Source organism: Sedimentibacter hydroxybenzoicus DSM 7310 (assembly GCF_013403245.1).
In the GTDB taxonomy this organism is placed as follows: Bacteria; Bacillota; Clostridia; order Tissierellales; family Sedimentibacteraceae; genus Sedimentibacter; species Sedimentibacter hydroxybenzoicus.
This window is the reverse complement of the sequence record NZ_JACBNQ010000007.1, coordinates 1-57,671: the sequence shown is the minus strand read 5'-3', so window position 1 is coordinate 57,671 and position 57,671 is coordinate 1. Positions and strand designations below refer to the sequence as shown.

The window sequence follows — 57,671 nt, the reverse complement described above, 5'->3', positions numbered from 1 at the left end:
AAACCAAAGGAATTCCCGGAGGATATGGAATAATAAATTCAGCGGCTGTTCTGCCGATTGCTTCATCCATATCAATCAATTCATTTACGGCATAAAATGCCTTTCTCATTTTTCTTTCGTGCTGCAGTTGAGGAAATGCCTCTATTTGGATTATTTCTCTCTTTTCCTTGCTTTGACTTTCCTCTAAATATATTTCTTTTACTGCATCAAATAATCTGTCTATATCTTCTATTTCATCAGTTGCTGTAATATATCCTACAGTATACTGTAAATCTGCAAATTCCATTTGAATTTTATATTTATATCTCAGAATTTCCTGAAGCTCCGTTCCTGTAATGCCAAGCTCACTCATACTTATTACCGCTCTTGTGGCATCAAAGTCGTAGCATCCTTCACTGATTATAAAATCATCTTCCAAAACATTTATACCCATGTTTCTGAGCTCAAGAGTTCTTTTCTTGAATACCTCTATGTTTCTTTTCAACCTTTCTTCTCCGTACTGGTTCATCCAATGCACCGCATTTTCTATAGATGCCATAAGTATATATGACGGTGAAGTTGTCTGAAGCATTCTGAGCATTGATTCAATATTTGCCATGTCAACCCTGTCAGAACATACATGCAATATGGAACCTTGAGTCATACAAGGAAGAGTTTTGTGTGTGCTTTGTGTAACTATATCAGCTCCTGAGCTTTCTGCGGAAGGAGGTAATAAATCCTTACAAAAATGCAAATGTGAGCCGTGCGCTTCATCAATCATAAGTATTTTTCCATACTTATGAACTATTTCTGCTGCTTTTTTCACATCAAAGCATATACCGTAAAATGTCGGATAAGTTAAAACCACCATTTTGACGTCAGGATTGTCTATTAACATTTGCTCTAACTTTTCCAGGCTGATACTGAAATTTAATCCATACTTCTTGTTAAATTCAGGATATAAATAGTATAACTTTAAATCTCCTAATATACAAGCATTATAAACGGATTTGTGACAGTCTCTCTGCACAATAATCTTATCACCGGGGTTTGTACATGCCATTATAGCCGATATAATTCCGCAAGATGTTCCGTTAACGACCATATAAGATCTTTTAGCGCCATATGATTTTGATATATAGTTCATGGCATCCTTTAAAAATCCTGTTGGGAAATGTAAATTGTCTGTACCTAAAGTTTCAGTAATGTCATAAAAATTCAGATTATTACCTATTTCATCTAAAATTCCAAGTTTACCTTTATGACCAGGCATGTGAAAATTTGTATCTACTTCGCTTCGATACTGTTTAATCCCCGAAATAATATTCAGTTTATCCATTGTTTATCTCCCGTTAAAACTAAATAAATTGTTAAATTTATTGTTGTATATTGGGATTAGTGCTCATCTCCTTTTTTATAATTTACTGCTTTTTGCAGTCATTTTTCTGCTGTTTCTTTTTCTTGAAATACTCTTTGTTGTGTGCACAGTTTCTATGATTAAAACAATCATTATAGAAAATACCGTGGCTGCAATTGAAAAAAGAACGATATATTCTAACCACATATTATCACCTCTTTAATAACATTAAAGCAATTAACACTATTATATTACAGTAATAAAATGTTGTCCAATAAAAAATTTTACAGCAAAACTATTATATACTATAAAAAAATTTTTATTATTAATATAGCAATAAAACCGGGTATTCCTAAGATGCCCAGAATTAAAGCCGTTATTTCGTTCACTGCAATATGCAATCCAAAATATTGTCCAAAATAATTGAAAATAATTAAAAAAACTGCTCCCAAAATTGAATTCAATACCATTTTACCTAAAAACTTCAGCGGTTTCACAAAAATCCAGGAAACCATAAATACCAACATTATTCCTGCGGAATAAGCTAATACGATACCTATATCTGCCCCCACTTTAGACCCTCCATTATACCTTTTTTTAATATTATGAAGTTGTCCCTGTTTTTATGCAAGATGATAACATTTCATACATTACATTACTATTAAGATATTGTCAATAAAAAATTTAAAAATCCTGTCCCTTTCAGCTATAATTTGTTTCATCATCATTATTTTCATCAGGTACACCCTTTGTAACATCATCTTCATCAGATTTTCTTGATAATTTAAGCTTATACTTTATAGAGTCTGGAATATTCATATATTTGTTTATCAACAATGCTATAACTATCCCTACGGACGTATCCAATATTCTGTTAATCGTATACAAAATATACCCTTCTACATGATTAGCTGATGTTAATAAAACCAAATAAACAACACAGCATATTACTACAGAGTTTTTCAACCCTAATGATACGCATATTTCGATTAGAATTATAACTCCTATGGGTATAATAAAAATTAATATGTTTTCATAGCCGAAGGTACTTATAAGAAAAAGTACAAAAGCACCTGCTATACCCCCTATTATTGTACCAATTATTCTTTCAGTACCTTTTCTGAATGAATCCACTATAGTATTTTGCATGCAAATAACCGCAGCAATACATGCCATAAGGGCATTTTCTCTGTTCAAAAGTTCAAATAGTAATAAGCAAAGGAATACTGATGTTGATGTTTTTATATTTCGCATTCCTATCCTTGGAAAATTCATAAATATCCTCCGTATTAGTAATCAATCAATGTAATATAACATATATACTTTAATGTTATCAAATAGTATATAAAAATACAATCAATACGTTACATAAACGTTATATAAAAATATTTTACTTAAATTACTAAATGTATTATAATATATAAGGAAAAATTAATAAATAACTATTTAAGGAGAAAAAGATGGATAGAATGGTCGGAACTGTTGTCAGAGGTATAAGAGCCCCTATTGTCAAAACTGGTGATAATATAGCTCAAATAGCTGTTGATTCAGTATTAAAAGCTTCGAAGCTTGATGGCTTTTCTTTGAAGGACAGGGATATATTGGCAATAACTGAATCCGTAGTAGCCAGAAGCCAAGGCAACTATGCCGGAATCGATGATATTGCTTCTGATGTAAAAAATAAATTTAATTGCGATACAATTGGTTTGATATTTCCAATACTTAGCAGAAACAGGTTTGCCATATGCTTAAAAGGTATTGCTAAGTCATTTAAAAAAGTTTATTTGCAATTTAGTTATCCTTCAGATGAGGTTGGCAATTCTTTTGTAACTTATGATGCACTTGATGCTGCGGATATTAACCCATGGACTGATATACTTACAGAAAAAGAATTTAGAAATCATTTTGAAAACACAAATCACATATTTACAGGAATAGATTATATAAAATATTACTCCGATATAATAAAAGAAAGTGGTGCTGATGCAGAGGTTATTTTGGCAAACAACCCTGTAAGCATATTAAAATATACCGACTCTGTCTTGGTTTGCGATATCCATACGAGACAAAGAAGCAAGAGATTACTTAAAAATGCGGGAGCAAAAGTTGTTTATGGATTAGATGATATTTTATCTTCATCGGTCAACGGAAGCGGCTATAATGAAGAATACGGTTTGCTGGGATCAAATAAAGCAACGGAGGATTCGGTTAAGCTATTTCCGAGAGATTGTAAAAGTTTAGTGAATAAAATACAAAAAATACTTTTCGATGAAACAGGTAAAGATATAGAAGTTATGGTTTACGGTGACGGAGCATTTAAAGACCCTGTAGGTAAAATCTGGGAGCTTGCAGATCCTGTTGTTTCACCGGGTTACACAGAAGGTTTATCCGGCACGCCAAATGAGATTAAATTAAAGTATCTTGCGGACAATCAGTTTAAGGACCTGTCAGGAGACGAATTAAAGGCAGCAATCACTAAATCTATTGAAAACAAAGATGATAATTTAAAAAGCAGTATGGAAGCTCAGGGAACAACACCAAGAAGATTAACAGATTTAATCGGTTCTCTGTGTGATTTAACGTCAGGAAGCGGAGACAAGGGAACTCCGATTATTTATATACAAGGATACTTTGATAATTATTCAGTATAAATAACAGCATTTTGGGGACGGACCTTTTCGTGGCCGCCAGCGGCCACGAAAAGGTCCGTCCCCAAAATGCTTGTTTATTTGTGGTCTTTGAAGCTATATTGATTTATTAAATTCTGTTTGCAATTCCAAAGTTCTGCGGAAAGATCCACATAGTAGCTGTGAGGGTTAATAAATCTTTTTACCTCACCCCATAAATTATCGACTTGATTTTTGCAATATTTTTTAATCTCATGAATGTTTCTGCTTTCATATACACATTCTCCGTTTATAAAAATAGGGACTTGCAGATTTTTTACATAAAAGTTAGTTACCCTCTTCTTTTTCCATACGTGTATTTCATCAAAAATTGTATATGGCCTAGAATCGTCAATCGTTTCATGGGATAATGTTATAACATCCGCTATTGGATTATTTGTGTCTCTGTCGTATAGACGCCATGCTTTTTTATATCCGGGGTTGGTAATCTTTTCTTCGTTTTCTGATATTTTAATTTTTGGAATTATTTCTCCGTCCCTTTCAACGGCTACAAGCTTGTATACACACCCAAATACCGGCTCTGATTTAGCAGTTATCAACCTTTCTCCCACACCGAATGAATCTATTTTGGCACCTTGATCCAGTAAATCTGTAATAATAAATTCATCTAAGCTGTTTGAAGCCACAATATTACAATCCTTCAGATCTGCATCATCAAGCATTCGTCTGCATTTTTTACTTAGATATGCTATATCACCGCTATCTAATCTAACACCCTTTAACCTTTTCCCCATAGGTTCAAGAACTTCTTTTGATACCTTAATAGCATTCGGGATACCGCTTTTTATTACATTGTAGGTATCAATCAATAATGTACAGCTATCAGGGTAATTCTCAGCATAAACCTTGAATGACTCATATTCACTTTCAAACATTTGTACCCAAGAATGTGCCATAGTACCGAGAGCCGGCACTTCAAACACTTCATCGGCAAGAGTCGTTGCAGTACCCACAACTCCTCCTATATATGCCGCTCTTGCTCCATATATGGCCCCATCATATCCCTGACTTCTTCTTGCTCCAAATTCCATGATAGGTCTTCCTTTTGCGGCTCTGACAATTCTATTTGCTTTAGTAGCTATCAGACTTTGATGATTTATGGTTAATAAAAGCATTGTTTCAATAAGCTGCGCATCGATTGTTTTCGCTCTTACTGTTAATAACGGCTCACCTGGAAATACCGGAGTACCTTCAGGTATAGCATATATGTCACCTGAAAATTTAAAATCTTTTAAATATTTAAGAAATTCATCCTTAAATAAATTTTTGCTTCTTAAATATTCAATATCATCATCTGTGAATTTTAATTCTTTAATATATTGAATAACCTGAGCTAATCCTGCAACTATTGAAAATCCGGCTCCGTCAGGATTCTTTCTGAAAAACATATCAAAATAAACAATGTCATCCTTCATACCGTTGGCAAAGTACCCGTTAGCCATGGTAAGCTCATAGAAATCCATCAGCATTGATAGCTTTCTGTCACCTAAATTATTATACATTTATGTCTCCTGCTATTTAATATTTTCCACAACTTCGATACCATTTATATGCATGTTATACAATGCAAACTGATTCATCAGCCCTCCGTCATGACTTCCACCATCATAAGTTTCAACTGAATTTATAGGCACTATAACTCTTTTGTTTTTATTATTTTCATTAAAATACGCTTTTAAACTTAATGCAAACTGCATAACACAAATATCGGTCACACAGCCTGTAATTATGTAGTTATCAATTTCACTTTCATTTTTTTTGAGCCATTTCTGAAATTCATCGCTGAGAAACCCGTTAGTACTGTTTTTATTTATATAAACAGTTCCAAGTCCCTCTGAATATTCGGTTCTTAATTCAGGTATTAACTCCGCCTCTTCTGTTCCGATAACACAGTGCTTAGGATAACTTCTAAATTCCTGAGCATCCTCTTCATGCGCATCTAAAAAAAATACCTTTTTATACCCGCGAAGCTTCTCATTTAATTCAGTAATATTATTTACTATAGATGCAACTCTTGGAGAAGACATTATACCGGAATGTACAAACCCTACAATCATGTCAACTACGAACAAAGAGGTTCTGTCTTTATTCAAGGAATGCAATTCTATTGTTTTTCCCCTGATTTCCTTTTCCATAGCTTCTAAAGCTTTCATTTTTAACCCTCATACTTATATTTTGATTGTGTCACTCCCATTATAGTGTCATTTATATTATTTGTCAAAATTAATATAAAAATCACATACTTTTATTTTTGGCATTACAAAAAAGATGAGATCCTTCGCTAACGCCTCAGAATAACACGTGTCATTCCGGACGCAGTAAAAGATCTCATTGCACTTACAGTATAGTTGTCTGCTTTCACTTCCAGCATAAGCGACCGACACCAAATCAAAGATTTGGGTTGTCTGCTTTCACTTCCAGCATAAGCGACCAACGCCAAATCAGAGATTTGGGTTGTCTGCTTAATTTTTTAAGACAGTCTTTCTTTAATTGCTTTCTATTACTGTTAAGTCGCCTCTGATTGATTTAGTAGGACACTTCTGTACGCATACCATACAATGTGTACATTTGTCATAATCAACCTTAGCTAAATTATCCTTAACATGAATTGCATCAAATTCGCAATTCTTTTCGCATATTTTACATCCGATACATCCAACTGTACAAACATCCTTAACGGCTTTTCCAAAATCTTTGTTGTTGCATGCTACGATAACATTGTTTTTATATGGCACCCAAGTAATTACAGCCTTTGGACACTCTTCTAAGCATTTACCGCATGATGTACATTTTTCTTTATCTATGATAGCTAAGCCGTCAACTATTTCAATAGCATCAAAATCGCACACAACCTTACAGTTTCCATAACCTAAGCAACCTTTGTCACATGATTTATCTCCGCCTTGAATTGCTGCCGCCGCTTTACAATCCTTAACACCTTCATACTCAAATTTCTTTTTTGCCACACTGTCACAGCCCTGACATATTACGTGAGCAACTTTTTTATCTGTTTCACCGGCTGTTGTACCCATTATTGCTGCAATTTGTTCATGCTTTTCCTTATTTGCAACAGGACATGCATTGGCAGGAGCCTTTCCTTCTGCTATTGCATTTGCCAAACCATCACAGCCCGGAAAACCGCAGGCACCACAGTTAGCACCAGGAAGTATATTTCTTACTTCAATCACTTTTTGATCAACTTCTACATGAAATATCTTTGAAGCTACAGCCAGCAATGCTCCTGCTAAAATGCCTAACCCACCTAAAACTCCAACTGCTTTTATTATAACCATGTTCTATTTTCCTCCTATATTTTTAATCCTGAAAAACCAAGGAATGCAATAGACATTAAGCCTGCAGCTACTAAAGCAATAGATGAACCCTTCAAAGCTTCCGGAACATCTGCAGTGTCAATTTTTTCTCTAACTCCGGCAAATAGTACAATTGCTAACAAGAATCCTGCTGATGTACCAACAGAATTTACCATTGCTTCAACGAAGTTATATTCCTTTGTTATGTTTAATATTACAACTCCTAAAACAGCACAATTTGTTGTAATTAAAGGCAGAAACACACCTAAAGCTTGATAAAGTCCAGGGCTTGACTTTTTAAGAAACATTTCTACGAATTGTACCAATGCTGCAATAACTAAAATGAAAGCTATTGTTTGCAAATATTCTAATCCAAAGTTTTCTAATACTGTCTTTTGTATTATATAAGTTATAACAGCTGCCAATGTTATAACGAAAATAACTGCTATACCCATTCCTACAGATGTGTCAATTTTCTTTGAAACCCCAAGGAAAGGACACACTCCTAGGAACTGCATAAATATAATATTGTTTACTATAAATGATGTTACAAATAAACTAAATAATTCCATCTCACATACCTCCTATGCCTTCTTTTTTCTTGTTAAAAAATTAACAAGACCTATAAGCAATCCTAATGCTATAAACGCCCCCGGAGGCTGAACAAATATCAAAACAGGTTGATACCACTCTCCAAGAATTTGAAATCCAAAGATAGTACCGTTACCTATCAGCTCTCTTATAATACTTAATACAGTTATAGCAAATGTAAATCCTAATCCCATGCCAACTCCATCTAACACGGATGGCATTAGACCGTTTTTTGATGCAAAAGATTCTGCCCTGCCAAGAATCAAACAGTTAACAACTATAAGAGGTATAAAAACTCCAAGAGCTTTATATAAATCAAAAATATACGCATGCATTAATAAATCTATAATAGTAACAAATGTTGCAATTATTATTATAAAAGCAGGTATTCTTACTTCATCAGGTATTACTTTACGCAATAAAGAAATTACCACATTTGAACCAACCAATACGGCTGTAACTGCTAAACCCATACCTATTCCGTTAAAAGCTGATGTTGTAATAGCCAATGCCGAACACATACCCAGCAATTGAACAAAAATAGGATTTTCTTTTAAAAAACCGTTTTTAAATACATCAAAATTATTCATCGCTACCTCCTATTTATTCAAATATTGACTATAAATATTAACAGCATTACTTACTGCACTTGTAAATGATTTCGAAGAAATTGTAGCACCTGATATCATATTAACATCACTTTCAGTTATTTCAGCATTTAAATCTTTTCCTGTAAATTGATCTTTGAAAGCAGGCTCTGCAACTTTTGTACCAAGACCGGCTGTCTCTAATATCTGAGTTACAGCAATTCCGGTTATTTTACCTTCAGGTGAAACACCTATAAACAATTCAATATCTCCGCCGAATCCGGCAACCGTGCTCAATGTCTTTATGGCATAACCCATTTGATTGCCTGAGCCATCAACAGGAACCATTAAATCAACAAATTTTCCGTTTTCAGCTTTTATAGTATCAATTAAAGCTGTGTCTTCATACGGCAAAAATGTATCGGAGCCTGGCATAACCATTTCTAATACGGCAGGATCCAAACTTGCTTTTAATTCAACTTCAGCGATCTTATCTTTTGTAAAGTCATTGGTGAAAGCTAATACTCCTGCTGCAATAGCAGAGATTAAGCATAATATACCACCTAATCGAACTATATTATTATTTTTCATTTTTTTGCACCTCCTGCTACACCAAATACTTTAGGAACAGCATATTTGTTTAACATTGGTGTTATAATGTTCATAAGCAATATTGAATATGATACTCCTTCAGGATATCCTCCTATTTTTCTGATAAGCATCGTAAGAACACCTACACAAATTGCATATATTACTTTACCCTTATCAGTAATAGGACTTGTAGCATAATCAGTTGCCATAAAGAATGCTCCAAGCATTAATCCACCGCCGAACAGATGATATGCAACCATACCTGCACCGTCAGTAATTAAAGCTATTACAGCAACTGTACCAATATATACCACAGGAATTATCCATTTGATCGTTCCCCTGTATATTAAGTAAATTCCGCCTAAAATAATTAGTATTGCTGATGTTTCACCTAAAACTCCGGGAATTCCGCCAAGTAACATATCCAGTACCGAAGGAAGCTGACCTGATGAACTGCCTTTTATTATAGCCAACGGAGTCGCTGAAGCTACAGCATCTGTAGCAGGATCTATAAACCCGCTTGTTAAATATGGTGAATATGATGCAACTAAAAACGCTCTGCCCGCCAAAGCAGGGTTCATAAAGTTAAATCCAATACCTCCGAATATTTGTTTTACAATTGCGATTGCAAATGCTGAACCAATTGCAGCCACCCACCAAGGAGCAGTTGAAGGTAAGTTAAAAGCTAATAAAATTCCGGTAACCACTGCGCTTAAATCAGTTACAGTAATCGGTCGTTTCATGATTTTTTGACATACATATTCAGTAACAACTGCTGATATCACAGCCGAAATCACTAAAATCATCGAGTTGAATCCAAAATAAAATATACTTGCAACTAAAGCCGGTAATAAGGCAATAATAACATCAAGCATTAAACTTTGAGTTGATTCAGCGTCTCTAACATGTGGTGACGATGAAGCAATCAATCTATTTTCCATCTGTTTTTCCTCCTATTTAACCTTTTTTCGTCTTGCTAAAATTTCTTTTTTTGCAACACTGATAGTTTCTTTTAATGGTCTCTTAGCCGGACAAATATAAGAACAACCACCACATTCTATACAATCTGCTGCATGGAATTCATCAGCACTGTCAAAGTCTCTTAATATTGAATATCTGCTAATTCTGTATGGTTGTAAGTAAACAGGGCATATATCTGAACATCTTCCGCACATAATGCAGTTTTGTGATTCCGGAAGGTTGGCTTCTTTTTTGTTAAATACCAATATACCGGATGTTCCTTTTATAACGGGAACTTCATCTGAAAACTGTGCGATACCCATCATAGGACCACCGTTTATTATTTTGCCGGGTTCTTCTTTATATCCACCGCATTGTTCAATAACATCTTTAAACGATGTACCAATTCTTACATAAAGGTTTTTAGGATTATTAACTGCACTTCCCGCTACTGTTACAACTCTTTGAATTAAAGGCATACCTGTCTTGATTGCATTACCTATTGTAGCAACTGTACCTGCGTTATCTACAACACAACCAACTTCCATCGGAAGTCCACCCGAAGGTACTACCCTTCCTGTTATTGCCTGTATTAATCTTTTTTCATCACCTTGAGGATATTTAACTTCCAAAGGCGCTACTTCTATACCTTCTGCATTTGCAACTGTTTCTTTCATAACCTCAATTGCATCAGGTTTGTTTTTTTCAATACCAATGTAAGCTTTACTTACTCCAAGTGCTTTCATTATAGCTTTAACACCTATAAGTATAAGCTCCGGCTGTTCAAGCATAGTTCTGTGGTCAGCTGTTAAGTACGGTTCACATTCAGCTCCGTTCACCAACAAAACATCAATCGGCTTGTCCGGAGGAGGACTTAGCTTAACATGAGTTGGGAATGTTGCTCCTCCCATACCAGCCATACCGGCTTCTTTAATTATAGCTAAAATTTGTTCTTTAGTAAGATCTTCCACATTACCCTTAGGTTGTACAGATTCATGCACTTCAAAATTACCGTCGGATTCTATAACGATACAATTTACCTTTGCTCCTCCCGGTACATAATGTGGTTCGATTTTCTTTACAGTTCCGGAAACGCTTGAATGTACCGGCACTGACATAAAGGCTTTAGACTCTCCTATTTTTTGTCCAACTTTTACTGTATCTCCAACAGCTACTAATGGGTCGCAGGGTGCTCCAATATGTTGTGACATAGGTATAACAACAATTTTGGGATCAACTGCATTTTCAATAGGCACATTTTGAGTATGCTTGTTTGTAGGAGGATGTACACCGCCCTTAAATGTAAACAATTTTGTGCTCATATTTTCACCTCTTGTTTTAATTGTTTTATATAATTTACTATATAAAAAGTTATTTAATAATCAAACATATCGATTATAACAGAAAATATTCAATTTTTAAACACCTTTTTTAATATTTTATTGAATTTTATCATTAATTTTGTTAAATAGCAAGCAATGTGTAAAGAATTCCATTATTTAGTATTGTTAATAATCAGACATAGTTTTCGTATTTTCACTAACATATTCCTTTATCCAAAGCAGGATATCACTGCTCTTTATATCTGTTGCTTCAAGTATATTTCTTACTTCTAGGGTACTTAGCACAAATGACTTTTCGTCAGTTATATATTTGTATAATAATTCACAATTGTCTAAGGAATTGATAATGGTAATAATAGTATCCCCTATATTTCCTATCGGTGCTCTGTCAATATTATCCCTTTCAAAAGTACATTCAATCGTGGTCCCTTTACCAATCTCAGAATTAATATTAAAGTAACCGTTACACCTTTCGCATGCCTCTTTTAACAGCGGTATGCCAAGTCCTACCTTCCTGGTTGTCCTTGTAGTATAAAAGGGGTCAGCCGCTTTTTTTATGGTATCATCACTCATCCCATGACCATTATCTTTTAAAATTATTTTTATCAAATTGTTATTCTTGCTTTCTTCAATTATTATTTCAATTAATTTTGCTCCCGCACTGATGCTGTTCATAGCTATATCAAGTATGTGCATTGATATTTCTTTCATACATCCTCCAATACATTCCAGTTATAGTAGACTTTCTCATCATTCATGAAAAAAATGACAAGTTTTTAACCTGTCAAATCATTTGTAAATAATCAAACACTCCATCTGCTGATTTAAGCTCCATAAAATTAATCGGCTCAGATATATCCGTCAATATGTGGGCATCAGAATTTATCAATAACTTATATTTTTTCAGCAGCTTATCATCTATATATAACTTATTGTATATCTCAACAAAAACGAATTCTAAATTGTCAGGTATAAATTCTAATATTCCCAATATGCCGTTTGATTTTTTATTTATATGTGCCGGAACCATAATCCCACGGTATTCTTTTGTCATAAGCTCCAGTTCCTTAAGCGAAAACTTTGATGCACTCAATAACAATTTATCTAAATTACCTGTTATTTCATCATCCTCGTTGTATATATTTTGCTGCCCGAACAGTGCAGGGTTATTTTTAATATCAGGAAGCGATTCATATATTATATCTCCGAACTCTGATGCTTCATAAATATTTCTAAAATAACAAAGCACATGAACCTCTTCCTTAGTTGTAACCTCTATACCCGGTATTATCTTAATTTTATTATCACTAACTTTTATTACTGCGGGAATATTTTTCGTCGAATTATGGTCCGTAACAGATATTATATTCAAGCCTTTTATACAAGACATATTAACTATATTATTTGGTGTCATATTGATATGGGCACAAGGAGATAAGTCAGAATGAATGTGCAAATCATAATAAAATTTCATTTTATTCCTATCTCATATAGCTTAGCAGCAATTTCATAAGCGCTTGCTTTAGTTTTAAATACAGGTATGTTAAGCTCCCTTGCCTTATCTAAAGTTTCCTCCTCAACTTCCATATTTTCAACCACAATTATGCAAGCTAACTCTAAGAGCTCTGCAACCGCAACAGTATTAATATGTGTTTGTATTGTAATCCATGCATAATTCTTTTTCGCCTTAGACATAACTATGCTGAGTAAATCTCCGATATAAACACCTTCTACCTCAATATCTTTTGATGCTTCATACAGCGGGTCAAGATTTAATTTGTCTGCAAAATCTAAAATTTTCATATACCCTCCTATTTATTTTAATTGGGGACATTTCTCCTATCCCCAGAGACTATCTCCGACAAAGAGAGATGTGTCCCCTTTCCTCTTATTTACTTATTTTTCGCTCTTAAAACTATACAATCATATAATTCGGCCTGGTTGTTATATACATCCTCCGCATGTGCATAGCATGTAGGTGCTCCGCATGAACCGCAATCCAAACCGGGAAGCAAAGCATTTATTTCCATAATCTTTTCATTTTTAATTACTGCTTCCTTCATATTAAACTTAATGGGATTATCTTCTGCTTTCAGCTTAAATTTGAAAATTCCCGAGTCATACATTTCATCAAATTTATCTAAATCTTCTATATTAAAATTATCTCCGGCATTTTTTATAATGTATTCAATATTATTTTTTGCAATATAAGGATTTACCACATTAAAGGAACCGCCTACGCATCCTTCTACGCATGCTAATGCCTCAACATAATCTACATTATTCAAATTGCCGTTTTCTATTTCATCTAAAATGTGAATTATATTTTCCATACCGTGTACGGAAATATAGTTTGTAAGATTTGCTGATTCAGACTGACCTCCTGCAACACCCCACCTTAAGCCATTTAAGGCCGGATATGAGCATGAAATATCATCCTTTTTAATTTCTCTGTACAAATCACCGAATATTGTATTGAGGGGTATAACCCAATCAACGGATGAATGATAATCTCCGATGGGGTCAGTAACTGCAAGCAGCTTTGCGGGGCATGGTGAAATATAAAATACTCCTATTTCCTCATCTTTTAAGTTAAATATACTTTTAGCCCTTTCTCTTGCAAGCATTGCTCCGATAACCATAGGCTCCTTTATATAGATTAAATTGTCCATTAATGAGGGATATCTGCTTTTGATTAATCTTACCGTTGCCGGACAATTGGTGGAAATGAACGGTCGTATATCCTTAACCTCATTGATTTTCCTGTTAATAGCCTTTGATACCAATTCTGCAGACCAGCTTGCATCGTATACAAAATCAAATCCAAGCTTCTTTATTGAATTCTGGACATTGCAAATGCTCGTTCCCTTGGGGAACTGACCGTACGTAGGCGTAGATATTATTGCTATTTTGCATTTATAAGGAGAATAATTCATTTCCTCGTTCCATTCAATTGATTCAGGTGTATATGCATCGTAAGGGCATATCTTAATACATTCACCACAATGAATGCATTTAGAATTATTGATAAAAGCTTTCTCGTCAATTAACCTTATGGCTTGAGTAGGGCATCTTCTCATGCAGTTTGTACATCCCTTACATTTTTCCTTATCTAACATTATCGAGAAATTCATTTATACCTCCTGCAATAACACGGTAATCTTGATGAAAGTACCTTCGCGGCTTGAAGCAATGTCGAAATCATCAGAATATTTTTTCATGTTTGGTAATCCCATACCTGCACCAAATCCAAGCTCTCTTACACTTTCTGTTGCGGTAGAATATCCTTCTGTCAGTGCAAGATCAATATTTTCTATACCGGGACCTTTATCCTCTGTAATTATATCTATTTTATTTTCATATAAATCGCAGTGCAGCATTCCTCCATATGAATGTATAACTAAATTTATTTCAGCTTCGTATGAAATAATCGCAATTCTTCTTATGGTGCTTGCGTCTATTCCCATTGATTTCAATGTGTTTTTGATGGAGCTTGAGCCTTTGCCCGCAGCTATGAAGTCATTTGCTGCAATATTATAGCTGTATCTTATCAGTAACTTATCAGTCATCAGCCTCTATTCCCTCCATACCGTTAATTGCCAGTAAGCTACATGCTTTGAACATTGTATACTCTGTTGAAAGAATAGTTACTTGATTTTCTAAAGCCAAGCTTACTACGTCAGGACAAGGTCTTTTACCTCTTACAAATAATACTGTGGACATATCGAGCATTTCAGCCGTTCTTATTACTTGAGAATTGTTTAATCCGGTTATAAGAAGTGAATCACTTTTGACTAACGCTAAAGCATCACTCATCAAATCACTTGCAAATCCATATTTTATATCGGTATTTTCATTGCTGAAATCTGTTATTACCTCAGCGTTTAATATTTCTTTAATTTCTTTAATTTTCATATTATCCTCACTTTATTCGAATAAATTTACAATTGATGCCTTACCGCCTACGCGAACATCTAAAGTACCATTAATATTTTCAACCTTTACAAATATTTGACTTGCTTCATTCATTGATTCGCCCTGAATAACCGAAAATTCATCAGAAATTATATTCTTACTATACAAAAGACACCCTAAAGCTCCATTTGACGTTCCTGTTGCACACTCTTCATCTATTCCTACCCTCGGTGCAAAATTTCTCGCAAACACTTGATTATTATCAATCGTATAAACATGATATCCTACCACATCGTAGATATGAGATAAATCATTTATTAATTTCATATTTACATCAAGCTTATTTAATATATCTCTTGACTTCACCGGAATTATTACGTCCTTAAGTCCTGTTGATACAATTGTAGGTTTTATAATTAAATCCTTTAGTCCGATGTTTTCAACGGAAATGTTTAAAGATCCGGCAATTTCACCTAAATCTTCACCGTCAAACTCATCATATATTTGAGGAGTTTGCTGTTGCATGAGGACATAATCAATGGTGCTTCCTTTAAACACGGCATCAATTTCAAGCTTGCCAAGCTTAGTATGCTGATAAGCCCTTTTAACTTCATTGAATCCCTTGATATATCCTGTCAACCCAAGATAGAAAAAGGCTGCAATAGTGGCATGACCGCACAAATCCACTTCACATAGAGGAGTAAAAAAGCTGACATTATAGTTATTTTCATCGTCCATCAATACAAAAGCTGTTTCAGATAAACCTATGTCTGCTGCAATTTGTTGCTTTTTTTCATTTGTTAATTCCTTGTCAAGCAAAAATACACCTGCGCCATTCCCTCCGCTGTCCTTATACGTAAACGCTTTCAGTATAGCACCTTGCATGGATTCACCTCATTCATTTATTTCAGCCACCTATAAAGGCGGGTTTTGTCTTAATTTAATTATAATATAGCAGTAAAATTTTTACAAGAATAATTAACTCCATATATAATATTATTCCAATAATTGTATGTTAAAATTTTCTTTACAAATCTTATATATTACCTTATAATAATAAAGCATATTGCGGTTGTGGCGGAACGGCAGACGCACTAGCTTGAGGGGCTAGCGAATGTATATTCGTGGGGGTTCAAATCCCCCCAACCGCATAAAATATGCGGCTTATGCCGCAGTAACAATGAACAGTGAACAATGAACAGCGAACAATTAAATATGACAGCTCGTAATATAGCCGCATATTTTTATTGTTCAATGATCATTGTTCATTTTTCATTAGGAGGTTTTACATGTACAAAGAAAGTATATTAAAAAACGCTAAAAAAATATCCTATTATCTGTTGATAGTTTTGCTGGCTGTTGTGATGAGTGCGTGCTCTCCTGTGAGCAGTGTCCATGAAACTAAAGATGACAAATCAATGACACTTGATGATGTGCGTAAGCTTTCTGCAAAGGGCGAAGATTTATTATTTGAAGACCTAAGTGGTTATAGAGGATACAATTTAAGTTCTGACCTTAACAGTTATATCATGGTTTATTATGTTAAGGGAGGATATCGCCTGATTGTATACTCAAAACCAGATAGTAAGCCTTCCAGAGCAGATCTTGAAAGTGTTTGGGAAAGCGGCGGCAGCGGTATCGATATACGATACAAAGATGTGGATGCGTTTATACGAGATAATCCCTCACAGGATGCCATTACGGAAGAACAGGCTTTGGATATCGCAGAAAAAAGCCTGAAAATGGAGCTGGAAGCTGTAAGCTGGTATATACTCGGCGAATCATTTGAACCTATAGGTAAGGATGCTATTTTTGCAAGAGCATTGCTTGATTCAACCGATGCAATAGATGAGCCTTGTTGGGTTCTTCGCGTGAAAGAAACACCTGAATGGGAAGGCAGCTATTATGCAGTAGGTAAAAAAAGCGGCAAAGTCTATACTTGCGTTGAAGAGAATGGAAAATTTTTGTGGCATAATCAATAGTTATATGTTAAATCAGAGGTGTCAGATGTATAAGAACACAAAATGGACTAAAGAAATAATTGCATTGCAGGAAGATGACGGCAAATGGGGATGTTTTCATTCTCTTTCTCAATCATATCAATCTTCTATTACTACAGAACAAGCGCTTAGACGGCTGTTATATTTAGGTTATACCATAGAAGATGAATGTATAAAAAAAGCGGTTGCATATATGAATGATTGTTTAATTGGAAAAAAAGAAATCCCCGACAGGCGAGAAAAGCTGCATAATTGGGATATATTCACGGAACTTATTCTTGCTGCATGGATAAGAATCTTCAGAAACGATAATGTAAATGCCAATTCTGTAGCTGAAAAATGGTCTAATATTATTTCATCAGCTTTTTCAAGTGGTGAATATGACCATGAAGAATATATAAGTACCTACCATAAAATCTTGGGAATAAAGCCAAAAGGCGGAAGGTTTATTGATTTCGTTAATTTCTATCCCCTTTCACTTTTAGCAGGTTGTTTAGACGAGGAAACAGAATCAGCTTTTATTGAATATGTACTTAACAAGGATACAGGAATTTACTATATATATGATCATAAAATTTATACGCTTCCCAATGCTTTTAAAAGCAGAGATGCCAGCCGTTTTCTTGGCGCCATAGAATTGCTTTCAAAATACAAAGCAAGTAAGGCTAAACTTCGATTTGTTGTTAATTGGTTAGAAAGTAATAAAAATCAAGACGGTAAATGGGATATGGGCAGTGTTACAAATGATAAGATTTATTTTCCGCTTTCCGACAACTGGAGAAAAAAAGAAACAAGAGAATCTGATTGCACAGAACGCATTACAAAAATAATACTCAGCTTATCACAGTAGACTTGAAGATGAAAGGTGAGCATAGTATATATGCTATTTGCTCATAAATATTCCTCAAGTCTTGCCTGTGCAGAATAAATTACTGAGCTCATATGCCATAATCTCTTTTCATTTCTTCTGCAATACTCTCTATAGAATAAGTCTTGCCATTTTCAATATCTTTAATACCTTTTTCGATTTCAATATCAAATTGCTCTTTTGCCAAAGAATCATATGAAAGAGGAACACTCTCCGGTAGCTTTACTTCAAAAGGAATACCTCTTTGTAATAATACACAAATTAAGTAAAATAGTAAACAATAACAAATTCCCTCATATAATTATATAGGGGGAATTTTTATGTTGTATAGGGCTTATAGATTCGTTAAAAGGAATATTTTTATAATTATATTTATTGTATGTTTTTTTATTGTGATTTTTACTTTGTTTGGAAAAATGTAAGATTGCCATTCTAAGGTCCGTCCCCAGAATGCCTTATAAAAGGGCAAGCCGTGGGGTTTCCACGGCTTGAGGCAAAAAATTTAAGAGGCATTTATAAATTTTCATTTACAAATGTATTTCTATTATACCCTATTTTGAGAATTTTTCAATATTTTTTTGCAAATTTTTCTATAGCGGTGTTACTATTCACAGCTAACAATTTGCCTCCCTGAGTATAAGTGAAAAATGAGATTCCTCACTAACGTTCGGAATGACATAAGCGTACGATTTTATGTTTATTCATAGCAATGACACTTAGCGGTGCATTCTTCTGCCCTTATTTCCTGCTCTTATAACCGCATAGTTATTTCTGATGATTTTTTCGGTTAAGCATCTGTTTTCCTCAAGTATCCCTTTAAGTGCCATTACTATTAATAAAAAATAAAGGTAATTTTTATATATATAAATAATTACCATAAAGCAAACAATAAAAAATGTATTAGTCATTATCATATAACGACATACCGAGTTTATATCCAGGAATATTTCCAGAACAGACTTGCATATGTTTCCGCCGTCAAGAGGAACTATGGGAATCAAATTTACTATACATAGAAATATATTCATGTTTGCAAAATGCTCATATACAGTATCAACAAATATAAAATATAAGCAAAAATTTATTAACGGTCCGGATAAAAATAATACCAATTTTTTTACAAACATTAAGTTTTCTAAGTCAGCATTTAAGTTAAATCCAAACAAGGTTATTTTTACTTTATGAAACTTAATTTTTAACAATATGGCAGACAGTAAATGTGCCGTCTCATGTGCCGCCAAGGCAATCAACAGATGCATTTAATCCATCAGTTAATTTTAAATAATTTTGCCGGATTTACCGATTCACCGTCTTCCCATACTTCTATATGAAGATTCATGCTCTCTTCGTTGAGAGCTCCAATAATATCTCCTTTGGAAACCTTGTCACCTTCCTTAACAAAGCTCTGATGTATCTGACCGTAGATTATTAGTCTATCACCATCTTCTATGACGATATAATTTGATAATTTATCATTGTTTCCTATCTGAGTTACTTTTCCGCCTGAAACAGATCTTATAGACTGAGTATTGGAAACAATGTCTATGCCGTGATTATAAAATGAACTGTCCTCGCCTTTAACCATTCCATAGTTTTGATATACTTTTCCACTGACCGGTGCTACATACTCCGTTTTATTATTTGACATAAAAGGTATTTTACCTGCTACCCCGGAAAAAAACTCCTTTACAGAGTTTCCTATCTCCTTAGGCCTTATGCTTTCAGTCATAATTTCATTAGTGGCATTTAAAAACTGTTTGGATAGATCCGTATCTAATTGTTTCGTAAAAATAACAGCTCCTACAAGCACAATGCTGAATAATACCTGCAGTGCTAATTTTTTATTCAAATTTTCTTTTCTTTGCAGCTTGATTCTCTTTCTTGTTATTTTATTCATCTCACCCACCCCTTCCCTACATTTTATTAAAATGTTACAAGCTTTATTACAACTTTTATTATCAAAAAACGACTTCATTATCGTCCTTATCGGATGACAATGAAGTCAATTGTACTTGCTGTTTTATTTATATATTTTTAATAATACTATCAACGGCTCTGTTAAATGTGCTGTCCTCCGTACCGAAAAGAAAATCATAATCTGCTTCACAATATTTTATATTTTCTTCAATTTTCGATTGGATTTGTACATCTGATAATTTTTGTATGTCCTTCAATTTCATCATAGTACCCTTTGAGCCTTTTTTTATGTCATATTTATTTATCAGTACATATATATTATTGAATTTATACCTTTCAGCAATTGCTTTATCGGTATTTATTTCTTTAATACATGAAAAATCATTATTATTAATTATGATAGCATTATCCAATACGCTAAAATCCACATAACTAAACTGAATTTTGTCTATATCTAAAATAATTACGTCATAATCTTTTTTTGCATCATTTATTATTTTAACGAAGGATTCCCTTTTTATTTTTCCAAGCTTAGTATTAATTCTTGGACAAGGAAGAAGGGATAACCCTTCTGTTATTTCTATAGCTGCTAATTCAAGGGAACAGGTTGAATCGAGGACATCCTTTATATCGTAAATTATATTTTCGTTAACCTTTAGGTATTCTGACATTTTCTTTTTGCCTGATGAAAAATCCATCAATAAAACATTTTTGCCTGATTGAGATAATTTAATACCTGTTTTAATGCCTATAATTGTTTTTCCGATATCATCCTTTTGTGAACTGACTGCTATGACCTTCCCCATAATCATTCTCCCGCTTCTTTTTTCTATTCTTCTTTAAGTTTAAAGTATTCTCCTATAACCTCTCTGACTATAGGGATCGGATAACGTCCCGAGCCGCCCTCAAACAGCACACATGCAACGGCTATCTCCGGATCGTCATAAGGTGCAAATGCAACATACCATGCAAAGTCATCATATGGCTTTCCTGTATCAGGATTTGTTCCCTGATTCTCTGCAGTACCGGTCTTGCTTCCCACACCCACCGGAAAGTTTTTATACGGTTTGGCACTGTCATCCAGAGAAACCAGTCTCATGCCTTCCTTTACAACATCCAAATAGCTGTAGTCTGAAAGATTTACTCTTTCCGCACTTCTTTCGGGCACATAGTCAGTAGGCTCGCCGTCGTATGTTTCTACATCTTTTATAATGCTTACATTTCTTCTGTATCCGCCGTTTGCTATGGTCGCTGTATAGTTAGCCATCTGAAGAACCGTATATGCATTGTGCCCCTGTCCTATGCTTATATTTAAATTATCTCCCACGTTCCATATTGCTTCATTTATATATGAATACTTGATAATATCAACCAATGGTATCTGGTAGGCATTAGTCTTGTCGGGATTGAGCCTCAGATTTCTAAGACCCTCATAAACCTCACCTCTTGTCATTGGTTCCTCTCTGTCTATCCAGCTTACTATCTCTTCCACAATTTCATTTTTCATTGCGGCATCCATTGTAAAGCCATCATCTAAATATTTTTCTATATTTCCTTCAAGGAATATTCTCAGATATACTCTGATGCTTATTTTCTTGCCTTCTATACTGGGAACTCCTCCCGAAGCCTCCTGTGGTATATCTATTTCAATTCCGGTTTTGGAGTCAAGTCCGAATTCTTTAGCCATTGCAATTACGTCCTCGGCACTTACCCTTACTGTATGCTTCTGATGTGTTGCCAGATTTTCACCCAGCATGGTGGTGTAATAATAGAAGTTGCATGAATTCATTATTGCTTCATACATGGTCTGATAACCGTGTGAACCTCCATACATGTTCCAGATCCAACAACTGAAAGGTCTGTCTCCAACCTTCATAGTTCCTGCACAATAAACTCTGGTATTGGGATTAACACCTTTCTCCAATGCAGCCAGCGAAGTAATCATTTTGAACGTGGATCCGGGTTGTATTTTTGTAAGCATCGCTATATTGTACAAAGGTCTCGGAGCCAATGGGTTTTTGGAATCGCTCAGCAAGCTGTTCCAGTCATCGGTGGAAATACCCGTTGAAAACATATTAAGGTCATATCCGGGATGGTTTGCCATGGTTAAAAGTTCTCCTGTTTTCACATCTATAACAGCCAGAGCGCCGGATCTTGCATTTTCATATTTATCCTTAAATTCAAAATCGCCCCATTCGCTTTCAAAAGTTCCGCCTATTTGTATCTGCTCCAATCCTTTTTTCAGAATGTCCTCTGCTCTTTCCTGCAATCTAAAATCCAGAGTAAGATGTACGTTGTCTCCTGGTTCGGGTGCCTGACTTGATACTGATTTAATTGTCCTGCCTAAATTATTTACCTCAACTGTCTTCTTACCCTTTTCTCCTCGAAGATAGTCCTCAAATTTTTCCTCAATACCGGTTTTCCCTATTATATCATCCGGACTGTAGCCCTTCTCATTAACATATTCTCTGATTTCATACTCTTGGGCTATTTTACCTAAGTAGCCCAGAGCATGTGATGCAACCTCATACTTAGGATAATATCTCAAGGGCTCTATTTCAACATTGATGCCTACCAATTCATGAGAACGCTCAGATATCATAGCCACAGATTTTTCAGATATACTATAGCATATGTCCACAGGATGGTATGACAAATAGCTGGTTCGGTTATATCTTTCCCTAATAACCATCATATTTCTCATATCATAATCGTTTATATCATCACTTATTTTCAGTTCTTTTCTTAAATCATTAAATAATTCCCTGGCAGACAGATTTTTTATTTCATTCTGATCAATACCCTTGATATTATTATTTATCCAGTTTCTTTTGTCTCTTACAGGTGAATACTCCCATTCAGATATGGAAATAGACGGATTTTCATACTTTAATAATTCCACCTGTGCGTAGTATTTTATTATTTCATCGGTTATTAAATTATACAGCACATCATAGTTTTTAAACGACAGCTGCTTCACAAAATCGTAAGCCGTTGTGCTAATATCCATGTTATGCTGATTTAAATATTTTGTTTTTAGTTCCTCATCCGTAAATTCATATAAGCCTGCCTCGCCGTTTTCTTCAAAGCTTACAGGTATATCCGGATATATTTCTCTCAGCTTTTCAACAAGTACAGCTCCCGGCATAATCTTGTCATTGTCAGCTTGGTATACTGTCAGAAGCAAATTGTCCAGTGAATACTTCATTGTCAATATTACAAAATCATCCTTTGCCTCGGAGCTTGGTGTTATTTCCTGATGATTTACATTTAAACCTCTCTTTAAATTTGCATAATATTCATCCTGTACAAATGCAAATTCTGTTAATTTTATGTTGGTTTCAAGTCCGCTTGAGGAAATAAAGTTATATGAAAATCTTCTGACCTTTGAGTCATAAAATAAGCGTTTCATGTATTTGTTATTTTTAATAAGCATCTCAATAACCGCATTTTCTGCGGTTGATTTTTCATTAAGATCATTGTTCTTCAGCCATGCCGTAACCGGATTATCTGCTTCCTCTTCTCCGTCTGCAGGTACATCCGTCTGCTGTGTATCTTCCTCTTCGGAAACAACAATTTCCTCTGTTTCAGTATATACAAACTGATCATTTTCCAGTTTAACAGGCATTTCAATATCTCTTAAAATTGTATCAAGAACTCTTTCTTTAATGTTGAAGGGTTCGTTATATATGGCACTCGTGTAATTTAACCATGCATATAAATTTTCCGCTACAACTTGTATAACTCTCTCCTCAGCAGTAATATATGATATTGCTTCATCTGATGAGTTCCTCAAATCCGGTTCTGTAACATATTCAAATGTATCCAGCTTGATAGGAAAGTCATCAATGGGTCTTTCTCCATTTTCATCCAGTATTTTGGATAAAATATATGCAATTCCATTGAAATCTTCGGGCTCAATTTCATCGGTGTACATTTGCACAGTAAAGCTTGCAACATTGTCGGCCAGCAATATTCCGTTTCTGTCAAATATTTTGCCCCTTGGCGCCTTAACGGGAATATCCTTGATTTTTTTTATGTCAGCCACAGCTCTGTACTCTTCACCCTCAACTATTGTTAAAACAGCCATTCTGAAGCCCAGTACACAGAGCATAAGAACGATAACCATGTATATTAAGTTGAATCTGTTACTGAAAAATTTCTTTAAATTCAAATTAACTCACCTCGTACTACAGACTATTTGACATTAAGTTTGTCAAATAAAAAATTCATAAATTTAAAAACAAAGACAACAAGGATCATATTTAATATTGTTTCAATAAAAATATTGTTTATGATACTTCCCGCATAGTTCATTCGATATTTCAAAAAGAATAGTATAACGTATAAAGAAAAATGCATTACAAATGTAGAGATTCCCGTAACAGTTGTATATGCAACATAGCTTTCCCTTATCATATCTTCGCTGTAATTTCCTATAACAGCTCCTATTATAAAATAAATAAGTGTGTAAACTCCAAAAACATCGTAAATCATTGCATCGTACATCATACCTGTAAACAATCCAATAATTGCACCGGCTATACCATTTGACATCATGGCAAATACAACCAATACGGTCAACGATAGATTGGGTGTAGTATTAAATACGGCAAAATGATTTAACAAAGATGTTTGTATGATAAAACTTAAAATAATAACAACAGCCATTAAACTAAATTTTTTCATTTAATTATACCTTTCATCTGTCCACTTTAAGTACATAAACTCTATTCAACTTGGTAAATTCAACAGCAGGATTTATTACAATTCTTTGAGTTGAAGCATCTGTAGTTGGAACTATTTCAGTTACCTTTCCGATATAAATGTCCGGTATATAAATTTCACCTATACCTGAAGTAACCAAAGAGTCATCCTTGTTTACCTGCGCCTTGCTGTTGAAAAAATATCCTGTAATTGTTCCGTCAACACTTCCCTGCAAGATTCCGCTTTCATCGGTGTTTATATCTCTGAAGCTGATTTTGCAACTTTCATCCAATAAGGTTATTACCTTAGCCCAATTTGATGATGTCTGTGTTACTACTCCTACTAAGCCTATTTGGACTACCCCTACTTCAGTTTCCACTGCGTGTATAACAATGTCATTTTTCTTTATACCGTCTTTTTCTCCCTTATCAATGGTTACTCTGCTGAACCAATTAGAATCATCCAATGCGATCACTTGTCCAACAGTGTAATCATATTTAAGGTTCTTTTTCATTTCATATTCGGTTTCAAGGGCCTCTGACTTATTTACGATGTTTTCCAAAATTCTCACAGTTTCCTGAAGCTCATGTACCGTGTCCGTAAGCATATTATTTTCTTCACGCATTCTTACAATATCTTGTACCGAATAAATGGAGCTGATTATGGTATGTCCAGTATTAAAAGTCAATTTTTGGAATCCCGCAACAGCGTTTCCAAAAAAACCTAAATCTACCTCTCCTCTACCCACAGAAGAGAGGCCGATTAAAATTATTAATATTAAAACTGTAAGTAAAAATAATATTCTTTTATAATACTTTCTTACAAAATTCATTTACTCACCACTTTAGAGAAGCTCACATATTTTACCTGCACCCAAAGCAACGCTGTGTAACGGATTGTCTGCTATAAATACTCTTAATCCTGTTTCTTTTTCTATATAAATATCCAGACCCTTTAACAACGCTCCTCCGCCTGTTAATACTATGCCATTAGAATAAATATCAGAGGACAATTCGGGAGGTGTTTTTTCTAAAACTCTTTTTATTGCATTTACAATATTATTAACCGTTTCCATAATAGCTTCTCTTATTTCATCACTTGTTACAACTATATTTAAGGGAAGCCCCGAAACTATATCTCTACCTCGAATTTCCATTTCTGTCCTATAGTCTTTTGAGACCCCTTCTTCATCATTATCATTGGCTTTACTGTAATACTTCTTGCTTGCATTTCCTAAAACCATTTTAGTTTTTTCCGCAGTTATAAGTCCGATTTCCATTTTATATTTAAGCTTTATATAATCCTTTATATTTACATCCATGTCATCGCCGGCAATTCGAAGCGAATCACTTACAACTATTCCTCCCAGTGATATAACTGCTATTTCTGTAGTTCCGCCGCCTATATCAATAATCATATTTCCAACGGGCTGATCAACATTTAATCCTGCTCCGATTGCAGCAGCCATGGGCTCCTCAACCAGCTTAACCCTTTTTGCTCCCGCATCATATGCTACTTCCTCAACTGCTCTTTTTTCAATGGACGTAACACCAACAGGTACACAAATAACAATATTAGATTTTACGAATCTTCTTTTATTCAATGCCTTTTCAATAAAATACTTTACCATAGCCCTTGTGATTTCAAAATCGGCTATAACGCCGTTTTGAAGGGGTCTTATGGCGTTTATTGATTTAGGTGTCCTGTCAAGCATTTCTTTTGCCGGAGTACCAACAGCACATACTTGATTCGTATTTACATTAATAGCTGTTACCGACGGTTCATTTACTATAATTCCTTTGTTGTTTACGTATATCAGAGTATTTGATGTTCCAAGATCTATGCCTACTTTTTGAGTAAATATATTAAAAAATCCCATTTTATTTCCTTTCGTTGTCAAATTAAATTAAACCTTCTTCTTTAAAACTGTAAAAAACACCATCACCTATAATAATGTGATCTAAAACCTTAATTCCTAAAATTTTACCGCATTCATCCAGACGATTCGTTAAAACTATATCTTCATGGCTTGGTTCTGATTCTCCGCTTGGATGATTATGTACCAATATTATAGAAGAAGCAGAATTTATTACCGCTTCCGAAAACACTTCTCTTGGGTGAACTATTGATGAATTCAGGCTTCCAACAGAAATTTCAGAAATCTTCGTTATATTATTTTTAGTATCCAATAAAATAATTTTAAAATATTCCTTTTTATAATACCTCATTTCCTCCATCATAACAACGGCAGCATCACTTGGAGAAGAAATTTTTATTCTTTCTATTTTTAAGGTACTTATTCTTTTGCTAAGTTCTGACAGAGCCATAAGCTGAGCTGCCTTTGCATCACTTATGCCTTTAAAGGATTTAAACTTTTGTACCGTACCTTCTGCTATATTCTTAAGTCCTTTATTGTCTTCAGACAAAATTCTCTGAGATAGCTTTAAAACATTCTCTTCTTTATTTCCCGTTCTTAATATTACTGCTAAGAGTTCTGAATTAGACAAGTTGTTTGCTCCATATTTTAACAACTTTTCCTGAGGTCTATCCTCTGCAGGAATAGATTTTATGGTATAATTATTATTGTCCATTTTTACCTCCAATATGCAATATTAAAGCTAAAGCTTTAATTTTAAAGCAATTTATGAGAAAAATGTTTTGTCAATAAGTTATTAAGCCTTGTTAAGGGAAGTCCTTTTACATTATTATAGCAGCCGTCTATACCTTTTACTAAAAGCTCTCCATATCCCTGTATTCCGTAGCCACCTGCTTTATCGGCATATTCACCGGTCTTCAGATAGCTTTTTATTAAATCATCGCTTAGTTCATTAAACTCAACAGAGGTTTCTTCATAATCAACAACCTTTCTTAAGTTTATGCTGTCAATGATACATATTCCTGTATAAACCTTGTGTGTCCTGCCGGAAAGTAATTTAAGAATATTAAATGCATCATGTTCATTTTCAGGTTTTCCCATTATTTTATCTAAATAAACAACAGTATCTGCCGCAATTATTATTCCTTTATCCGCACAGCTTTTATACACATCCAGACCTTTTTCAAATGCTATTTTCATAACTGTTGTTTGCGGAGAATCATTTTCATCAACATATTCTTCCGTATTCGGAGAAACAATCTTCAGGTCTTCGCAATATCTTTTAAGCATTTCTATACGTCTTGGTGATTTTGATGCCAAAATTATATTTCTCATATTATTTCCTTAAAGTTTTTTATAAACTATTATTGCGATTATAATACCAATTATTCCTGCAACAGTTAAGCTTGCATTAAAACCAAAGGTAACCGTAAATATGCTTAAATCCAATGTTGCAGGGCCAAATCCTATTGATTCGCCGTAATTTAAGACAGGTAAATATTCAGAAAATGCCCTGCCGAGAATTGTACCTATGATTACTGAAGTTAACAAAAGCAAAATTAAATAAACAGAGTTTCCTTTCCTCATATTATACCTCTCTTTTTAATTTTAATAATGTCTTATTCAAATTTTCGGTTACAAAAATAGACGTATATCCCACAAAGCAGCCTGTAAAAATGCTTACAAATGACAATACGGGCAAATAATAATACAGGTTTGCAGATTCAAAAAGTATTGCTGCGACAGTTACTTGGGAAGCATTATGCGTCATTGCTCCCAGTACACTGATACCGATTAAACTAAACTTTTTAAAATATTTATAGCCGAAACTCATTACGATTGTACTCATTATACCGCTTGCTATACTGTAAATAAACGTAATCGGATTTGTTGCAACGAGCATCAGCAATATGCATCTGATGATTACAACCAATAAAGCATCCTTGAATCCAAAAACAATTATTATTGACATTGTTACAATATTGGATAATCCCAATTTTGCACCGGGTGCAACGTAAGGCAGGGGAATCATGCCTTCAATAATGCTTAAAATTAATGCCCCTGCTGTTAATAGAGATAAAAATATATATCTTTGAATTTTATTCATCTTTTACTCATCCTGTCATCTATTGTGCGATAATATCTGTGTCGTCAGGGTCATCTGCTGTATTATCAGTACCACCCTCAATCTGTATCATAAACCTGTTGGGCAGACACACTATTACTTCCCCGCCGTTTTGAATTTTGCCCTGATGTAAACATACTTGGTCAGGACAGCTCGCTTCGTGTATCCATATCCTACCATCCTCAATATGGACAGTATTATAACCTGATCCTTCTTTGTCTTGTACCTTGAATTCTGTTTCGTAATCCTCTGTTAAGGTATATCTTCCAACCAATTCATTATTTGAATAAACATAAGCAATTTTCTCGGTCGCTTGTGCCATGTTATTACTTCCATAAAATAAAATAAATAAATTTATTAAAATTATTACTACAATTAATCCAATATCATATTTGTTAATTTTTTTTCTCATAAGTATCCTTTTACCTTCAATAGATTATTTATTTTAACATCAATTCTATATTATTTCAAGAATGTATATGTTATTTATGTATGTTTTTAATATCTGCATCAATTTTAATATATAAACATTAATTTAACATTAAATTTTTAAGTCGTTTATGCTGTAAACTAAAAAAAGAATCTCACTTTGAAAATGAAATCCTTAATTCATTCTGATATATTTAAAGATATCCGCTACAAGTTAAAGCTCCACTACCATAAAATCTGTAACTAATCTTGAAAGCTTGTTACTTTTATCATAACCGTAATATGTGGGAAATGTACCTTCATTCCATCCTGTTGCAAAAACCACAATATTACATCCGTCTTTCTTGTCTATAACAATGTCCGCACATGAGTATTCGTTGCCTCTCACTGCATCCTTTATTGATTTTTCGTAAGTATCTAATTCCTCATCATCCATTACATCCAAAATCTCCATAACACTTTCATCCATAAAGCAGCCAAGACCGTTCTCAACCTCATATCCCATGAATTCATCATGAGAAAAACCCTTGGATGATTCGCCCTTCAAAAGTGCCATTTCCCATTTAACGGGCTCATTATCATTAATCCTAAGCTCAGATACGACTGTTTGTTTCTTTCTGTTATCTGTCTTTCCGACATATATATTTATAACATAAGTTCCCGGTTTTACACGTTCCGAATAACTTTCGTCATCATACAACAGGATGGGATCCGTAGCTATTATCTTCCCTGTTTTTATTTTCAGCCTGCCTGCTTCTATTTTCTCTACCTTCATTCTTCCGAATTCAGTGTCGATTATTTTTGTATTGCCGTTAGTTATGTTAAGAACATCGTAATTAATATACATAATGCCTGCTCCTTTGCTTATTTTTTTCTTTCATCAAGTATTTTTTTAAGCTCATCCATAAAAGTATTAATATCTTTAAACTTCCTGTAAACAGAAGCAAACCTTACATATGCAACATCATCCACGCCCTGCAATTCATTCATGACAAGCTCTCCGATAACTTCAGTTGACACTTCATTTTGAAATGTGTTATAAAGCTGTTTTTCAACCTTGTCAGCAATTCCTTCTATTTCTTCAAGAGAAACAGAACGTTTATCACATGCTCTTATAAGACCGTTTATAATTTTATCTCTGTTATATCCTTGTCTGGTTCCGTCTCTTTTAATAACAACGATTTGTGTTTCCTCAATTTTTTCGTATGTTGTAAATCTATGACCGCATACCATGCATTCTCTTCTTCTTCTTATTTTAGAACCGTCATCGGTTGGTCTCGTATCAAGAACCTTGCTTTCGGAATAATTACATTTTGGACATTTCATAATAATTTCTCCTTTTTTAGATTTTACTAAAAAATCGAATAAAAGTAAATAAATAATTGAATTATCATGATAAATTGCTCATAAACTTCTCTTCATCAATTATAAATCTTTCGTGAATTCCTTCGCCTATTTTTTTATCCTCATCAAATGCTTCAACATTGAATACCAATCTTTTTCTGTCAATTTCAATCAGTTCTGCCTCGGCATAAACTTTTTTACCTACTGCCGTTGCTCCTATATGCTTTATATTAACGCTGATACCCACAGTAGAAAAGCCCTCAGGCAAATAATCCTTGACGGTATTCATTGCTGCTGCTTCCATAAGTCCGATCATCATAGGAGTTGCAAACACTTTAGCTGCTCCGCTTCCAAATACGAAAGCAGTATCATTCATTGTCACCGTTTTTTCTTCTTTGTGTTTTAATCCGATATTTAAATTAAATTCCATAATAATCTCCTTTTATACTTCCAAATATATAGTTATTTTACCATACTTTGCAATATGTATGCAATATAGTTCACAGAAGAATGCATCAAACTTAAAAATAAAGAGGTCTTGAAATTTCAAAACCTCGATTTTTTTCACTTACAGTATAAGCGACTGACACCAAATAAGAGATTTGGGTCATCTGCTTAATGATATTACATTTGATCACTGACGTTTAAGTGCCTCTACCGGTGGCAGATTTGATGCATTTATCGCAGGATAAACACCAAACAGCAATCCTGATGTTAAGGCTACAAATACTGCTATTCTTATTGAATCAAAACTTACTATCGCTGAAAGTCCGTATTTCGAAACTATTGTAACAGCCCATGCTCCCAGTATAATTCCTACTACGCAGCCTATTATACTGACATAGACAGCTTCAAGCAAAAATTGTATCAGCAAATCCTCTTTTTTAGCTCCAAGTGCTCTTCTTACACCTATTTCGCCCGTTCTTTCGGTTACCGCTACAAGCATTATGTTCATAATGCCTATTCCGCCTACAAGCAATGAAACTGCGGCAATACCGCCAAGAAGAACTGTCATTATTCTGTTTGCCTGATCCGCTTCTTTAACTAAGTTGTTTAAGCTTGTGATTGTCAAAGGTTCTTCACCTTTTTCAAATACATTTTCTTTTTCTCCGGGAACCTCGGGTGACGGCTCCTCGGGCATCGGTTCCTCCATAGGCATATCGGGCTCCATTCCTTCTTCTTCCTGACCGTTTCCGGGTCTGATATTGCTTCCTATACCTACTTTTCGCTGATATATTCTTCCTAACTGGATCATGGCAAGCTCAGCATCTTCTGAACTGTTTGACTTTGCCCATATTTCCAATATATCCTTAGTGTTCGCAATCTTTAGAGCAGATGTGTACGGTATAACAATTTTATCATCTATACCGTCTCCCTTATCCTTACCCTTTTCTGCCAAAACACCTACTATACGATAATTAATACCGTCTATTTTAAGTGTCTGACCTACTGGACTTCTTCCGTTTAATAAATTATTGGCTACATTGTATCCCAAAACAGCTACGGGAGATCTTTGTTTTACGTGAAGAGATGTAAAAAAGTTTCCCGACAAAACCTTATGGTCTTTTATTTGAGGATATTGCTCGTTTACACCAACAATATTCATTTTACTTTCATCTCTTCTCCATCTTATTGGAGTATCCTGTGTATATACAACAGGTGTTGTGTATTGTATGCCAGTAACTCTGCTTGGAATTTCTTCTGCTTCTTTCGCATCAAAAGTAATGTTTTCGGCATTTGACTTAATAACAATAACATTTTCACCCAAGCTTTCAAATTGGGACACAATAGATTTTCTTGCGCCTTCACCAATGCCCATCAAGCTTACAACGGCGGCAACTCCTATAGATATACCGAGTACTGTAAGAAATGTTCTCAGTAAATTGGAGCCTATACCGTCCAATGCCATCATGGCTGAAAATTTCAATCTTATCAATAAAGATGAAATGTTTCCTCTACTTTGCATTATCATCACTCCTCATTGATTTATTGATTATTTATCGGCAGGATTGCATCATTCTCCGGCACCGACTGACTCGGCATTAAATCTTTCGTGCTTCCTGTAACAACAAGCTGACCTTCCTCTAATCCGCTGAGAACCTCTACGAACATATCGTTCATTAAGCCAACCTCTATCTCAACTATTTCAACCTCATTTCCTTCGGTTAAAACTTCAACCTTTTGTTTGCCGTTTTCTTCGAATACTGCTTCTATCGGTACTAACAAGGTATCCAATGATTCACCCGAATCAACAAAGCAGTTTGTATTCATACCGGGTCTGAGTCCTTCTCTTCCTTCAACCTTTATCTGGACATTATAAACAGTCTTTCCGTCTCTGTCCGTATATTGATTAAGATGTGTTACAACACCGTCAAAAGTTTCTCCCGGCAATGCATCGACTGTCACTATAACCGGAGCATCCTGACTGATATATAAAACGTCAAGGTCGGATACCGTGGTATAAATGTACATTTCATTGGTATTATACATATCCAAAAGCTGCAGTGACCATTGGTCGCTTGAATCAGAAGCCTCTATAGTATCTCCTTCTCTGTACATAACGTAAGAAACCATTCCGTCAGAAGGTGCAGTTACCATCATCTTAGTAGTCAGTTCAGATACTTTATCGATTTTTTTGTAAAGCTGTTCTATTTCATTGTTTATTTTTCTTATATCTTCTATTTTACTTTGGATTGACTCCGTAACATCATTACCTGCAATCCTGATTAATGTCTGACCTTCTTCAACAAATTCATTTTCACTTACCAAAACCTCTGTGGCAATTACCGTAGTATCCAAACTGCCGGTATAATATACCTTTTTCTCATTCAGATAAGAAGCAACTGTTGATGTGAAATTTAATGAATAAAGAGGTGTTCCGTTTTCCTGTTTATATATCAGTGCTTTCATACCCGGTTGTACGAGACCCGGATTTGCAGCCTCAATCATACCGTTGTGCACGTAGTATATCATATCCGTTGACGGTACTGCGTTTTCGCTCAATGAAGTAATTTTTCCGGTTATAAATCCATTGAATAAAGGAACCTCTTTATCTTCATTTTCTGTAGCTCCTTTTACAATTCTTGATATCTGCATCTGAACTTCTTCGCCCACCTTGAGGTTTTCAAATTCATGCTGATTAACCTTAAACGGTATTTTAACCACGCTGTCATCCACTATCGTAGCCAAAAGACCACTTTCCAGCATATCTCCTTCAGTTATGGACAATGCACTTACCCTGCCTCTTATTGGCGCAGTTATAACGATTCCTTCATTAGGGTTCACTTGTGATACATCTGTTATATCCTTGTTTATTATTTTGCCTAAAGCTATTGTTTTTTCACTTATGGAACTTTGCTTATCCTGTATGCTTTGTGTCAGATCATCCAATATTTCACCGAGATTTTCTGCTGACAAACGAACTAAGTTGTCTCCTTTTTTTATCATTTGATTTGCATCTACAAACAATTCTTCAACCTTGTATGTAACAGAAATACTCATACCGCTGGCGTCGGTTATACCCTCCGGCTTCGGTGCGGATATGGAGCCGCCCCAGTTTCCGTTTAATTGTCCTGTTATATTAACTCCTTGCTTTATATCTCCTCTTGTTACCTCTTTTGTAGCATATCTAGGCTCATTTGAAACCTGAGAAGAGTCAGGAACTAACATTTTTGCAGTAAAATAACCTCCGGTAAATACTAAGCCTACTACTAATATAATTGAAACTATCTTTTTATACATTTAAAATACCTCCACTGCTTTCATCAGAAACTATTTCTCCATCTACTAATCTTATTATTCTATTTCCGTATTCGGCGATTTCTTCTTCGTGTGTAACCTGAACAATTGTCATAGATTGTTTTTTATTAAGATCTATAAATAATTCCATAATCAAATCGCCCGTCTTCGTGTCCAAAGCTCCCGTTGGCTCGTCTGCCAATATAATTGACGGATTGCCCACTATTGCTCGCGCTATTGCAACTCTTTGCTGCTGCCCTCCGGAAAGCTGCGACGGTAAATGGTGCATTCTTTCCTCAAGTCCCACCATTTCCAATGCATGCTCAGCTAATTCTTTTCTTTCCTTACCGCTCATTCCCCTATAAATAAGTGGAATTTCAACATTTTTAATAGCATTAGCTCTGGGAAGTAAATGAAAGTTCTGAAAAACGAAACCGATAAACATATTTCGGATTTCAGACATTTTTGAATCACTCAGCTTATCCACTACATTGCCTGAAAGCTCATAGCTGCCGTTTGAAGCATGGTCTAAGCATCCTATTACATTAAGAAGAGTCGATTTTCCCGAACCTGATGGTCCCATAATAGAAACAAATTCTTTTTCTTTTATTGTAAAAGACACATTTTTTAATGCCTCAACCTGTATTTGTCCTGATTTGTACATTTTGGAGATATTCCCCATCTTTATTATATCCATATTCCACCTCTCTTTTGCGCTATTCTATCAGTCCTCATTATAAGACGTGAAAACCTATAAAAAAGTTCCATAATATCATAAAATTAAATAAATTATTTTATAACATCAATGTAAATTGAATCAACCCACACCTTATTTTGACCTTCATATTCTATGTAAATATTTAAATAATCAGCATTTGTCACATTAATAGGAACGGTGAGAGGAGACCACATATCATCGTACACATCTAATTTTGTATGAAAATTAGATGCCAAAGCACCATTATTGTATGCCTCTAACACTACAGATACCTCCACGTCTTTTTCAGACTTTATTTTAGCCCCTATTCCGATTTGCTGTTTTAACATATAACTGAATTTTTCATCGTTAAAATCAACAACAGCAAATAAGCTCTTAACCTTTCCATCACCTTCATTTTTAATTAACAATGAATTTTTACCTTCAAGGTATATGTTGTTATCAATTTCCGCCTTCGACCCGCTGTAACCGGTACTTTCTAAAAGTTTGTCGTTAAAATATATTTCTGTTGAATCGGTTATATCTGAAGGAGGTGTATCATTTTCAGGGTCTGTCGGTTCTGAAGGATCTTGTTCTCCCGGTTCTTCATTTCCTATTTGTTTGTTAGGATCGCCGCCCATAGTTTCCTCGGTATTGAACATTTTTATTATTTTATTACCTATTAGCAAAACAATAACAACAATCAACAAGGAAACAGCTAACCTGAGTATTTCTTTTTTAGGAAATACATTTTTATTTTTATGAGGTTGTTCTTGCTTGCTGTCTCCATTCAAATAAATATTTAATACCGAATCATCTTCCTTTACGGAATCAGCTTCAGATTCAATAAAATTATCATCTTCTGCTGTTTCTTTTTCAACCGTTTCTCTTTCTTTTATTATGCTTTTATTAATATCTGTCGTATTGACAGGAGCAAATATCATTCCATAAATAGGTGATTGCTTTAGCTCCTCAAATATATCCTTGGGAAACACATACTCTTTAGTAAGGCATCTTACTATAATTTTGAGAACATCGGGAGGTATAGTATCGGAAATATTGTAGTCAACAATTTCGGTTCCGGAAAAAATATAGTGAAGAATGTTTCCTAATCTTTTAAAGGTTTCGTTGTCTGCAATATCATATTCCTGTTCAAAAACAAGGTTTAAATCCACATATAAATTATGATCTTCGTCAACAAAAATTCTATCTAAGTCAAGAATTTTTTGTTGAACAACATCAGTCATATTAAATATGTTTTGAGCAAGCATAATAATTTTTTCGGATACATTAAACTGTTGTTTTAATGTAAGATTTCCGGTGATACCTTCCTTCAAGCCTTTATATCTGAGGTTTAAAGGGTATGTATAAATGTATATGCGATCGTCTGTATTATAGGCCTCCAATATATTAGATGACAAAGATTTTAACTCAGGTATATTTATCAAATTAATAACTTTCGGACTTGTAATAATATTGCTGTAAAAAATATCTCCCGTTTCATTTTCCTTGCATTCCACTACTCTTTGAAACGTATTTTCAAAAATAGTTCGGACAATCTTGTAATTATTGTTCATAAGCACCTCCACGGCATTCTCAGAAAATTTGTATACTACTTCTATATTATCAATTAATTCGACAAAAATAAAGATAAATTTACTAAAAACAGGGTTAGGGCATAAAAAAACGAGGATTATTTTAAATCCTCATCATCATCAATTTCATATTCTACGTTTTCTATAATATCTTTTTCTTTCAGATTTTCTTTCGGATTTTTTTCATTTCCGTAATATTTTTTAGTCTTTTCCGATACTATGCTCATAAGATATACGAACATCAATAAATCATCCAATACACTGAAACCTAATATTGGCATAGGGATTAAATCTACCGGGCTCAGTATATAAATCAGAGGTATTATAATCCACCATTTTTCTTTTAATGGAATTTGTTTATCGAAAAGAAATTTAAATACTAAAAAAATTTTATTCATAATATTACAGAACAAACTCCCTGTCCGGAAGCCCTTTTCTTAATTTCGTAACAAAGTTGTTTGAAGGGTCCTTTGCTCGTGAGCTTCCCAAAACAACGTGTGTTATTTCCATTTCTTCAGCATATTCTACTATAGATTTAATTACATCCTTAGATCTTTTAACCACCAATTCAGCTCCTACATTTTTAGTTATCATAAATAGATACTCCAATGCTTCACCGTCGCTGAAATTGTTTAAAAACTTATCATTTTCATTCACCACATGAATTACATACAGGTTATCATCCTTTTCCTGTGTTAATTTAACACCTTGCTCTATGAGCTTTTCGCATGTTTTCTGTTGTGTAACACATACCAATACATTTTTATGCATCACTATTCTCCTTAAATGGCGGGAATATGTGGGAATTGAACCCACCCAGGACGGTTCAACGCCCCGCGACTGATTTTGAAGACCAGGAGGCACACCAGCACCTATCTATCCCCATCAGAATAATGATAACATACTACCGTAAATAATTCAAGCCAATTTTATCAATGAGTATTCCTGAAATAATATCCAACTCCCCATTTTGTAAGGATGTATTCATAGCTTTTATTCTTATTTTCTATCTTTTCTCTTAGTCTCCTGACATGGACATCAACGGTTCTTAAATCACCGAAATATTCGTATCCCCATATGATTTCCAACAATTCTTCTCTTGAATAAACCTTACCGGGATTCGTAGCAAGAAGTAGTAATAAGTCAAATTCTTTGGCGGTTAAATTAATTTCCTGTCCCTGCAAGCTTACCTTTCTGCCTAATGCATTTATAACAAAGTCATCAACGATAACCGTCTGTTCATTAGGCTTTTGATTGATACCCTTAGTTCTTCGAAGAATTGCCTTAATTCTTGCTTTCAGTTCCAATATATTAAACGGCTTCGTGACATAATCATCAGCACCGTATTCTAAACTGAGTATTTTGTTCATATCCTCGTTGTTAGCGGTTAAAATCAATAAAGGAACGTTTGATATTTCTCTGATTTTCTGACAAACCTCAAGTCCATCCAGGTCGGGCAATATAAGGTCTAACAAAATAATGTCATAATCATTTAATGATACTTTCCTTAATGCCTCATTACCTTCAAGAGCTAAGTCCACTTCATAACTGTCCTGCTCGAAACTATTTTTAAGACCTTTAATCAATAATAGTTCATCATCAACAATTAATACCTTCATTTGTTACGCTCCTTCATTAGTTTGTTACAAAAATTAAACTTTTATTAATCTTACATTGAATTGGCAAAAAAGTCAAGCCAAATATTCGTTTTGGGTTTTTATGCATTGGCAATAGCATGACATTAAAATAAAATTCTGTCGTTTTCAACCCTTTTTGTAACCTTAACGCTATCGAAATGTTCAAGGAGACCTATTGCAATTTTACGGTTTGTATCTAATAAATCCCTGTATTGCGCTGCTGAAATTTTTGTATTTTTCTTAATAAATTCAACTAACTTTTCTTTTGCATCATTGTATATTTCAGAAGTAGTTATTCCTGATTCACCGATTTTCACCAGCTTTTTATCATCAAGCATCAAGGAAATAATTTCTTCTGTTTTATTGCTGTTAATCATAACTGCAAGCTCTTCCAATTTAATTAATTCAAATTTAGCTTCTCTTAATATTTTTATAACATTATGCTCAACATTTTTATACTGCTCATCATATTGTATTTGAAAGTAGCCTAAGGATACATACTCCCCATCAGTCTTGATTAAGCCCTTGCTTTCAAAGGATTGAATTATTAAATCAAATACCGTCTGCTTAACTGCCGGCAAAAACCTGCTTTTTATTTCTGATTTTTTAGTACCCTTAGAATATTGTTTTGTTTCATGATATTTGTACAGATATTTTTCGATACTTTCTTCGATGCTTCTTTCATAATTTTTATGCCATACATACTTCTCATTTTTAAAGTTAAATACAGTTATTTTTTCTTCCTCTTCAAGAATTTCTACACTTAACCTTATTTCTTCCTCCGAAAGTGCTGTTATCTTCGCTATATCAGAAATTGAAGGTACATTCTTTGAATTTTCCGTTATTATTTTTTCTATAACGTCACTGCTGCTTCCCTTTTCCTTGACTTTAAGCTCTTCGAGTAATAAATCATCGAATCTTTTCTTTTTTAATGGTACCGGCTCTATTATTTCGCCGCCTCCTATTGTTTCCATGGGAGAGTAAAACCTGACTATAAATTTATCCTTTCTTCTTACCGCAATTTCTTCTTCCAGCCTTAACTGAGCATAACAGCTTTCTCCCGGAGACAATTCATCTCTGTCAAGAAGAACCACCCTGCACAGTATTTCGCTTGTCCCTGTATAAAGATGTAATCTTGAACGGTTTTCAACAATGCGCCTTGAGCTTTTAAGTATACTCAGCTTAACATCCAGCATCATCGTATTTTTCATAGAATTTTTGGGCGCTATAACACAGCCTCTGTAAATTTCAGATTTTTTAACATTGGATAAATTTATGGCAGTTCTTTGTCCGGCATAAGCTTCATTTGCGTCATTTGAATGAACTTGAATATTTCTTATTTTACATATTTTATTGACCGGATAAATTTCTACTTCATCACCTTTTTTAAGATTGCCTGAAATAAGCGTGCCTGTTATAACAGTTCCGAATCCGGTTATTGAAAAAACTCTGTCTATGGGAAGTCTCGGGATAGTATTGATGTCTCTTTCTTCAATCTCAGTTTCTGTTTTATTGACAATTGCATCAATCAATTTATCCAAGCCGTAACCTGTCTTGGAGGACACCTCAATCATAGGTGCATTTTCTAAGAAGGTATCCTTTAATTCCTCTTTTATATCTTCCTTGACAAGCTCAAGCCATTCCGAATCTATTAAATCATACTTGGTTATAACTACTATACCTTTTTTGACTCCCAGCATATTTAATATATTTAAATGCTCCGTCGTTTGAGGCATCATTCCTTCATCGGCAGCTACAACAAGAAGCACCAAATCCATTCCTATAACGCCCGCCAACATATTTTTTATAAATCTTTCGTGTCCGGGTACATCAATAATACCTGCTTTATTGCCGTTAGGCAGGTCAAAATAAGTAAAACCTAAATCTATGGTTATGCCCCTTCTTTTTTCTTCTTCCCATCTGTCGGTTTCTCTTCCCGTCAATGCCTTTATTAAGGTTGTCTTACCGTGATCTATATGCCCGGCTGTACCAATTATTATATTTTTCATCTTTCCTCCTCAAAGATGCATTTAAAAGCCTCAGAAATTATCTCCTCTTCCCCTTGAAGTACGGTTCTCAAATCTATAATAAAACGATCGTTAACAACTCTTCCTACAATAGGCGTTTCCAAATGTCTTAATTTATTTTCTAAAGATGACGTAGTTATGTTAAATGGCTTAAAGCTGAGTGAAATACTTTCAATTCTCTCAAGAGGCAGTGAACCTCCCCCAATTTGCGACTGACAATCTTCTATAAGAACTTCACACTTATTTCTCAATGTTTTTATTAATCTATCATGTAACAAATTTGCCGTATTTAATAACTCATCCTTGTTTCTGTTGATTAATTTTAAAACGGGAATACTTGATACAGCCTTTTCTTCATCCATGTAATCCAAAAATACACTTTCCAATGCGCAGCTTGTAAATTTATCGATTCTCAAAGCACGAGTTAAAGGATGTTTTTTTATTTTTTCAATTAATTCCTTTTTCCCTACTATTATGCCCGCCTGCGGACCGCCTAACAGCTTATCCCCGCTGAAGCATACAATGTCGGCCCCTGAATTTACAGAAGCTTGCACAGTAGGCTCGTAGGTTAATCCGTACTTGCTTAAATCAACTAAGACACCGCTGCCTATATCCTCTATAACCGGTAAATTGTGTTTTAGTCCGAGCTCTGTCAGCTCATCAACCGATACGGATTCTGAAAATCCCACAATCTTGTAATTGCTGGTATGAACCTTCAATAGTGCTGCTGTGTTTTCATTTATTGCATTATCATAATCATATAAATGCGTTTTATTGGTTGTTCCAACCTCCTTCAATATGCAACCGCTTTGCTCCATAACCTCCGGAACTCTGAAGGAACCTCCTATTTCAACCAATTCTCCTCTTGAAACTATTACTTCCTTTCCCTTGCAAAGAGCAGAAAGAATCAATAAAACAGCAGCGGCATTGTTGTTTACTGCCATTGCCGCTTCTGCACCGGTTATTTTGGTTATTATTTTTTCAAAATGTGAATATCTTGAGCCCCTGATTCCATCTTTCAGGTTGTATTCTAAATTGGAATAGCCGGTAACCAATTGCTTGATTCTGTCAGCAGCTTCATCGGAAATTAATGCTCTTCCCAGATTCGTATGTAATATTGTTCCCGTTCCGTTTACAACCTTTTTTAAGTTATATTCGGTGTAGCTTTTTACTTCCCCAACAATGTCCGGTACAAGATTTTTTATTTTTTTATTTATATCCTCTTGACATTCTGAATTATTAATAAATTCTCTTAATTCTTCAGTAACTTTTCTTACCGATTCTAAAATATATTCTCTGCCGCATTTTTTTTCTAAGCTTCTAATTTCATCGTATTCCATCAATAAATCAACCTTGGGAATACTTCTGTAATATGTTTTTTTATCCATGCTTTCTCCCTATGATTACATAATCATCGCATAATCACATTATAATTTCCTTCTCTTTCTGTAACTCTGCCAATAACTGCAAACTCCGTATTTAAGCTCATCTTCAAGTCCTTCATTATACTGTCTGCATATTTTTCATTTACCGCAAACAACAGACCGCCCGAAGTCTGAGGGTCATACGCTAAATCAATAAACTGTTCTCCTATACCCTCTACAGAAACCTTATTTTCGAAATATTCCCTGTTTCTGTACGAGCCTCCCGGAACAAGCCCCATTGAAGCATATTCAAATGCATCCTTAATTACCGGCACATCTTTTAAGTTAATAACAAATGTTTTATTGCTTGCTTCCGCCATCTCGGCAGAATGACCCGCTAACCCAAAGCCTGTTATATCGGTGCAACAGCTTACAGGATAATTCTCAATTACTTTTTTTGCGTATTTATTCAGAGTACTCATTATATGTATTGCTTCATTTTTGGATTCATCAGAGCACATATCAGCTTTAATAGCAGTATTGACGATTCCTGTCCCCACCGGCTTCGTTAATATCAGCACGTCATTTATTTCAGCACCGTAATTTTTAAGTATTTTATCAGGATGAATGAAACCTGTTACGCATAGTCCGTATTTTGGTTCATCGTCTTCTACGGAATGCCCGCCCGCAATTGTCGCTCCTGCTTCCATAACTTTAGATGCACCGCCTTTTAATATTTCCGCCATAACATCAGGATCAAGGCAATTTGGAAACCCGATTATATTTAAAGCTAAGGCAGGCTCTCCTCCCATAGCATATATATCACTTAGGGAATTTGTCGCGGCAATCTGTCCGAAGGTGTATGGGTCATCAACAACAGGCGTAAAAAAGTCAACCGTCTGTATCATGGCTATATCATCATTTATCTTGTATACACAGGCATCATCAGATGTTTCCAATCCAACGATTAATTTATCATTAGTAAACTTTGGCAGCTTGCTCAAAACTTGAGCAAGGGTCTTAGGACCTATTTTAGCCGCTCAGCCGGCAGCTTTTGTCATCTGTGTAAGACGTATTTCATCTTTTGACATAATTTCACCTCTTTCTTTAACAATTGCAGAACAATTATTATCCTATTGTTCTCCTATCGTTATCAGCTCTTTCATTTTTTCAAATGTTTTTTCACCGATTCCGTCTATCTTCTTAATTTCCTCTATTGTTTCAAAGAATTTCTTGTCCCTGTAATCTATGATTCTTTGAGCATAGGCATCTCCTATGCCGGGAATTGTCTTCAGCATTTCCTTTGACGCAGTGTTTATATTGATTAATTTACTGTTTTCGGAATTAACTTCATTTATTTCATCATTATTTAAAACATATATTTTTTCACCATCAACAAGCAGCCTTGCCTTATTAAGGTTCTTGGTATACGCCTTATCAGTAAGTCCTCCTGCCATTACTATAGCATCGTTGACCCTGCAGCCGTCCTTGAGCTCATACACACCGGGGCAATTTACGGCACCGTCAATATCAACAAATATCCATTCAGTCTTTTCTTCTTCAGCATTATCTTTACCTATATTTTCATTAAATACTACATTTTTTTCCTTGCTTGAAAGTTTAATCCCCAAGTAAGCCATAATTAATAATGCAATGATTAAAACAACCGCAAGCCCTTTTGTATAAATACGATTGTTCATAAAAATCTCCTGTATTTACAGTAATAGACATATACTAATTACATTATACATTATTTTTGCAAAAAATCAAAATTTATAATTACAAAAGAGTATAATTCTGCTATACTATTATTTGATTTGTATAAATAAGGAGTTTGCAGATGATAAAAAAAATTATTTGCTTTCTGTTATTGATTTCTGTATTTTTATTAAATGTGTCTGCTGCCTATGCTGCACCGAATACTATCTGTCAAACATCAATACTGATAGATGTAAAAACGGGTACAATATTATATGAAAATAAAGCTAACCAAAAAATGTATCCTGCCAGCCTGACAAAAATTATGACTGCAATCTTGGTAATAGAGGTGGGAAATTTGTCCGACGTCATAACCATTGATGACGATACCCCTCATGAGATAGAAGGAAGCCACATTGCCTTGGAAGAGGGAGAAATATTGACTCTTAAGGATTTATTGTATGCATTGATGCTGCCTTCTGCAAATGATGCTGCACTTGCACTGGCAAAACACTATGGCGGAAGCGAAGAAAAATTCGTTAAGATTATGAATGAGCGCGCAAAGGAACTTGGTGCATATAACACGCATTTTGCAAATCCTCACGGCTTGCATGACCCCAATCATTATACGACGGCTGCGGATCTTGCTTTAATTGCAAAATATGCAATGGAAAACGAAACATTCAGAGAAATAGTAAGCACCGAAAGATACGAAATACCGCCTACTAATAAAAAAAGTGAAACAAGATATTTTGCCAATTTGAACAAGCTTATACATAATACGAGCTATAACCAAATATATGTAAATGGGGCTTACATTGACCCTTCATACGAATATGCAACAGGCATTAAGACCGGTTACACTCCGGAGGCAGGCAATACCTTAGTAGCCAGCGCCAGCAAGGACGGCACCGATTTAATAGCTGTTATTATGAACGGTGTATCTTTGGAAATGTATCAAGATGCTCATAATCTTTTTAATTATGGATTCAAAGAATTTGAAAGTACGACATTAATAGGCAAAAACACATTTGTACAGAACATAGAGGTTAAGAACGGAGACAGCAAAGAAATTTCAGCTATAACAGAAAGTGATTTTACGACGTTAATTAAAAAAGACTCAAAAAATAAAATTGAATCAAAAGTTATTATCAATGACATCAATTTACCTTTGAAGGAAAATGATGTAGTTGGTAAAATCGAATACAAATCAGACGGAAAGGTGATAGGAACCGTTAATCTTATAACTCCTACCTCCGTAAAAAGTACGTTGACTGAAAATTCAAGAGGTAATATTTTCTTTACAATTATTAAATATATTCTGATGATAATTGCCGGTATTGTTACCGGGCTATTCTTATTAAAGATTTATAATGATATAAGGATTAAATTAATCAGAAAAAAAAGAAAGAGCAGATATAATGGTTAAGCAGATGACCCAAATCTTTAAGCAGACGACCCAATTTTTAATTTGGTGTCGGTCGCTTATACTGGAAGTGAGATTCGGTGTCAGTCGCTTATACTGTAAGTAAAATAAAAAAAATCCCTGTGTGAAAACTCAGGGATTTTTTATGCTTAACTATACTACTGCTATTGCATCAATTTCTACGTTAGCGTCTTTAGGCAGTCTTGCAACCTCAACGCAAACTCTTGCCGGTTTTGTGTCACCAAACACTTCTGCGTACATCTCATTTATTAAGCCAAACTGATTCATATCCTTAATAAACACGGTACACTTAACAACATCCTTTAAGGATGCACCTGCTTCCTCCAATATAGCCTTAACATTCATTAAAGAAAGTCTTGTTTCTTCCTTAATGTCTCCTCCTGTATAAAGCTCTCCTGTTGCCGGATTCATCGGCAGCTGACCTGATACATAAATAGTATTGCCGGCTTTTATTCCTTGTGAATAAGGACCTACCGCTGCCGGTGCATTGCTTGTTTGAATTACTGTATTAGCCATAATAACCTCCTATTTCCAATTTGTTATACCATATTGTTCAACATCTATTGAATTATTATCATACCATAGTGATTCAAGATCATAAACTTCTCTTTCATCTCTATGAAAAATATGAACAATTATGTCATCTGTTTCTAACAATATCCATCTGCCTGTATCAAACCCCTCTTTGTAATAAAAATCGATTCCTTCCTGAGCACACTTTTCTATTATTTCCTCAGCGATTGCCGCAGTCTGTCTTTCGTTATTACCGCTTACTATAATGAAATAATCGGTTATTGAGCTTGTTTTTGATACATCAAGAACTGTAAAATTGTATCCCTTTTTATTTTCACACGCTTTAAGTATACTTTCAATTTTCTTATTTATCATCTTTTCTCCTTTAAAAAATTTAACGTATTTAACGATTGATGGTCAAGTACCATGTTCATATTTTTTACATATTCTATTGTATTTTCTATAGACAATATAATTGCTGCATCCAAATCCTCATAGGAAATCCTCCTGAGCTCTTCCACACCGTCATAATGCCTGTTGGGTTCTATTTTATCGGCAATGTAGATTATTTTTTCTAATGTGGTCATATCCTCCCTGCCGGTTGTATGATGTTTAATTGCATTTATTATATCCTCATCCTGTACATTATAAACTTCTTTGGCAAGAATTGCACCTGTTTCAGCATGGGTCAGATTGTCCTTTCCTTTTTCTGACTTGCCGCAATCGTGCAGCAGTCCCGCTGTCTTTGCTTTATTAACATCAACCGAATAACGCAAGCTAAGCTTTTCCGCCTCTTCCATGGTGCCTATGCAATGGTTGAACAGCTTTGGGCTTAACCTGTCTTTCAATTTAATAATTAAATTATTTAAATCCATCTTTCACCTATATAGATTATTCTTTATTATGTACTGCTCCACCGTCTCCGGCAACAAATATTTCGCGGAAACACCTTTTTTAATTCTTTCTCTTATATCAGTGGACGAAATCTGAAGCATGGGCACCTGCATAAGCTCTATATGTCCATTCAACGTGTCTTTTATTTCTTTTATTTTCTTTTCAATAATGTCTTTATCTATTCCCGGTCTTGATACGGCAATAAATTTACACAAGCTTAAAAGTTTCTCCGGTTCATGCCAATTAGGAATATCTATAATAGCATCAGTACCTGTTATAAAATAAAATTCCGTATCAGGATACATTTCCTGAAGCCGCATTAAGGTTTCTAATGTGTAGCTTTTTCCTGTTCTTTTGACTTCTATATCAGAAACGGTAAATCTATCGTTTGACACGGTTGCAATCTGTGTCATTATATATCTGTCCCAGGGGTTTGTTTTTAAACCGTTTTTATGAGGTGGTATTCCCGCAGGAACAAAAATAATTTCATCGAAATTATATATATTTAAAACCTCATTGGCAACAACTAAATGTCCCTGATGAATGGGATTAAATGAACCACCCATTATTCCTACTTTTCTGTTTATCATCTTAAGTTCCTCTTATTATCTTATTCTTTTATCTGAAAAAATACATATAATTAAATAGTATCAGCTTTCCTAACGAAACTCCCAATATTCCCGAAAAAATATACGGAAAATACAATTTAATTTTACTATTTTTGACTATGTTAACTCTTTCAATCAAACTTTCTTTACCTTCATAATAGCCCTTCATAAAGCCGATATATGAAATTATTAAAATTAATGAAGCAAGAATTAAAACAGGTATTACAGCCAAAGAATAATACCCATCTGTACACAATACTACCGACAATGAAATGAACAAGGGCGTTAATACAACCTGAGTAAAAGAATCTCCCAGTCCTGCCGCTATTCCCATCATTCCTTTTTTAACAAAGCTTATGTTATAATTTTGTTCTTTGTTCAGGACCGCTTGTTCCTCCTGAGAAATAATATATCCGATTATGGGCGTTCCTATATTCGGCTCAGTATTAAAAAACTCACTATGCCTGTGTATACCCTCCATTATTTCATTTTCATCGTTATAAAGCTTTTTAAATATATTTTTCATGCTGTGAGCAAATGTCAGACCCTGTAACCGTTCAAAGCTGTAGCATGAATGTGAGTAATTAGCCCAAATAACCCACGCATAAATCAAGTCCCTTTTATTCAAAATACTCATCTTGCGCATATCATAGCTTGTTTTTATCAGAGCCTTATCCCTGTAGAAAAATAAAAATAATAACACTGTAAAAACTATTAAATAGGACGGAATATTGAAAATTAACGTAATTATTAATGAACCAACAAAAATTAATACAAACTTATTATCTTTTAATTTGAAAATTAAAGAGATAGAAGTATATATAATTAATCCAAATCCGATAATAAGCAATATTCTATTTAGACTTGCTGCATATGATCCGATTAAATTCATAATAAAAAGAGCTGTTATAATTACAGCCGTGCTCATGATGTATAACAAAAGCTGCGGCAGGAATCCATTATATAAATTTATTTCAGGATTATTGCCCTTTTCATATTCTTGTTCAAATTTCTTGACAAATATAGAATTAATATTCAGACGATACTTCCAAATTAAAATTCCTAAGAAACCAAACGGATAAGCAATTGCTGCGGACTCTATCATATTTAAATTTAATGTTATGGCAGCTACAGCGGAAATAATTGCGGTAAGCATTTGATCTCCCTTAAAAGAGCCGCCTGTTGATACAAAATTCATATAAATTAAATTGACAACTGCACCGGTCGACATACCGGCAGACGGGTCTCCCAAAATAAATCCTGTCAGCAATCCCGATATTACCGGTCTGTACAATGTAAAGTACCCGACTCCAAAAGACAGAGCCGTGCTGCTTCCCCAAAAATATAATATGCTAATTAAAAAGCACTCTAAATAGCTCATTTATTTACCTTATCTAACTTAATTTCTTTATCCTTCGGCAGCATTCTTATTTCAACCTCTGTTTTTTTCGCAATGCTTTGGAGCATATTTAATTCCTCGTCACTTAAATAAACAGAATTATAATACTTTTTTCTTTTTGAATTGCTGCCAAGATTGCCTATATTAATCTGATTCAATGCTATATTAAATTCCAAAAGCTTTTCTATGTATTCTATATTTTTAATTAAAATCAGTATTTTTGAACCGGTATCTTCGCCTTTTAAATAGTTTGCTGCCTCTTCAACCGTAAATATATTCACACTTACATTTTCCGGTTCTGCATTTTTTATTAAAAGTGACATAAATTCATCACGTGCCAATTCATCATCAACAACAATCACTTCATTTGCCTTAAGATAAGGTATCCATGATACGACCACCTGTCCGTGAAGCAAGCGGTCATCTACCCTTGTTAAAACAATTTTTTTCATTATTCCTCCACTAATCAGCTAAAAACTTCTCATTGACAAAGACTATGCTTTTTTTACCGTTTTTTATAATTTTCTCTGCTATATCTTCTAAACTGTATGTATCTCTGTTTACGGCTATATCGATAAACAACGGAAAGTTAATTCCTGTTATATGATAAAAATTTCTGTTATTAGACACTCTTGCCACCGCATTAAAAGGACTTCCGCCGTACATATCGGTAAAAATTATCAAATCATCCTTGGATAATCTTTCAACTGCCTCTCCCACTTTATTTAAAAGTTCTTCAAAGCTATTCCCATATTCAAAAGATATACTCTCTGCATTCTCTATATTTCCTATAATCAGTTCTGAACTTCTCAATAATTCCTTTCCAAAATTTCCATGTGTTACAAGCAATAAATTTATCATAGCTTAATCTCCTTATTTTTGGACTAAAACCATTTTTTCATATTTATATTGTAAATGATGTTATGAAATTAGTAAAGAAACATTTACTATTTTAATTCACTAATATGATTTTAATACGTATATTAATTATAAGAATTTTATATATGGAGGATTATATGATTTATTCAAATAATAGAAATAACTGGCCACATTATGATTCAATGCCCTACAACTGTAACCCACACGTATCATACATGCCGATAAGAGCAAATCAAATGCCGACGGGTCCGTTACCTAATGATTTTATGCTCCCTGATACAGCATTGCCTGATGGCGATATACCTGCAATGCCTATATCTCCGGATTTACTGGAAAATATGAACTTATTTCCGGGTATTCCAGGATTCCCATTCCCTCAAATGCCAATAACGCCAGGTCTACCGGGGATGCCGCAAAATGGTCTGCCAATTGCTCCGCAAACACCGGGAACTCCTCAGGCACCGACTACACCACAAATCCCAACAATGCCGCAGATGCCGGAAATGCCACAGAACGGTATGCCGGGGATGCCTGGGATGCCTGGGATGCCACAGAACGGTATGCCGCAGATGCCAATCGCTCCGCAAACACCGGGAACTCCTCAGGCGCCAGCTGCCCCACAAACTCCCGAAATGCCACAGATGCCGGGGATTCCGCAAATGCCTGAACAATTAACCTGCGAACAGCTTATGGACTTAATGAGACGTATGAACTGCAACGGCATGAACAATACTCAACCAAACAACAATATGAACAATAATCCGCAAAACCGTAACACTGACAATACAAGGAATAATATGAGCAGAAGATAATTAACGGAAAATAAACATGGGGACATCAGACCCCATGTTTATTTTACTGCCACTTTGTTCACGATAAACAACACGAGTCGAATTTTATCAGATTTTATGTATTTCCCAATAAATATTTTAATTAAATCTAACTGATATTAAGCTTAGTAATTATTTTTACATAATTAAAAGTGTACAAACAATTTTCCGGAAATCTTGCATATAATGTATAACTCCGGGGGGTGGTTTTTTTGATTGAAAATTTATTGCAGCTTTTATTTCCACTATCTATTTTTATTTTCGGTTACATAACTAATGGAAGTTCCTTTCCGCAGCCCTTAGGCAAAGATGAAGAATCCGAGTTAATTCGAAAATCTAAGGAAGGAGACATGGATGCACGTAATGTACTTATAGAACGAAATCTCAGATTGGTTGCCCATGTTATAAAAAAATATAAGACTGTCGGCATTGATCAGGAAGATTTAATTTCAATCGGTACAATCGGACTGATCAAAGCCGTATCAACATTCGATGACAATAAAGGCATCCGTCTTGCTACTTATGCTGCAAAGTGCATCGACAACGAGGTACTGATGACAATCAGAAGCGACAAGAAACTAAAAAAAGAAATTTCTCTTCAAGGCCCATTAGGCACCGATAAAGAAGGAAACAATATATACCTTATTGATATTATAAAATACGAGGGCGAAGAAATTATAGGCAGATTGGATAAGGAAGAAAAAATAAAAGCATTAGATGAAATATTAGATAAAACTCTTCAGAAAAGAGAAAAAACAATAATAGAAATGAGATACGGAATAAGAAATCATGAGCATAAAACTCAGAGAGAAATTGCAAAGCTTCTTGGCATTTCACGTTCATACGTATCAAGAATAGAAAAAAAGGCATTAAAAAAATTATACGACGCCTTGGTATCAAACGTAGGTACATAAACAAAAACAGCCAGAGGGGACGGTTCTGGTTGACTTCTAAAGAAGTCAACCAGAACCGTCCCCTCTGTATTTGCCCAATACGTTTAGTTAAAATCTGTTAATAACAAACATCCATCAATATAAAATCCAACCTTCTCCAAAGCTTTTCTAGAAATGAAATTATTCTTTTCACAACAAGCTGTTGGAATAACTTGAGATTCTATGCATTCTTTTATCAATTGCTTTAGTATGAGTGTTCCAAAGCCTCTTTTCCTAAACTTAGAATCTACAACCATACCAATATCTGCAAACTTAGGAGTTCTTTTCAATATATCTTTAAAGCCTACTCCTACAAGTTTCTCGTCGTAATAAAAGGAAAAAAACATCTCTTCTTTTATTCTTTTTGTAACTGTATCTTTATCTCCTCCAGTATAAAAATTGTTCTGTGTAATTATGTTGTATATATGTTCAATCTCTTCAACCTTTGATAAAGAAAATATTATCTTGTTATTTTCAGATAACTCTTCTATATTTGCTATATTGTAGGAAAAGATATATCCATTTATAACATAATTTAAGTTCAATTCAATCATCACCGGAAGGGAAATTTTATCTTGTGTATTCACAAGCCATCCTGTACAATTAAAATTATTTTTTATACTATTTACTATTTTTGCTGAAAAACTCCTATATTCTGGTATCACATAGTACTCTAGTATAATATCTTTATAATAATCATAAGTTCCGATACAAACATACCCGATTTCCTTTTCTCCGTCTGACATACGGATGCACTTCCCATTATATGTGGTAATGCCTTCCTCAACATAGTCTTGTACCTGGACAGCTATTTCATCTATGTAGTCGTATCTTAATTTACTTATATTTTCTATATTAGTATCTTTAAACTCAGTTCTATCCAAAGCAATCCTCCTTAACTGTTAAGATAAGTATTCAATATGTCATAAGAATTATACTTTCAACGTCCTTAGTCTTTCTCGGTATGTACAATTTTTGTGTATCTCCTCAAAGGATATTCGCCATCATGAGGAATGCCGGTGTAATCTATGGACATATTTTCCCCTTTGCACACTCTGACAACTCCCGTTTTGAAAAGTATATCCGTAAGAAGCTGCACTTCGTGAGGTCCGCAAAGCAATCCAACAGTTTGAAGATAATTTTTATACGGGCGCAGTGCCGAAAGCATTTCTGACTGGCGCAAGGGTCTCACCCATGCATTACCAAATTGAATAGATGTATCCATTATTTTATCCGTATATGCAATCAAGCTGCAACTATCTCCCCTGAATATTCTATTGTTTTTATAAATGCCCTCAAGCTCCTCTGCATACAATCGGAGCGCAACCTGAGACTTTATGCCTATCCCTGCTTTCACAGGACGATTAGCTATTTCGTTGTTTAAGACAGGCAAAAACTTATTGCAAAATTCATATACTTCTTCCATATTATCTGTATCTACAAAAATTCCCTGAATAGAGCTGCACAACAGCTGTCCCGTATCGGCAATATTTTTCGCAAGCCCCTTAAGTCCTTCCGTAGTAATACCCTGCTTTGTAACATAAGCAAAGCTTATTTTGTGACCCCATTCAATCAGCTTAATATTAGGAGGAATCATTTTTCTGAAAGCAGACACCGCTTCCTTTCCTCCCCATACGATAACAGCATCTGTAACAGAAATAAGCCTTTCTATATGCTCTATATCCTTTGATGAATAATCAAAAACATAAATATATTCTGCCAGAACAGGCTCTGCCTTTATAAGCTCAAGCAATAGTCGAACAGATATACCTCCCTCTGCTGCCGGTAATTTTAAAATATTTATATTCCCGGTCAGCAAACCCTCAAGCACACTAAAGGCAGGCAATCCGTCAGCATTTCCGGCAGCAACGTGCAGTAATACTCCTAAGGGTAAAATCTGACTGCTTACGGCAAAATCCTTGTACATCGGATTATAAGTAACAATTTCAGAAAAACTGTCACCTAATTCTACCTTCATACGATACATCAGACTTTCTCTGCTGAATGCATGCTTAAATTCATCAATATACATTTTACCTAATGCCTCATCAATTCCTAACTCCCTCATAACATTTAAATACTCAGCCTCATCAAGGGTATTAACAACCTTATCACAAGCGGAAATCACTGTTTCTGCATTAAGACGACCTTTGGACATAGTATCCAAAATATGCTGCTCAAGATTTCCCAATATGTCGTCACATTCTTTTGCATCAAGAATTTTGCCTTTTACTAAATTCATACAGCACCGCCCTTCTTTATATCCAACAGCTCCGAAGCATTTGCCGCACATGTTTTTATATCTGCAAGGCCTACACGTCCCAATATTTCAAAATAAGGAGAAGAATTACCGCATCCGCATTCTTCTCCCGGATGCATTATGGCTAAATCATCAGTCATCACACTTGTAAATGGCATACTCGTCATCATCGGAGTGATTAAATTTAACATGCCGGGCACACCGTAATCTACAGGCTTCATATTTAAATCTCTGATTATTACTCTCGAATATATGGGTACGTGAAAATGATGGTTGGGACAATCAAAGTAAGATATAGGATGCTCAACGGCTCCAAAAAATTCTCTTATTCTGTCTCCGCCAAGACCCAATGTTTTCTCGGACATATCGTACAATGTAGGTTTATCCACCTGCTCTGTGAAAAAGTTCTTCCATCCTCCTGCCAATAATATGAGAGATTTAGGATGAAGCTTAAGCTTTATACCTGATTCATTAAGTTCCTTTAATAAGAACATAAAATATGCAGGAAAGCCCATAAATCGAACCGGTAGCCCCCTTTTTTCATATTTAATCAAAGCATTTTTAATCCCTTCCATATTGAGAACATATTCTGTTCCCGTATCCTTCAGGGCATATTCTTTATGAACTGCGGGAGCCGTATATGTAATAGCATAAGCGGTTTTAACTGCCCCCATTTTGTTCCTCTTAGCCGGCTGATATCCCAAAACTACATAATTAGTGGGGCGCACAGAAAGCAGTCTATGGGTAAAAAACGTTCCAAGTATCATACCCAGACCGCGCCATGAGGATGTTAAATCAAGTGCCATTTCACTGACCTTTCCACTTGTGCCTGAGGTGGTGGATTTAAACATGAGATGCTTTGACTTTGACGAATAAAGGGTATGATTTTTTAAAAACAAAGTTGGTATAACCGGAATTTTATATATATCCTCTATGGATTTCAGATCCTCTATAGAAAATCCCTGTTGATATAATATACTTGCATAATCAGGACATTTGTCCATGTGATGTTTTACATTATCTACAATTGCACGAAAAAAAAGCTCATCTGTATCCTTTAAATTATATATATCCCTTCGATAGAAAAGTCTGTTGCCATAACTCATTTATACGCCCTCGCCCTTCCAGCTTTATAGTCTTTATTTCTGAATAGACAGCAGGTCTTCACATCTGTCATTCATATATACATATGAATCATATATACCTTGGTTATAGAATTCTGTTGCCAACTCATCTATGAAAAAATCCAAAATCATGCCTGAAGCTAAGTCTCCTAAATCCTCATCTCTTTCATTCAAAAAATAATTCTTTATGGACGAAGTCATATATTCTCTTTTTTCTTTTGTAAGTTTAATCTTATTATTTTTCATTACAACCTCCAAAATTGTTTTACATATCTTCTTTATACATTTTACCATATTTTTCATTGCATTTCAAAGATTTTGTTTAAACCCTTGAAATTTAAAGGGACGATTCGTTTTATATACAACGAATCATCCCTAATTTTTTAGTCGACTTTTTTTCTCAGGATGAAGTATGGTTCTACTTCCTCATTCATTTCTATTTTTATCATTTGCTGAGGGTGAGGCGCTGAATCTATTTTATTGCCTGCTTCATCCTGCATATTTTTTGCAATAACTTCGAAGTGTCTGCCCTTGGGTCCGAAGCACTCCAACAGATCTCCCTCGCTGAACTTATTTCTTTGTTCTATGAGAGCCGTCTTTGTTCCCTTATCATAGGATCTTATGATACCTACAACATCATATGTTCTTATATAGCTGCTTGAAGTGTTGTAAAGCTGTCCGTCCTTATACGGGTTGCCGAAGAAGAATCCATAAGAGAAATCCCTGTGGGATGATTTTTCAAGCTCTTCCTTCCAATAGACTGTATTTCTTTCTTCACGGGGTTTTTCCAGCTCATCCAAAGCGTTTCTGTAGGAACGTACAGCAATTGCCGTGTAGTATTCACTTTTATTTCTGCCTTCTATTTTTAGCGCCTTAATACCTATTTCCTTAAATCTGTCCAGATGCTCAACCATGCACATATCCTTGGAATTCATAATAAATGTTCCTTCATCATTTTCTTCTATGGGATAATATTCACCGGGTCTTTTTTCTTCAACTATGTTATATTTCCACCTGCAGGCCTGTGCACAATCACCTTTATTTGAAAATCTGCCCGTCATAAAGCTGCTCAGCAGGCATCTGCCGGAATATGATATACACATCGCTCCATGTACGAATGTTTCAAATTCTAAATCCTTAGGCGATTTTTTTACTATTTCTTCTATTTCCTTAAATGTAAGCTCACGGGCTAACACGATTCTGTTAACTCCCTGTCTGTACCAGAAATTTGCCGTGTGATAATTTGTTGTGTTTGCCTGTGTTGATAAATGAATTCTCATGTCGGGAACAGTTTGTTTTACTATATCAATCAGTCCGGGATCTGCGACTATCAATGCATCTGCCCCAATTTTCTGCAAATATTTCAGATATTCTTCAATTCCTATTAAGTCATCATTATGAGGAACTATATTTACGGTAATATTTGATTTTCTCCCGTGCTTATGGCAGTATTCAATGCCTTCCTCTAATTCCTTTTGAGAAAAATTCTTGCCTCCTGCTCTCATTCCCATTGATTTGCCGGCAAAATATATTTCATCTGCTCCATATTCAACGGCCATAATCAATTTATCCATATTGCCTGCAGGTGCTAATAACTTTGGTAACATACTTTCTCCTTTATTTTAACAATGTAACGGCCAGACCGTCTCCCAAGGGAAGAACGGAAGTAATAAATCTGTCGTCATGTGATATATACTCAAGATAATTTCTTAAATTTCTCACTAAAGTTTTCTTTCTTCTAACAACCAGTTCATCTGATGCAATCATACCTTGATACAATACGTTATCTGATATTATAATGCCGCCTGATTTCATCCTTTCACAGGCTTTATCAAAAAACAATTTGTAATAGCTTTTAGCCGCATCGATAAAAGCCATGTCAAAGCTTCCTTCTATTGTATCTAAAATCTCTGTTGCATCACCGAAATGAACTTCAATGTTTTTGTCAAGATTAAAATTTTTAATATTGTTTACAGCTTCCTGATAAAATTTTTCACTTCTTTCCAATGTTACAACTTTACCTTCTAAATTCATGACATGACTAAAAAATATAGAGGAGTATCCCACATTTGTGCCAATCTCCAATATACTTTTTACATTTGATTGCTTTATCATAAGCTTTATAAATTGTCCGACTTCCTTATGAATGATTGGAAGGTTTCTTTCCTGACATTCGTTTCTGAATGCCGTAAGCTTTTCATCCTCATCTAATATAAGAGAATTTATATAGCTGTCAATATATTCTCTGTTAATATTATCCATAGTCTACCTTTAATCTAAATACTCCCCTGCCGCTTCTATATGTTCATCATAACTTCTGGAAAAATAATGGGAACCATCTCCCTTTGCAACGAAGAATAAATAATCAACATCGGCCGGTTCAAGTGAAGCGATAATTGAAACCTTCCCGGGTGAATTAATCGGTGTAGGAGGCAATCCTTCAACTACATATGTGTTATAAGGGGAATCAATCGCTATATCCTCATACGTTAATCTTTCCTTCCATTCACCGTGTGCGTAATTTACTGTTGCACATGACTGAAGCTTCATATTGATATCAATTCTGTTCAAAAATACTGCTGCGACCTCATCTCTTTCCTCGTCAAGCAATGCTTCCTTTTCGACAATGCTTGCAAGATTTATAAGCTCTTCAAAGCTCAGTTCGCTGTCAGCTAACCTTGGTTTTATTTCATCAACATAAAACTTATCAAACTGATTTAAAAGTACTCTTACTACATCTTCTTCGCTTGAATTTATATAGACATTGTACGTTTCAGGCATAAGATATCCCTGAAGGCTATCAATGTAAGGATAATCCTTCAAAAATTCCATATCATCCTTGAACATTTGACCATCATTCATAATTTCCACTAATCTGTCATAGTTTAAATCCATTTGCTCTGAAATTTCCTTCGCAGTTTCTTCTAATGTCAGACCCTCAATAATCGTAATATTTAAAGTATTACCGGAGCTTCCTCCGCCTATTAATGCATTTAATAACTCTTCCGCATTCATATTCTTGGATAATACAAAACTGCCTGCTTTTAATTTTGAATCAGCATCAATTTTTTTTGCATAATATTTAAAAATACGTGCATCTTTTATTAATTCATTTTCATAAAGTATATCAGCTATATGATTTGTAGAGCTGCCCGCGGGTATTTCCACAACAATTTTAGTATCGTCAGTATTGTCAACTGCCTGTAAATTATCATCAATATAATTTTTAGCAAAAAAATAAGTTATAATTACAGCCAATATCACTAAGACGGCAAGTATCTTCTTCATAAGTCCCTCCGTATATTCAAAATCCTTTAAATTATACATCTTTTTGACATCAATTACAATATAAATATGAATATTAACCACGACAAACGCATGAATGAGTTTCACAATTAAACTATTGAAAGATTAAATTTAAAAAAATATGATCCAGTTCAAG

Annotated in this window: 65 protein-coding genes and 2 tRNA genes (1 of these 67 running past the window's edge); 7 read left to right on the top strand and 60 right to left on the bottom strand. The window is 34.6% G+C overall.

Annotated features, from left to right (window positions below; all coding sequences use genetic code 11):
- The 4 genes from HZF24_RS07980 to HZF24_RS07965 all read right to left on the bottom strand — a co-directional run.
- Positions 1-1,318, bottom strand: the 5' portion of a protein-coding gene (locus HZF24_RS07980; RefSeq protein ID WP_179237773.1) for an aminotransferase class I/II-fold pyridoxal phosphate-dependent enzyme. Its footprint begins 113 nt before the window's first position; 1,318 of the gene's 1,431 nt are visible here — the first part of the coding sequence; its start codon is at positions 1,316-1,318; its stop codon lies beyond the left edge, outside the window.
- A gap of 75 nt (positions 1,319-1,393) precedes the next feature.
- Positions 1,394-1,543, bottom strand: coding sequence for a hypothetical protein (locus tag HZF24_RS07975; RefSeq protein ID WP_179237772.1), 150 nt, complete (start codon positions 1,541-1,543; stop codon positions 1,394-1,396).
- 98 nt (positions 1,544-1,641) lie between these two features.
- Positions 1,642-1,908, bottom strand: a complete 267-nt coding sequence (locus tag HZF24_RS07970) for a pro-sigmaK processing inhibitor BofA family protein (protein WP_179237771.1) — start codon at positions 1,906-1,908, stop codon at positions 1,642-1,644.
- Between the two features lie 130 nt (positions 1,909-2,038).
- The gene (locus HZF24_RS07965) at positions 2,039-2,611 is read right to left on the bottom strand and encodes an FUSC family protein (protein ID WP_179237770.1); all 573 of its coding nucleotides are present in this window, start codon (positions 2,609-2,611) and stop codon (positions 2,039-2,041) included.
- Between the two features lie 185 nt (positions 2,612-2,796).
- Between HZF24_RS07965 and HZF24_RS07960 the strand changes: the two genes are divergently transcribed.
- Positions 2,797-3,987, top strand: a complete 1,191-nt coding sequence (locus HZF24_RS07960) for a coenzyme F420-0:L-glutamate ligase (RefSeq protein WP_179237769.1) — start codon at positions 2,797-2,799, stop codon at positions 3,985-3,987.
- A gap of 74 nt (positions 3,988-4,061) precedes the next feature.
- On the opposite strand, the gene HZF24_RS07955 is transcribed toward HZF24_RS07960, so the two are convergent.
- The 15 genes from HZF24_RS07955 to HZF24_RS07885 all read right to left on the bottom strand — a co-directional run bounded on the left by HZF24_RS07955 (position 4,062) and on the right by HZF24_RS07885 (position 16,206).
- The gene (locus HZF24_RS07955; protein WP_179237768.1) at positions 4,062-5,525 is read right to left on the bottom strand and encodes a nicotinate phosphoribosyltransferase; all 1,464 of its coding nucleotides are present in this window, start codon (positions 5,523-5,525) and stop codon (positions 4,062-4,064) included.
- A 12-nt stretch (positions 5,526-5,537) separates the two neighbouring features.
- Positions 5,538-6,176 (bottom strand): isochorismatase family cysteine hydrolase, encoded by a 639-nt coding sequence (locus tag HZF24_RS07950; protein ID WP_179237767.1) that lies wholly within the window; start codon positions 6,174-6,176, stop codon positions 5,538-5,540.
- Between the two features lie 333 nt (positions 6,177-6,509).
- The gene (locus HZF24_RS07945) at positions 6,510-7,316 is read right to left on the bottom strand and encodes an RnfABCDGE type electron transport complex subunit B (RefSeq protein ID WP_179237766.1); all 807 of its coding nucleotides are present in this window, start codon (positions 7,314-7,316) and stop codon (positions 6,510-6,512) included.
- A gap of 14 nt (positions 7,317-7,330) precedes the next feature.
- Positions 7,331-7,906: an electron transport complex subunit RsxA gene (gene rsxA / locus HZF24_RS07940; RefSeq protein ID WP_179237765.1), complete on the bottom strand. Its 576-nt coding sequence runs from the start codon at positions 7,904-7,906 to the stop codon at positions 7,331-7,333.
- Between the two features lie 12 nt (positions 7,907-7,918).
- Positions 7,919-8,515, bottom strand: a complete 597-nt coding sequence (rsxE, locus tag HZF24_RS07935; RefSeq protein WP_179237764.1) for an electron transport complex subunit RsxE — start codon at positions 8,513-8,515, stop codon at positions 7,919-7,921.
- 9 nt (positions 8,516-8,524) lie between these two features.
- The gene (locus HZF24_RS07930; protein ID WP_179237763.1) at positions 8,525-9,103 is read right to left on the bottom strand and encodes an FMN-binding protein; all 579 of its coding nucleotides are present in this window, start codon (positions 9,101-9,103) and stop codon (positions 8,525-8,527) included.
- The gene (locus tag HZF24_RS07925; RefSeq protein ID WP_179237762.1) at positions 9,100-10,044 is read right to left on the bottom strand and encodes an RnfABCDGE type electron transport complex subunit D; all 945 of its coding nucleotides are present in this window, start codon (positions 10,042-10,044) and stop codon (positions 9,100-9,102) included. The genes HZF24_RS07930 and HZF24_RS07925 overlap by 4 nt, the downstream gene beginning before the upstream one ends.
- A 12-nt stretch (positions 10,045-10,056) precedes the next feature.
- Positions 10,057-11,385, bottom strand: coding sequence for an electron transport complex subunit RsxC (gene rsxC, locus HZF24_RS07920; protein ID WP_179237761.1), 1,329 nt, complete (start codon positions 11,383-11,385; stop codon positions 10,057-10,059).
- A 186-nt stretch (positions 11,386-11,571) separates the two neighbouring features.
- A complete protein-coding gene (locus tag HZF24_RS07915; protein WP_179237760.1) occupies positions 11,572-12,117 on the bottom strand; it encodes an ATP-binding protein in 546 nt (181 codons plus the stop codon).
- A gap of 73 nt (positions 12,118-12,190) precedes the next feature.
- Positions 12,191-12,880, bottom strand: coding sequence for a PHP domain-containing protein (locus HZF24_RS07910; protein ID WP_179237759.1), 690 nt, complete (start codon positions 12,878-12,880; stop codon positions 12,191-12,193).
- Positions 12,877-13,209, bottom strand: coding sequence for a DRTGG domain-containing protein (locus HZF24_RS07905; protein ID WP_179237758.1), 333 nt, complete (start codon positions 13,207-13,209; stop codon positions 12,877-12,879). Before HZF24_RS07905 ends, HZF24_RS07910 begins: the two co-directional genes overlap by 4 nt.
- An 89-nt stretch (positions 13,210-13,298) precedes the next feature.
- Positions 13,299-14,540 carry a [Fe-Fe] hydrogenase large subunit C-terminal domain-containing protein gene (locus HZF24_RS07900; protein ID WP_179237757.1) on the bottom strand — a complete coding sequence of 414 codons (1,242 nt, stop codon included), beginning with the start codon at positions 14,538-14,540 and terminating at the stop codon, positions 13,299-13,301.
- Positions 14,541-14,975, bottom strand: a complete 435-nt coding sequence (locus tag HZF24_RS07895) for an ATP-binding protein (protein WP_179237756.1) — start codon at positions 14,973-14,975, stop codon at positions 14,541-14,543.
- The gene (locus HZF24_RS07890) at positions 14,968-15,321 is read right to left on the bottom strand and encodes a DRTGG domain-containing protein (protein WP_179237755.1); all 354 of its coding nucleotides are present in this window, start codon (positions 15,319-15,321) and stop codon (positions 14,968-14,970) included. The genes HZF24_RS07895 and HZF24_RS07890 overlap by 8 nt, the downstream gene beginning before the upstream one ends.
- A gap of 12 nt (positions 15,322-15,333) precedes the next feature.
- Positions 15,334-16,206: a PhzF family phenazine biosynthesis protein gene (locus tag HZF24_RS07885; protein WP_179237754.1), complete on the bottom strand. Its 873-nt coding sequence runs from the start codon at positions 16,204-16,206 to the stop codon at positions 15,334-15,336.
- A 183-nt stretch (positions 16,207-16,389) separates the two neighbouring features.
- On the opposite strand from HZF24_RS07885, the gene HZF24_RS07880 reads away from it, so the two are divergent.
- The 3 genes from HZF24_RS07880 to HZF24_RS07870 all read left to right on the top strand — a co-directional run bounded on the left by HZF24_RS07880 (position 16,390) and on the right by HZF24_RS07870 (position 18,171).
- Positions 16,390-16,472: transfer RNA gene (locus HZF24_RS07880), tRNA-Leu, on the top strand.
- 138 nt (positions 16,473-16,610) lie between these two features.
- Positions 16,611-17,303: a hypothetical protein gene (locus tag HZF24_RS07875; RefSeq protein ID WP_179237753.1), complete on the top strand. Its 693-nt coding sequence runs from the start codon at positions 16,611-16,613 to the stop codon at positions 17,301-17,303.
- Between the two features lie 25 nt (positions 17,304-17,328).
- Positions 17,329-18,171, top strand: a complete 843-nt coding sequence (locus HZF24_RS07870) for a hypothetical protein (protein WP_179237752.1) — start codon at positions 17,329-17,331, stop codon at positions 18,169-18,171.
- 734 nt (positions 18,172-18,905) lie between these two features.
- Here HZF24_RS07870 and HZF24_RS07860 read toward each other — a convergent pair.
- From HZF24_RS07860 to HZF24_RS07730, 27 genes are all read right to left on the bottom strand, one after another.
- The gene (locus HZF24_RS07860; protein WP_179237751.1) at positions 18,906-19,448 is read right to left on the bottom strand and encodes a site-2 protease family protein; all 543 of its coding nucleotides are present in this window, start codon (positions 19,446-19,448) and stop codon (positions 18,906-18,908) included.
- 8 nt (positions 19,449-19,456) lie between these two features.
- Complete coding sequence (locus tag HZF24_RS07855) at positions 19,457-20,086, bottom strand: M23 family metallopeptidase (RefSeq protein WP_179237750.1); 630 nt, start codon at positions 20,084-20,086, stop codon at positions 19,457-19,459.
- 127 nt (positions 20,087-20,213) lie between these two features.
- Positions 20,214-20,912 carry an AAA family ATPase gene (locus HZF24_RS07850; protein ID WP_179237749.1) on the bottom strand — a complete coding sequence of 233 codons (699 nt, stop codon included), beginning with the start codon at positions 20,910-20,912 and terminating at the stop codon, positions 20,214-20,216.
- A 23-nt stretch (positions 20,913-20,935) separates the two neighbouring features.
- Positions 20,936-24,280 (bottom strand): penicillin-binding transpeptidase domain-containing protein, encoded by a 3,345-nt coding sequence (locus HZF24_RS07845; protein ID WP_179237748.1) that lies wholly within the window; start codon positions 24,278-24,280, stop codon positions 20,936-20,938.
- 23 nt (positions 24,281-24,303) lie between these two features.
- Entirely contained in the window at positions 24,304-24,795 is a 492-nt protein-coding gene (gene mreD / locus HZF24_RS07840; protein ID WP_179237747.1) for a rod shape-determining protein MreD, read from the bottom strand.
- Positions 24,796-24,808: 13 nt separating this feature from the next.
- Positions 24,809-25,645, bottom strand: a complete 837-nt coding sequence (gene mreC / locus HZF24_RS07835; RefSeq protein WP_179237746.1) for a rod shape-determining protein MreC — start codon at positions 25,643-25,645, stop codon at positions 24,809-24,811.
- 12 nt (positions 25,646-25,657) lie between these two features.
- Positions 25,658-26,692, bottom strand: coding sequence for a rod shape-determining protein (gene mreB, locus HZF24_RS07830; RefSeq protein WP_179237745.1), 1,035 nt, complete (start codon positions 26,690-26,692; stop codon positions 25,658-25,660).
- Between the two features lie 22 nt (positions 26,693-26,714).
- Positions 26,715-27,404, bottom strand: a complete 690-nt coding sequence (gene radC, locus HZF24_RS07825; protein WP_179237744.1) for a RadC family protein — start codon at positions 27,402-27,404, stop codon at positions 26,715-26,717.
- Positions 27,405-27,445: 41 nt separating this feature from the next.
- A complete protein-coding gene (locus HZF24_RS07820; RefSeq protein WP_179237743.1) occupies positions 27,446-28,024 on the bottom strand; it encodes a nucleoside triphosphate pyrophosphatase in 579 nt (192 codons plus the stop codon).
- A 9-nt stretch (positions 28,025-28,033) separates the two neighbouring features.
- Positions 28,034-28,276, bottom strand: coding sequence for a DUF4321 domain-containing protein (locus HZF24_RS07815; protein ID WP_179237742.1), 243 nt, complete (start codon positions 28,274-28,276; stop codon positions 28,034-28,036).
- Between the two features lies 1 nt (position 28,277).
- The gene (locus tag HZF24_RS07810; protein WP_179237741.1) at positions 28,278-28,796 is read right to left on the bottom strand and encodes a Gx transporter family protein; all 519 of its coding nucleotides are present in this window, start codon (positions 28,794-28,796) and stop codon (positions 28,278-28,280) included.
- 19 nt (positions 28,797-28,815) lie between these two features.
- On the bottom strand, positions 28,816-29,226 hold the full coding sequence (locus HZF24_RS07805) for a NusG domain II-containing protein (RefSeq protein WP_179237740.1): 411 nt from the start codon (positions 29,224-29,226) through the stop codon (positions 28,816-28,818).
- A gap of 231 nt (positions 29,227-29,457) precedes the next feature.
- Positions 29,458-30,090 (bottom strand): DUF4241 domain-containing protein, encoded by a 633-nt coding sequence (locus HZF24_RS07800; protein ID WP_179237739.1) that lies wholly within the window; start codon positions 30,088-30,090, stop codon positions 29,458-29,460.
- Between the two features lie 17 nt (positions 30,091-30,107).
- Entirely contained in the window at positions 30,108-30,569 is a 462-nt protein-coding gene (gene nrdR, locus HZF24_RS07795; protein WP_179237738.1) for a transcriptional regulator NrdR, read from the bottom strand.
- 64 nt (positions 30,570-30,633) lie between these two features.
- On the bottom strand, positions 30,634-31,017 hold the full coding sequence (locus tag HZF24_RS07790) for a thioesterase family protein (RefSeq protein ID WP_179237737.1): 384 nt from the start codon (positions 31,015-31,017) through the stop codon (positions 30,634-30,636).
- Between the two features lie 204 nt (positions 31,018-31,221).
- Positions 31,222-32,553 (bottom strand): ABC transporter permease, encoded by a 1,332-nt coding sequence (locus tag HZF24_RS07785; protein ID WP_179237736.1) that lies wholly within the window; start codon positions 32,551-32,553, stop codon positions 31,222-31,224.
- A 20-nt stretch (positions 32,554-32,573) separates the two neighbouring features.
- Positions 32,574-34,328 carry an efflux RND transporter periplasmic adaptor subunit gene (locus HZF24_RS07780; RefSeq protein ID WP_179237735.1) on the bottom strand — a complete coding sequence of 585 codons (1,755 nt, stop codon included), beginning with the start codon at positions 34,326-34,328 and terminating at the stop codon, positions 32,574-32,576.
- Positions 34,321-35,022 (bottom strand): ABC transporter ATP-binding protein, encoded by a 702-nt coding sequence (locus HZF24_RS07775; protein WP_218835276.1) that lies wholly within the window; start codon positions 35,020-35,022, stop codon positions 34,321-34,323. Before HZF24_RS07775 ends, HZF24_RS07780 begins: the two co-directional genes overlap by 8 nt.
- 92 nt (positions 35,023-35,114) lie before the next feature.
- Positions 35,115-36,599 carry a hypothetical protein gene (locus tag HZF24_RS07770; protein ID WP_179237734.1) on the bottom strand — a complete coding sequence of 495 codons (1,485 nt, stop codon included), beginning with the start codon at positions 36,597-36,599 and terminating at the stop codon, positions 35,115-35,117.
- A gap of 116 nt (positions 36,600-36,715) precedes the next feature.
- A complete protein-coding gene (locus HZF24_RS07765; RefSeq protein ID WP_179237733.1) occupies positions 36,716-37,015 on the bottom strand; it encodes a YkvA family protein in 300 nt (99 codons plus the stop codon).
- 4 nt (positions 37,016-37,019) lie between these two features.
- Entirely contained in the window at positions 37,020-37,388 is a 369-nt protein-coding gene (locus HZF24_RS07760; RefSeq protein ID WP_218835275.1) for a universal stress protein, read from the bottom strand.
- Between the two features lie 16 nt (positions 37,389-37,404).
- Positions 37,405-37,501, bottom strand: a tRNA-Sec gene (locus tag HZF24_RS07755).
- Between the two features lie 48 nt (positions 37,502-37,549).
- Positions 37,550-38,236 carry a response regulator transcription factor gene (locus HZF24_RS07750; protein ID WP_179237732.1) on the bottom strand — a complete coding sequence of 229 codons (687 nt, stop codon included), beginning with the start codon at positions 38,234-38,236 and terminating at the stop codon, positions 37,550-37,552.
- A 122-nt stretch (positions 38,237-38,358) separates the two neighbouring features.
- Positions 38,359-40,263 (bottom strand): selenocysteine-specific translation elongation factor, encoded by a 1,905-nt coding sequence (selB, locus tag HZF24_RS07745; protein ID WP_179237731.1) that lies wholly within the window; start codon positions 40,261-40,263, stop codon positions 38,359-38,361.
- Positions 40,260-41,669: an L-seryl-tRNA(Sec) selenium transferase gene (gene selA / locus HZF24_RS07740; RefSeq protein WP_179237730.1), complete on the bottom strand. Its 1,410-nt coding sequence runs from the start codon at positions 41,667-41,669 to the stop codon at positions 40,260-40,262. Before selA ends, selB begins: the two co-directional genes overlap by 4 nt.
- A gap of 23 nt (positions 41,670-41,692) precedes the next feature.
- Positions 41,693-42,736, bottom strand: coding sequence for a selenide, water dikinase SelD (gene selD / locus HZF24_RS07735; protein WP_179237729.1), 1,044 nt, complete (start codon positions 42,734-42,736; stop codon positions 41,693-41,695).
- 42 nt (positions 42,737-42,778) lie between these two features.
- Positions 42,779-43,345, bottom strand: coding sequence for a ComEA family DNA-binding protein (locus tag HZF24_RS07730; protein ID WP_179237728.1), 567 nt, complete (start codon positions 43,343-43,345; stop codon positions 42,779-42,781).
- 140 nt (positions 43,346-43,485) lie between these two features.
- On the opposite strand from HZF24_RS07730, the gene HZF24_RS07725 reads away from it, so the two are divergent.
- Positions 43,486-44,772 carry a D-alanyl-D-alanine carboxypeptidase family protein gene (locus HZF24_RS07725; RefSeq protein WP_179237727.1) on the top strand — a complete coding sequence of 429 codons (1,287 nt, stop codon included), beginning with the start codon at positions 43,486-43,488 and terminating at the stop codon, positions 44,770-44,772.
- A gap of 150 nt (positions 44,773-44,922) precedes the next feature.
- Here HZF24_RS07725 and HZF24_RS07720 read toward each other — a convergent pair whose 3' ends face one another.
- From HZF24_RS07720 to HZF24_RS07690, 7 genes are read right to left on the bottom strand one after another with little or no spacing between them, the layout of a single operon-like run.
- Positions 44,923-45,306 carry a RidA family protein gene (locus tag HZF24_RS07720; protein WP_179237726.1) on the bottom strand — a complete coding sequence of 128 codons (384 nt, stop codon included), beginning with the start codon at positions 45,304-45,306 and terminating at the stop codon, positions 44,923-44,925.
- A 9-nt stretch (positions 45,307-45,315) separates the two neighbouring features.
- Positions 45,316-45,678: a ribosome silencing factor gene (gene rsfS, locus HZF24_RS07715; protein ID WP_179237725.1), complete on the bottom strand. Its 363-nt coding sequence runs from the start codon at positions 45,676-45,678 to the stop codon at positions 45,316-45,318.
- Complete coding sequence (gene yqeK, locus HZF24_RS07710) at positions 45,675-46,178, bottom strand: bis(5'-nucleosyl)-tetraphosphatase (symmetrical) YqeK (protein WP_179237724.1); 504 nt, start codon at positions 46,176-46,178, stop codon at positions 45,675-45,677. The genes rsfS and yqeK overlap by 4 nt, the downstream gene beginning before the upstream one ends.
- Positions 46,179-46,181: 3 nt before the next feature.
- On the bottom strand, positions 46,182-46,787 hold the full coding sequence (gene nadD / locus HZF24_RS07705; RefSeq protein WP_179237723.1) for a nicotinate-nucleotide adenylyltransferase: 606 nt from the start codon (positions 46,785-46,787) through the stop codon (positions 46,182-46,184).
- 28 nt (positions 46,788-46,815) lie between these two features.
- The gene (locus HZF24_RS07700) at positions 46,816-48,186 is read right to left on the bottom strand and encodes a PTS system mannose/fructose/sorbose family transporter subunit IID (protein ID WP_179237722.1); all 1,371 of its coding nucleotides are present in this window, start codon (positions 48,184-48,186) and stop codon (positions 46,816-46,818) included.
- Positions 48,183-48,656 carry a PTS sugar transporter subunit IIB gene (locus HZF24_RS07695; protein ID WP_179237721.1) on the bottom strand — a complete coding sequence of 158 codons (474 nt, stop codon included), beginning with the start codon at positions 48,654-48,656 and terminating at the stop codon, positions 48,183-48,185. The genes HZF24_RS07700 and HZF24_RS07695 overlap by 4 nt, the downstream gene beginning before the upstream one ends.
- Positions 48,657-48,666: 10 nt before the next feature.
- A complete protein-coding gene (locus HZF24_RS07690; RefSeq protein WP_179237720.1) occupies positions 48,667-49,065 on the bottom strand; it encodes a PTS sugar transporter subunit IIA in 399 nt (132 codons plus the stop codon).
- A 155-nt stretch (positions 49,066-49,220) separates the two neighbouring features.
- Between HZF24_RS07690 and HZF24_RS07685 the strand changes: the two genes are divergently transcribed.
- Together HZF24_RS07685 and sigK are read left to right on the top strand one after the other, a co-directional pair.
- Positions 49,221-49,895: a hypothetical protein gene (locus HZF24_RS07685; protein ID WP_179237719.1), complete on the top strand. Its 675-nt coding sequence runs from the start codon at positions 49,221-49,223 to the stop codon at positions 49,893-49,895.
- A gap of 230 nt (positions 49,896-50,125) precedes the next feature.
- Positions 50,126-50,827 carry an RNA polymerase sporulation sigma factor SigK gene (gene sigK / locus HZF24_RS07680; protein ID WP_179237718.1) on the top strand — a complete coding sequence of 234 codons (702 nt, stop codon included), beginning with the start codon at positions 50,126-50,128 and terminating at the stop codon, positions 50,825-50,827.
- Between the two features lie 83 nt (positions 50,828-50,910).
- On the opposite strand, the gene HZF24_RS07675 is transcribed toward sigK, so the two are convergent.
- From HZF24_RS07675 to mltG, 7 genes are all read right to left on the bottom strand, one after another.
- Positions 50,911-51,729: a GNAT family N-acetyltransferase gene (locus HZF24_RS07675; protein WP_179237717.1), complete on the bottom strand. Its 819-nt coding sequence runs from the start codon at positions 51,727-51,729 to the stop codon at positions 50,911-50,913.
- Between the two features lie 65 nt (positions 51,730-51,794).
- Entirely contained in the window at positions 51,795-53,087 is a 1,293-nt protein-coding gene (locus tag HZF24_RS07670; protein ID WP_179237716.1) for an acyl-CoA reductase, read from the bottom strand.
- Entirely contained in the window at positions 53,084-54,211 is a 1,128-nt protein-coding gene (locus tag HZF24_RS07665) for a LuxE/PaaK family acyltransferase (RefSeq protein ID WP_179237715.1), read from the bottom strand. Before HZF24_RS07665 ends, HZF24_RS07670 begins: the two co-directional genes overlap by 4 nt.
- 33 nt (positions 54,212-54,244) lie before the next feature.
- Entirely contained in the window at positions 54,245-54,475 is a 231-nt protein-coding gene (locus HZF24_RS07660) for a DUF2164 domain-containing protein (RefSeq protein ID WP_179237714.1), read from the bottom strand.
- 137 nt (positions 54,476-54,612) lie between these two features.
- Complete coding sequence (locus HZF24_RS07655; protein WP_179237713.1) at positions 54,613-55,836, bottom strand: peptidase U32 family protein; 1,224 nt, start codon at positions 55,834-55,836, stop codon at positions 54,613-54,615.
- 10 nt (positions 55,837-55,846) lie between these two features.
- On the bottom strand, positions 55,847-56,491 hold the full coding sequence (locus HZF24_RS07650) for an O-methyltransferase (protein ID WP_179237712.1): 645 nt from the start codon (positions 56,489-56,491) through the stop codon (positions 55,847-55,849).
- A gap of 9 nt (positions 56,492-56,500) precedes the next feature.
- Entirely contained in the window at positions 56,501-57,517 is a 1,017-nt protein-coding gene (gene mltG / locus HZF24_RS07645) for an endolytic transglycosylase MltG (RefSeq protein WP_179237711.1), read from the bottom strand.
- Positions 57,518-57,671: the final 154 nt, after the last annotated feature.

Coding starts and splice junctions, on each gene's coding strand:
- HZF24_RS07885 (WP_179237754.1), bottom strand. CDS start 16,206: ATGCAAGGTGCTATACTGAAAGCGTTTACGTATAAGGACAGCGGAGGG.
- HZF24_RS07760 (WP_218835275.1), bottom strand. CDS start 37,388: ATGCATAAAAATGTATTGGTATGTGTTACACAACAGAAAACATGCGAA.
- HZF24_RS07860 (WP_179237751.1), bottom strand. CDS start 19,448: ATGCATCTGTTGATTGCCTTGGCGGCACATGAGACGGCACATTTACTG.
- HZF24_RS07910 (WP_179237759.1), bottom strand. CDS start 12,880: ATGAAATTTTATTATGATTTGCACATTCATTCTGACTTATCTCCTTGT.
- HZF24_RS07875 (WP_179237753.1), top strand. CDS start 16,611: ATGTACAAAGAAAGTATATTAAAAAACGCTAAAAAAATATCCTATTAT.
- HZF24_RS07765 (WP_179237733.1), bottom strand. CDS start 37,015: ATGAATAAAATTTTTTTAGTATTTAAATTTCTTTTCGATAAACAAATT.
- HZF24_RS07750 (WP_179237732.1), bottom strand. CDS start 38,236: ATGAAGGTATTAATTGTTGATGATGAACTATTATTGATTAAAGGTCTT.
- HZF24_RS07660 (WP_179237714.1), bottom strand. CDS start 54,475: ATGAAAAATAATAAGATTAAACTTACAAAAGAAAAAAGAGAATATATG.
- HZF24_RS07650 (WP_179237712.1), bottom strand. CDS start 56,491: ATGGATAATATTAACAGAGAATATATTGACAGCTATATAAATTCTCTT.
- mreB (WP_179237745.1), bottom strand. CDS start 26,692: ATGGGATTTTTTAATATATTTACTCAAAAAGTAGGCATAGATCTTGGA.
- HZF24_RS07900 (WP_179237757.1), bottom strand. CDS start 14,540: ATGAATTTCTCGATAATGTTAGATAAGGAAAAATGTAAGGGATGTACA.
- HZF24_RS07685 (WP_179237719.1), top strand. CDS start 49,221: ATGATTTATTCAAATAATAGAAATAACTGGCCACATTATGATTCAATG.
- mltG (WP_179237711.1), bottom strand. CDS start 57,517: ATGAAGAAGATACTTGCCGTCTTAGTGATATTGGCTGTAATTATAACT.
- HZF24_RS07800 (WP_179237739.1), bottom strand. CDS start 30,090: ATGTATATTAATTACGATGTTCTTAACATAACTAACGGCAATACAAAA.
- HZF24_RS07785 (WP_179237736.1), bottom strand. CDS start 32,553: ATGCAAAGTAGAGGAAACATTTCATCTTTATTGATAAGATTGAAATTT.
- HZF24_RS07945 (WP_179237766.1), bottom strand. CDS start 7,316: ATGGTTATAATAAAAGCAGTTGGAGTTTTAGGTGGGTTAGGCATTTTA.
- HZF24_RS07805 (WP_179237740.1), bottom strand. CDS start 29,226: ATGAGAAAAAAAATTAACAAATATGATATTGGATTAATTGTAGTAATA.
- HZF24_RS07855 (WP_179237750.1), bottom strand. CDS start 20,086: ATGAATAAAATAACAAGAAAGAGAATCAAGCTGCAAAGAAAAGAAAAT.
- HZF24_RS07665 (WP_179237715.1), bottom strand. CDS start 54,211: ATGAGTTATGGCAACAGACTTTTCTATCGAAGGGATATATATAATTTA.
- HZF24_RS07895 (WP_179237756.1), bottom strand. CDS start 14,975: ATGACTGATAAGTTACTGATAAGATACAGCTATAATATTGCAGCAAAT.
- selB (WP_179237731.1), bottom strand. CDS start 40,263: ATGAAAAATATAATAATTGGTACAGCCGGGCATATAGATCACGGTAAG.
- HZF24_RS07770 (WP_179237734.1), bottom strand. CDS start 36,599: ATGAACAATAATTACAAGATTGTCCGAACTATTTTTGAAAATACGTTT.
- HZF24_RS07930 (WP_179237763.1), bottom strand. CDS start 9,103: ATGAAAAATAATAATATAGTTCGATTAGGTGGTATATTATGCTTAATC.
- radC (WP_179237744.1), bottom strand. CDS start 27,404: ATGGACAATAATAATTATACCATAAAATCTATTCCTGCAGAGGATAGA.
- rsxE (WP_179237764.1), bottom strand. CDS start 8,515: ATGAATAATTTTGATGTATTTAAAAACGGTTTTTTAAAAGAAAATCCT.
- HZF24_RS07960 (WP_179237769.1), top strand. CDS start 2,797: ATGGATAGAATGGTCGGAACTGTTGTCAGAGGTATAAGAGCCCCTATT.
- HZF24_RS07965 (WP_179237770.1), bottom strand. CDS start 2,611: ATGAATTTTCCAAGGATAGGAATGCGAAATATAAAAACATCAACATCA.
- HZF24_RS07780 (WP_179237735.1), bottom strand. CDS start 34,328: ATGTATAAAAAGATAGTTTCAATTATATTAGTAGTAGGCTTAGTATTT.
- HZF24_RS07850 (WP_179237749.1), bottom strand. CDS start 20,912: ATGGGGAAGGTCATAGCAGTCAGTTCACAAAAGGATGATATCGGAAAA.
- HZF24_RS07915 (WP_179237760.1), bottom strand. CDS start 12,117: ATGAAAGAAATATCAATGCACATACTTGATATAGCTATGAACAGCATC.
- rsfS (WP_179237725.1), bottom strand. CDS start 45,678: ATGATAAATAAGAAAATTGAAAGTATACTTAAAGCGTGTGAAAATAAA.
- HZF24_RS07890 (WP_179237755.1), bottom strand. CDS start 15,321: ATGAAAATTAAAGAAATTAAAGAAATATTAAACGCTGAGGTAATAACA.
- yqeK (WP_179237724.1), bottom strand. CDS start 46,178: ATGGATTTAAATAATTTAATTATTAAATTGAAAGACAGGTTAAGCCCA.
- HZF24_RS07870 (WP_179237752.1), top strand. CDS start 17,329: ATGTATAAGAACACAAAATGGACTAAAGAAATAATTGCATTGCAGGAA.
- selA (WP_179237730.1), bottom strand. CDS start 41,669: ATGGATAAAAAAACATATTACAGAAGTATTCCCAAGGTTGATTTATTG.
- HZF24_RS07790 (WP_179237737.1), bottom strand. CDS start 31,017: ATGGAATTTAATTTAAATATCGGATTAAAACACAAAGAAGAAAAAACG.
- HZF24_RS07950 (WP_179237767.1), bottom strand. CDS start 6,176: ATGAAAGCTTTAGAAGCTATGGAAAAGGAAATCAGGGGAAAAACAATA.
- HZF24_RS07720 (WP_179237726.1), bottom strand. CDS start 45,306: ATGGCTAATACAGTAATTCAAACAAGCAATGCACCGGCAGCGGTAGGT.
- HZF24_RS07955 (WP_179237768.1), bottom strand. CDS start 5,525: ATGTATAATAATTTAGGTGACAGAAAGCTATCAATGCTGATGGATTTC.
- nadD (WP_179237723.1), bottom strand. CDS start 46,787: ATGATAAACAGAAAAGTAGGAATAATGGGTGGTTCATTTAATCCCATT.
- HZF24_RS07820 (WP_179237743.1), bottom strand. CDS start 28,024: ATGAGAAATATAATTTTGGCATCAAAATCACCAAGACGTATAGAAATG.
- HZF24_RS07810 (WP_179237741.1), bottom strand. CDS start 28,796: ATGAATAAAATTCAAAGATATATATTTTTATCTCTATTAACAGCAGGG.
- mreC (WP_179237746.1), bottom strand. CDS start 25,645: ATGAATTTTGTAAGAAAGTATTATAAAAGAATATTATTTTTACTTACA.
- HZF24_RS07925 (WP_179237762.1), bottom strand. CDS start 10,044: ATGGAAAATAGATTGATTGCTTCATCGTCACCACATGTTAGAGACGCT.
- nrdR (WP_179237738.1), bottom strand. CDS start 30,569: ATGAAATGTCCAAAATGTAATTATTCCGAAAGCAAGGTTCTTGATACG.
- HZF24_RS07905 (WP_179237758.1), bottom strand. CDS start 13,209: ATGAAAATTTTAGATTTTGCAGACAAATTAAATCTTGACCCGCTGTAT.
- HZF24_RS07700 (WP_179237722.1), bottom strand. CDS start 48,186: ATGAGCTATTTAGAGTGCTTTTTAATTAGCATATTATATTTTTGGGGA.
- HZF24_RS07975 (WP_179237772.1), bottom strand. CDS start 1,543: ATGTGGTTAGAATATATCGTTCTTTTTTCAATTGCAGCCACGGTATTT.
- HZF24_RS07775 (WP_218835276.1), bottom strand. CDS start 35,022: ATGGATATAATAAAGATGGGGAATATCTCCAAAATGTACAAATCAGGA.
- HZF24_RS07730 (WP_179237728.1), bottom strand. CDS start 43,345: ATGAACAATCGTATTTATACAAAAGGGCTTGCGGTTGTTTTAATCATT.
- HZF24_RS07815 (WP_179237742.1), bottom strand. CDS start 28,276: ATGAGGAAAGGAAACTCTGTTTATTTAATTTTGCTTTTGTTAACTTCA.
- HZF24_RS07695 (WP_179237721.1), bottom strand. CDS start 48,656: ATGAAAAAAATTGTTTTAACAAGGGTAGATGACCGCTTGCTTCACGGA.
- mreD (WP_179237747.1), bottom strand. CDS start 24,795: ATGAAAAAATTTAGTTTAATGGCTGTTGTTATTATTTTAAGTTTTATC.
- HZF24_RS07670 (WP_179237716.1), bottom strand. CDS start 53,087: ATGAATTTAGTAAAAGGCAAAATTCTTGATGCAAAAGAATGTGACGAC.
- rsxC (WP_179237761.1), bottom strand. CDS start 11,385: ATGAGCACAAAATTGTTTACATTTAAGGGCGGTGTACATCCTCCTACA.
- HZF24_RS07690 (WP_179237720.1), bottom strand. CDS start 49,065: ATGATAAATTTATTGCTTGTAACACATGGAAATTTTGGAAAGGAATTA.
- rsxA (WP_179237765.1), bottom strand. CDS start 7,906: ATGGAATTATTTAGTTTATTTGTAACATCATTTATAGTAAACAATATT.
- HZF24_RS07725 (WP_179237727.1), top strand. CDS start 43,486: ATGATAAAAAAAATTATTTGCTTTCTGTTATTGATTTCTGTATTTTTA.
- HZF24_RS07655 (WP_179237713.1), bottom strand. CDS start 55,836: ATGTTACCAAAGTTATTAGCACCTGCAGGCAATATGGATAAATTGATT.